Raw genomic sequence first — 42,733 nt, 5'->3', positions numbered from 1 at the left:
AACACAACGCCGCCCTCATCTGCCTGGCCCGACGCCGCATCGACGTCCTACACGCCATGCTCCGCGACAAGACCACCTACCAGCCCCGCCCCGTCGCCGCTTGACCAAACCCATAGGGACACCCCCCTCAGATTTGAACATGTTCAACACGACGACCGTACCAATCGATGTGAACATGTTCAATGCCGTGGCGTAGCGACACCGGTCGGCGGCCGTGGACGGGTCAGCCGGCCGCCGCGGGCACGCACCCGAGGTGGCGACGGGCGTACGCGATGGCGGCGGGGGTGTCGGGGAAGACCAGTCCGTCGCGGCGTAGCCGCTCGGCGATGCCCAGGGCGGCCAGTACCTGGTCGTGGCCGGGGGCGACGCCCGACAGCAACACGGTGATCCCGCGTCGGTGCAGCCGGGCGATGGCGTCGCCGAGTACCTGCGCGCCGGTCGCGTCGATCGTGGACACCCGCGACATGCGCAGGATCACCACCCGCACGTCGGCGACCTCGGACAGCTCGATCAGGAGGCGGTGCGCGGCGGCGAAGAACAGTGGACCGTCCAGGCGGTAGGCCACGATGTGCTCGGCGAGCAGGGCATGCTCCGCGGCGCTGTGGTCGCCGGGTTCGAGCGGTACCTGTTCGACGCGGGCGGTCCGGGCCACCGCCCGCAGGGCCAGCACGACCGCCACCCCGATCCCGACGGCAACGGCGGTGACCAGGTCGAACACGACGGTCACGGTGAACGTCAAAATCAGCACCAGTGCGTCGCGGCGGGTGGCGCGGGCCAGCGCCCACAGCGACCCGGCCTGCACCATGCGCACGGTCGTGGCCAGCAGCACCCCGGCGAGCGCGGCCAGCGGGATCCGGCCGACCAGCGGCGACGCGGCCAGCACGATCACCGCCAGGGCGGCGGCGTGGGTCAGGGCCGCCAGCTTCGAGCCGGCCCCGGCCCGCACGTTGACGGCGGTCCGGGCGATCGCCGCGGTGGCCGGGATGCCACCGAACAGCGGCGCGGCGAGGTTGGCCAGCCCCTGGCCGAACAGTTCCCGGTCCGGGTCGTGGCGGGAGTCGACGCTCATCGCGTCGGCGACGGTGGCCGACAGCAGGCTTTCCAGCGCCGCCAGGGCCGCCACCGCCAGCGCCGACGGCAGCAGCTGCCCGACGGCGTGCCCGTCGAGGAAGTCCAGCGACGGCGCCGGCAGCGCGGTGGGCAGGGCGCCGATGCGGGCCAGGTCGAGCGGGGTGGTCTCGGCCAGCACCGTCCCCGCGGCCACCGCGACCAGCGAGAACGGCCACCCGGGCCGCCAGCGGGCACCCAGCAGCATCGACGCCGCGACGGCGAGGGCCACCGCGACCGGGGCCGGGTGCGGATGCGCGGCGAAGCGGGCGACCGCGTCGGCGGCGACCGCCCACACCTTCTCACCGTGCGCGCCCGCCACCCCCAGCGCTGCCGGCAGCTGCTGCAGGGCGATGACCACCGCGATGCCCGCGGTGAACCCTTCGATCACCGGGGTGGGCAGGTACCGCACGTAGCGGCCCAGCCGCGCCGCCGCCAGGGCGACCAGCACCACACCGGCCATCGCGCCGACCATGAGCACCCCGGTGGCGCCGAAGCGCTGCACCACCGGTACCAGCACCACCGTCATCGCCCCGGTCGGCCCCGACACCTGCAGGTTCGACCCGCCGAAGACCGCCGCGACCGCGCCGGCGACGACCGCGGTGACCAGGCCCGCCTGCGCGCCCAGCCCGGAGGTGACCCCGAACGCCAGCGCCAGCGGCAGCGCCACGACCGCCACCGTCAATCCGGCCACCAGGTCGCCGCGCGGGTCGCGGCGCGCCGCCACCCAGTCCGCGCGCTGCGGCAGCAGCCCGACCAGCCGCCCGCCCACCAGCCGGACCGCCGAGCCCGGCGTCACCGGTCCGGCCCGTCGGCGCGCAGCTGCACCAGCAGGCCGTCGCGGTCGGCGAGTACCGCGCCGAGGATGCGCCGCCCCGCGGCCAACAGGTCGGCCACGTGCGGAGTGCTCAACGCGTACGTCACCTGCCCGCCCTCGCGTGCGGACGTCACCATCCCGGCCCGGCGCAGCACGGCCAGCTGCTGCGACAGGTTCGACGCCTCGACGTCGATCGCGGCCAGCAGCTCCCGCACCGGCCGCGGGCCGTCCTGCAGCAGCTCCAACACCCGGATCCGCACCGGGTGCCCGAGCGTACGGAACAGCTCGGCCTTCGCCTGGTACAGCGGCACCGACACGCCCGCCCACCCCGTTTCCTCGTACCGTTCCTCGGCGTGAGGACTTTAGCAGTTGCAAACTTCTTCAACTGTCCAGGTGGGAGCGGCGTGTCGCGGACGGACCGCCGGCGGCTGCCGCACACGCCGGTCGGACACCAGCCGACCCCCCGGCTACCCTTCCGGGACAGTCCTTCGCGCGTACCCGGGAGCCAGCCATGACCGAGTCCGACCCGACCTCGACCGACGTCCGGTTCCGCAGTGACATGGTCGTCGACCTGGTCAAGCATTCCGCCGCCGACTCGGACGTGGTCTTCGCGGCCCGGGTGTCGACACGCGGGGCACGGTCGCAGGCCGACATCGACGCCGACGCCGACCAGCACGCCGGCCTGATCAACTTCCTGATGCGGGACCGGCACGGTTCGCCGTTCGAACACTCGGTGTTCACCTTCTACGTCGAGGCGCCGATCTTCGTGTGGCGCGAGCACATGCGCCACCGGATCGCGTCCTACAACGAGGAGTCCGGCCGCTACACGGTGCTGGAGCCGGTGTTCTACCTGCCCGACGCGCAGCGTCACCTGGTGCAGGCCGGCAAGCCCGGCGCGTACGTGTTCGCGGCGGGAACCCCGGCGCAGTACCAGCGGCTCGTCGCGCGCAGCCGGCGGGTGTGCGAGGTCGCCTACGCCGCCTACCTGGAGTCGCTCGACGACGGGCTGGCCCGTGAGGTGGCCCGCATGGACCTGCCGGTACGGCTGTACTCCTCGGCCTACGTCACGATGAACGCCCGCGCGTTGATGAACTTCCTGTCACTGCGGGTCAAAGACGACGCGGCGAGGTTCCCGTCCTTCCCGCAGCGGGAGATCGAACTGGTCGCCGAGGCGTACGAGCGCGAGTTCGCCCGGCTCATGCCGGTGACCCACGCCGCGTTCGTCCGCAACGGTCGGATCGCGCCGTAACCCAGGCCGGAGCGGGCCGGTACGTCGACCGGGACCTGCAACGCGAGATCAACGACGGGCTCAACGTCGTCGAGCCCTGGAATCGGGCCAACAGCGTGATCTTCTACGGCAAGGGTGGCGACATCGCCACCAGCCGCCGCGACGAGCAGGAACTCTCCGTGCTGTGGCTGCGCGTGCTGCAGAGCGCCCTGGTCTATGTCAACACTCTGATGGTCCAGGACGTCCTGGCCGACGTCGGCTGGACCGCCACGCTGACCGATGCCGACCGACGCGGACTGACCCCGCTGTTCTGCACCCATGTCGCCCCGTACGGTGCGGTCAAGCTCGACATGACGGGCCGTCTCGCCTTGGGCGCTTCCGGGTCTTCATGCCGCCGCCCGGGGTGGCGGCGCCACCACACCTAACCGGGTATCCCTACGACCAGGCCGGGGATGCTGCGGTGGCGGAACCTGCGCCGCCGAAGGGTCCAGGTGGGTGCTGTACGAGTTCGGGGTTGAGGAACATCGGTACAGCGATTGGCGCTAGCGACGATCTTGGCTTTGAGGCCGCAGGGGCGCCGATTACCTGATGTGTCGATCCGTAGGCTTGTCCAGGAGCGGCACGTCGGCGACGGTCTCGGCGAGGGTGGTGCGGTGGCAGGTGCGAATCGACGTGGCCTCGGTCAGGTGTTCAACGAGGTCCCCGAGCTGTACGACAGGGTCCGGCCCGGGTACCCCGAGGCGCTGTTCGCCGACCTCGTCACCATCACCGGCACACGCGAAAGGTCGTCGGTACTTGAGGTCGGCTGCGGCACCGGGCAGGCAACACGGTCGCTGGCGGCACTCGGGTGTTCGGTGACCGCCATCGAGCCGGGCCCGGGTATGGCCGCGCTCGCTCGCCAACGGCTCGCCGCCTTCGACAACGTCACCGTCGAGTCGTCGACGTTCGAAGAGTGGGATGATCGCGGTCGACGCTTCGACGTCCTCGTGGCCGCGTCGGCGTGGCACTGGGTCGATCCTGCGATCGGCTGGAGACGAGCACGCGAGGTGCTCCACCCTGGATGCTGGATGGCGCTGCTCGGCCACGTCGTCATCCGCCGGCCCGGCGAGCCGGAGGTGTATGCGGAAACTGCCGATCTCCACGAGCGATTCTCCCCGGGGAACCCCGACTGGGGTCATCCGCCGCTTGAGGGTGAGGTGCGCGGCACCGACGAGGGCTGGGGACTGGTCGAGGACCCCGGCAGCCTGTTCGGCCCCCCGATCGTGCGCTGGTACCCCACGGTTCAGTGGTTCGACGGCGATGGTTTTGCCGACCTCCTGCGCTCGCAGTCGCCGTACCGCAGGCTCGATCGCGACGTCCGTGAGCCGCTGCTCGACGCCATCGCCGAGCGCATCCGCACCCGCATGGGCGACCGAGTGGCACGCCGGTACCTGAGCGTCTTGCGTATCGGTCAGCGCGCGGACTGAGTTCCGAGCGGTAATCCGGTCACGCTCTTGAAGGCGTCCGTTTGGCGATCGGCCAGTGAGACACCCTCGGCGCATCCCTTCCGAGCCGCCGACCAGCGCCGACGCTGTCTCACATGGGTGGTCCGGGCAGTTGTCCGGTGACCGGGGGCTAAACGGCACGATCAGCCGGTGGGGGAACTGGTCGGCTACGCCCGATGCTCGGCCGTCCTGCAGGATCCCACTGCCCAGCGCGAGATCCTCACCTCGCTCGGCGTCCCCGCCGAGCGGATCTATCTCGACAAGGGACTGACCGGCACCAACCGTGCCCGCCCCGGCCTCGACCAGGCCCTCGCGGCCGTGCGCGCCGGCGACACCCTCGTTGTACCCAAGCTGGACCGGCTCGCGCGGTCCGTCCCCGACGCCCGCGCCATCGGCAACACCTTGCCCGCGCCCGCAGCCCCGACGCCACGATCGTCGCTAGCGCCAATCTCTGTACCGATGTTCCTCGACCCCGGAGTTGGCGAACGCGGGACTCCTGGAAAGGATCATGACACCAACACCAGCGGGACCTGCACCGACGTCAATCCGGAGACGCGCCGCCCCGATCGCGGCGGTACCGGCCATCGGCCGTACAGCCGCGATCGGGGCGGTAGTGCACCTGCTGGCCACCGCCATCGAGGAAGGCCGGGACCTGACCTCGATGAGCGCCATCCTGGCCGACACCGCCTACCGTCTGCTTCCGGCCTGACGGCCCGGCCTCACTTCAGGTGCCGGGCGAAGAACCGGTTCCCGTCGTCCCCCTCGAACTGCGGGACGCCGGTGTGCCCGCCCATATTGGCGTGCAGCGTCTTCTCCTTGGAGCCGAAGGCGTCGAACAGGTCCAGGGCCAGCTGCCGGTCGTTTCCTTCGTCGTCCCACTGCAGCAGGACCTGCAGCGGAATGGTGACCTGCCGGGCCTCCTCGAACATGGTGCGGGGCACGAAGCTCCCGGCGAACAGAAGGGCGGCCGAGATGCGCGGCTCGACCACCGCCAGCCGGAGGCCGATGGCGATCACGCCTCCCGCGTACCCGACCGGGCCGCCGATCTCGGGCAGCGAAAGGAGGGCGTCCAGGGCGGCCCGCCATTCCGGGACCGCCTTTTCGACCAGTGGGAGGACGAGCCGGTCGACGATCTCGTCGTCGACCGGCTCGCCGGCCGCCAGCGCCCGGCACAGGTCGGCACGGGCCTCCTCGGCGGCGGCGGAACGGGGCCGGTCACCGCTCCCGGGGAGCTCGATGGTGGCCGCGGCGAAGCCCTCCGCCGCGGAGTGCCGGGCCCGGGCCACCAGGCGGGGGTACATCTTGTGCAGTCCGCCGGGGTGGCCGACCAGGATCAGCGGCGCCGGTGCGGATGCGGATGCGGATGCGGGCGTCCACAGGAGGCCGGGGATCTCGCCGAGGGTGAATTCGCGTTCGAGGACGCCGTCGTCGAGGCGCTGTTCGGAAGTGAATCGCATGGTCGTGCCTTTCGGGAGTGCCTTTGAATGGCGCTCCCGGACGACCTATCGTCCGACCGTGACCCCGGAGGGGAGCACCCATGTCGATACTGCGTTCACGGGTACCACCTCCTCGTTCTCTCGCACGGCCTCGGGGAGGTTAGCAGTAGGCGCCGTGGTCCGCCAACAGGTTCTTGCGGTGGCGGGCGGCCCTACATCGAGCACGTGTCACCACCCGCGTGTGCGGCTGGTGACACGCTTCTTACCGGCCGACCTGCGGACCGTACTGCGCCATTCACACGTCGAAGAACTGACGAACGCACCAAAACGCCAGGAGAACGTTTCCTCAGCAATCCGTTCCCCTGTGACGGGAACGTCTGGTCAAGCTCCACGCTGCCGCGACTCATCCACTCGTCACTTCACCTGAGAACTCGCGCAGCCTCGCCAGGGCCTCACGTCGCTCGCCGCAGGGGATGCGAAGCGACACCGCCGGTGTCATCGCCCACTCCACCCTCGACGGATCATCGCCCGATTACCGTATTTCCAATACCGGTAATTCGATAATGCGCTACATCATAATGCCAGTTATGATGTAGTCCGGCCGGCCGTGGAACCGCGTCTTCGTGGCCGACAATGCGCCGGCACCTGGGGACGGCACGGCCCGGCAGGGACCCAGGACCCGCTGAAGTGCCTCGTGGTCGCAAGGTGTCCGGTGGTCTCGGGGGACATGTCGCAGGAGCGCGGCGAGACCCTGCCGCAGCGGTGCCTTCGTCTGCCGGGATTCCTGTCGGCGACGGCAAGGGGCCGGTGACGGTGGCGGCCGCACATGGTGCCTCGTGGATGGCACCCGCGACCCGACCCCCTTGCGCCGGTACCACGTCGAGACGTTCCGGGACCCGGGCGGGTGCCGGTACCAGTACCGGCACCCGCCCGGCCGACCGCGGCCGGCGCCCCGAGCCGGTCGTGGCGCCGGCTTCTCAGGCCCCGGCGGCGCTCCGGTCACCGTGTGCCCCGGAAGCGGTGTAGGCTCTCGGATCGATACAGTGAGGGGCCGCCGGCCGCGGCGGGCGACCCCGGCTCGCTGACCGGCGGCCCGAGTAGGACGATCTCCCGCCGTCCGCGACCGCACTCGCCGGTGCTGGGTACGGCACGTCGGGGTGACAGACCAGGCGAAGGTGATCATGGAGAGTGCCACCCCGAAGGCAACCGTCGTCGTGCCGACCTACAACGAGCGCGACAACCTGCCCCGGCTCGTCGAGTTGCTCGCGGCGCTGCAGATCCCGAACCTGCACCTGCTGGTCGTCGACGACAACTCCCCGGATGGCACCGGCGAGGTCGCCGACAAGCTCGCGGTCGACGGGCCGATCCCGGTCGGGGTGCTGCACCGGACCGTCAAGGACGGACTGGGCCGTGCGTACGTGGCCGGCATGAGTCGGGCCCTGGCCGAAGGCGCGGACGTCGTCATCCAGATGGACGCCGACCTGTCCCACCCGGCCACGGCCATTCCCGACATGCTGCGGACGTTGGCCACCACGGACGCCGCCGTCGTGCTCGGTTCGCGGTACGTGGCCGGTGGCGCGGTCGCCAGCGACTGGCCGTGGCACCGCAAGGCGCTGTCGGCCTGGGCGAACTTCTACGTCAACACGATCCTGCGGCTGGGGGTCAAGGACGCCACCGCCGGTTTCAAGGCGTGGCGCGCCGACACTCTCCGCGCGATCGACGTCGCATCCGTGCAGAGCAACGGCTACGCGTTCCAGGTGGAGATGAACTACCGGACCGTCCAGCGTGGCATGAGGATCGCCGAGGTGCCGATCCGGTTCGAGGAGCGCAGCGACGGCGTGTCCAAGATGAGCCTCGCCGTGCAGGTGGAATCCGCCGTCGTGCCGTGGAGGCTGCTGTTCGGCGGGCGCCCCCGCTGAGGTCCGCCCGGGGAGCTGGCACCGGGCGGGGATTTCCCGTCGGAAAATGTCATACCCCCGTGATGTACTGCATTCGTACACATGTGCGAACGGGTGGAGAGGAGTTCCATGTCACCCGAGCAGACCATGCGGGAGGCGGCCGACCTGGCCATGCGCCTGCTGCCACTGGCCGTGCAGGCCGCCGGACCGATGCGTGACCACGAGGACCAGGGTCGCTACCTGGAGCGGGTGCGGGCACTGGCCGTCGACCTGTGGATCGAGAGTGGCCCGCGGTCGGAGCTTGCCCGCAGGCTGGCCGAACTGACGAACGCCCAGGTGTTCGTCGGGGTCCTGGCCGACGTGACGATCGAGGCGTCCAGCACCCGGGCCATGTTGACCCTTACCGTGGTTCGCGACGGCGAGGCGACCGAGGAGATGATCCGCACCGACCGCACCGACGGCCCCGCCGGGCGGGCACTGTGGGAGACCGCCCGGACCCTCACCGGCCACCGGGTCGCGATCTACAAGCACATGGAGACCCGCGCCGACCCCAACAAGAAGTACCGGTGCGCCAAGCACATCGTCGACCTGGGGCCGGCCGACGACACCGGCGACGCAGGCCCGACGCCGACCGGTGCCGCGCCAACCCGTGCCGGGTCGACCGGCGCCACCCATCCCGTGCCCCGGATCGTGGCTCCGCGCGTGCCGGGCAGCGACCCGGCGGACGCCCGCGCGGAGGTCATGCGGGCGCTGGAGCGCGCCGGTCACGGCGACCCGGCCTACCGGCAGGCGGCCTGCGCCGGGATCATGGACCGGGCGACCGCCGCCAACGGAACGGTCACCAACCTCGACGTGCTGCTGCGACTGGCGCGGACCACGCCGCCGGCCGACAGTCCGGCCGGCCGGATGATCAGTAGCCGGTACGGGCAGCCACCGCAGCGACTGTCGGCCTGACCGGGCCGGCGCCGGGCGACCGCCTCAGCCGTCAGGTCACCGCCCACCGACCACCGACCATCCGGCCAGCCGCGTCGGTCGACCGGCCACTGCCGTGATGATCAACAGAGCGGCACAATCGACCGTTGTGATTGTCGCCGCCGCACCCGCCACGCACTGTCCCGACTGCCGCACGCTGCTGGTCACCGAGCGCGGCGCGCAACCGTGGTGCCCGGCGTGCGAGTGGAACCTCGACCGCTACGAACCCGACCGGCACTCTCCCGAACTGGGCTGGCGGTGGCTGGACCGCCTGACGCACCGGGTGGCGTACCGGCTGACCGCCCGCCAGTACGCCGCGCTCGCCGGCCGCCCGGTCGACCGTCCCGGCACGACCCCGGCGACGGTGGTCCTGCTCGGCACGGCGGTGCTGCTGCTGGCCGCCGACGCGGCGCTGCTGGCCGCCGACGCGGCGCTGCTGGCCGCCGGCTGCTGGCTGATCGTGGCCGACTTCCCGAGCCTGCGCCTCGTACCCGGCGTCCTCGCCGTGCTGCTCGCGGTGGCGCTGCGACCACGTCTCGGGCGCCGCGACCCGACCCTTCGCGAGGTCACCCGCGACCAGGCACCGACCCTGTTCGCGCTCGTCGACGAGGTCGCCGTGGCCGTCGGCGCGCCGGCACCCCACGTGGTGACGGTCGACGCCGACTTCAACGCCTTCGCCGGCGCGGTCGGGCTGCGCCGCCGCCGGGTCCTGTCCCTCGGCCTGTCCCTGTGGGGTGCGCTGCCGCCCCAGCAGCGCGTCGCCCTGCTCGGCCACGAACTGGGCCACTTCGTCAACGGCGACGTCCGGCGCGGGCCGCTCACCAGCGTCCCGATGACCACCTTCGGGACACTGGCCGACGTGCTGCGCCCCACCGACATGCCCGCGCGGGCCGGCGGGCTGGCCGGGATCATCGGCGGCCTGCTCCACGCCGTCGTCCTCGGCGCGCTGCGGTTCCTGGTCCGCTGCGGCCACCTGGTCCTGGTGTGGATCGGCCTGCGGGAGGCACAGCGCGCCGAGTACCTCGCCGACGAGCTCGCCGCCCGCGCCGGTGGCAGCACCGCCGCGGCGCAGCTCGCCGACACTCTCACCGCCACCGACACGATGACCATGGTGGTACGGCGGGAGGCCCGCAAGGGCGGTGACGCCGCCGCCTGGCGGGCGGCCGCCGACCAGGCGCGCCGTGACGTCGCCGCGCGGCTGCCCCGCCTGCGCCAACTGTCGGTACGCGACGACGTGTCGCTGTTCGCCTCACACCCGCCCGCCGGACTGCGCGCCCGGATGATCGAGTCCCGGCCGGCGCACCCACCGGCCGTGCTGCTCGACGTGGCCACCTCGGCGCGCATCGACGCCGAACTGGCCACGGCGTACGCGGCCGCCCGCCGCGACCTGGCCGCGAGCTGACGCCGCGACACCCGGGCCGGGATCCGACCCCGGTCACCGAAATCCACCCCGCCGAGATCCATCTCACCGGGTTCGCCCAGGTCATCGCCCACGAGCCCGGCCTGCGGCCACACCGGTCGACCTACAGTGGGACCGTGCACGACACCGAACAGATCCGCATCGCCCCCATGGCGGACCTCCACGCCGCGGAGGTCCTCGACATCTACCGGGCCGGCATCGACGGCGGCCAGGCCACCTTCGAGACCGAACCGCCGACCTGGGGCCGGTTCGCCGCCACCCGGCTGCCCGACCACCGGTTCGTTGCCGTCGACCCCACCAGCCGGGTCCTCGGCTGGGTCGCATGCTCGCCGGTGTCGCAGCGCGGCGCCTACGCCGGGGTGGTCGAACACTCCGTGTACGTGCACCCCGACGCGCGGGGGAAGGGGCTGGGCCGCGCGCTGCTGCACGCCCTCATCGACTCGACCGAGGCCGCCGGCATCTGGACGATCCAGTCGGCCATCTTCCCGGAGAACACCGCCAGCCTCGCCACGCACCGCGCCGTGGGTTTCCGGGTCGTGGGTACCCGCGAACGCATCGCCCGCCAGCACGGACGCTGGCGCGACGTGGTCCTGGTGGAACGCCGCAGCCCCGCCGTCGTCTAGGACACGCCGTCTCCCGGCCCGTCCGCCCGCCGCCACACGCCCCGGATCAGCCGCCAGGCCGCGTCCCACGGGCGCGGCACGGCGTATCGGGAACAGTCGCACCGGCCGCAGTCGGTCCCGCGGCGGTAGTGCCGGTGGGCCGCGCGGTCGTGCCCACACCGGCAGATTCGCACAACAAAACAGTAGCCAGCGCAAACCCGCACCCGCTCCGGCAGGTCGGCTAGGCTCGTCTGATCATGAGCCTGCCGATCCGCGCCGAGCCGCCCGGGGCCGTCGCACGCCCGGCCGACCTCGCCGACTTCACCACCGCGTGGCTACGCAACCGGCGACTGTCCCCCCACACCCGCCTGGCCTACCAGCGCGACGTCAACACCTGGCTGCAGTGGTGCGCCCGCCGCGACGTCGACCCCCTCCACGCGACCTTCCTGCACGTCAATGAATACGCCCGGGAACTGGAGTCCACCATAGACACCCGGTCCGGCCGGCTGCTCACCCCCGCGACCGTCGCCCGCCGAATGTCCGGGCTGGCCAGCTGGTACGACTTCCTGACCCGGCTGCGGATCGTGCCGGTCAACCCGGTCGCCGGCGCCGACCGGCCCCGCGTCGACCGGGACCACTCGGTCACCGTCGGACTGACCGCCGACGAGGTCGACGCGCTGCTCGCCGCGGCCGCCGCCGACGGCGGTCCACAGGCACTGCGCCACCGGGCCATGCTCACCCTCCTGGCCGACCTGGGCCTGCGCGTCGGGGAACTGGTCGGCCTCGACGTCACCGACCTCGGCCACGAACGCGGCCACCGCACCATCCGCTTCGTCGGCAAGGGCGGCAAATCCCGCCGCCGGGCCCTCGCCCCGGCCACCGCGGCCGCCCTCGACGCATACCTGGCGACCCGGCCCGGGCAGGCGGACGGTCCATTGTTCGTCACCGCCACCGGCGCCCGCGTCGACCGGGCCGCCGTGTTCCGGCTGGTCCGCCGGCTCGCCCGGGCGGCCGGCATCCCCGCCTGGGCCGACCTGTCACCCCACTCGCTGCGGCACGCCTTCGCCACCACCGCCCGCGACCAGGGCGTACCCCTCGAAGACGTCCAGGACGCCATGGGACACGCCGACCCGCGTACCACCCGCCGCTACGACCGCGACCGCCACAACCTCGACCGTGATCCGACGTACCGCATCGCCGCGGCCCGCGCCGCCCGCCGGTCGTGACCGCGCACGTCCCCACCCACCCCGGGAGGCCGCCATGCCCGAACCGGTAGCCGAGGCGATGCGCGCCGCCGCGGCCGCGTTCATCGCCGGACTCGACGACGAACGCGGCCGCGCCTGCCACCCCTTCACCGACGCGATGCGCCGCTGGATCGAGTACCGGCCCCGGCCCCGACCCGGCATCAGCCTGGCCGACCTGACCGCACCGGCCCGCAAGGCCGCCCACCGCCTGCTCGCCACCGCGCTGAGCCCCCACGCGTACGCCCAGGCCATGACGATCATCGCGCTCGAAGAGATCCTCGACCGGGCCGAAGGCTGGGCCCGCGGCCGCCACAGCAACGACTACCGGGTCAACGTCTTCGGCGACCCGACCGGCGACGCCCCGTGGGGGTGGCGGTTCGAAGGCCACCACCTGTCGGTCACTATGACCGTCGACGGCGACCGGATCCACCCGACCCCGGTGTTCCTCGGCGCCAACCCGGCCACCGTCCGCTACGCCGACCACCCGGTCCTGCGCCCCCTCGCCCTGGAAGAGGACCTGGCGCGGGCGGTGATGGATGCCATGGGCCCCGACGGGCGCGCCGCGGCGGTCACCGCCGACACCGCCCGCCCCGACATCGCCAGCGCCACGGCACCCCGCGCCGTCGCGCCGGTCACCCCCCTGGGCGTCGCCGCCCACCGACTCGACCCGGGCGCCCGCGACCTGCTCGACCGGCTGCTCGCCGTGTACCTCGACCGGCTACCGCCCGCGCTGGCCCGCCACGAGTCCGCCCGCATCGACCGGCGGGAGGTGCACCTGGCCTGGGAGGGCCCGCTGCGGCCCGGCGCCGGGCACTACTACCGCATCCAGGCACCGGACCTGCTCATCGAGTACGACAACAGCCAGAACGACGCCAACCACGCGCACACCGTGCTCCGCCGCCCGGACAGCGACTTCGGCGGTGACGTGCTGGCCGCCCACCACGCCGACGCCCACCGTCCCACCGCGGCCGACCACCGGTAGACCCCGCCGCCATACCGGCCGGTCACGGCAGAGCCGGCACCGGGGGCAGCGGCCACCGGCGGGGCGTCACAGCAGCCGCGGCGGGGTGTTGCCGGCCGCCACGATCGCCCGCCGCATCGGCACCGCCGCGAGCGCGACGAACCCGACCACGAAGAACGCCACCAGCGACACGATCGCCACCCGGTAGCTGCCGGTCACCTGGTAGGCCAGCCCGAACAGCAACGGCCCCAACCAGCTCGTGCCCTTGTCGGAAATCTCGTAGATGCCGAAGTACTCGGCCTCCTTGCCGTGCGGGATGAGCTGGCTGAACAACGACCGACTCAACGCCTGGCTGCCGCCGAGCACGATACCCAGCAGCGCGCCGAGCATCAGGAACGCCATCGGCCGGTGCGCCGGCAGCACATACCCGGCCGCCAGCACCACCGTCCACAACACCAGACTGCCCAGCACGGTCTTCCACGCCCCGAACCGCCGGGCCAGCCACCCCAGCACCATCGCCCCGCCGAATGCCAGGAACTGCACCAGCAGGATCGTCTGGACCTGGACCGCCTGGTCGAGCCCGAGCTCCTTGTCGGCGTACACGCTGGCCATCGCGATCGCGGTCTGGATGCCGTCGTTGTACACCAGGTAGGCGGCCAGGAAGAACAACGTCAACGGGTACGCCCGCAGCCCCCGCACCGTGTGCCACAGCTGCCGGAACCCGTCAACGAGAGCCGGACCGCGCGCCTCACCGGCCACCGCCGGCCGGTTACGCAACCACACCAGCGGCACCGTGGTGAACGCCGCCCACCACACACCCGCCGACACGATGCTCCACCGGGCGATCTCACCCTTGCTCAGGCCCGCCGGCTCGATCGTCAGCACCACCAGATTCAACGCCAGCAGCAGACCACCGCCGATGTAGCCGATCGCCCAGCCGATGCTCGACACCCGGTCACGCTCGTCCGGCCCGGCGATCTGCGGCAGGAACGAGTTGTACACGACGATGCTCGACCCGTACGCCAGGTTGGCCACCAGGAACAGCACCGCGCCCAGCAGGTACCGCCCGCCGGTGCAGAACACCAGGCCGACCGTCGCCGCCGCCCCCACATAGGCCAGCGACGCCAGCAGCTCCTTCTTCCGTGACGTCCGGTCGGCGACCGCACCCACCACCGGCAACACAACCACCTGCAACAGCACCGACAACGAGACCACGTACGCGAACAGCGACCCCGCCGCGACCGGGATACCCAGCGGATACACCCGGCCCTGCGCATCCGCGGCGTGCTCGGCCACCGAACTCAGGTACGGGCCGAGGAACACGGTCACCACCGTGGTGTAGAACGCCGAGTTGGCCCAGTCGTAGACGTACCAGCCGACCCGTTCACGACGGGTACTCAACTCCTGGTGCACGCGTGCGTCGGCGACCATCGGTCCTCATCTCGTGTCGGTGGGCCACACCCCACGGGCGCTGAACACGTCGCGCAGCACCTCGATGCGATCGGTCATGATGCCATCCACACCGAGATCCAGTAAGTGGCGCATCGCGTCCGGGTCGTCGACGGTCCACACATGCACCTGCAGACCCAGCCGGTGGGCGTGCGCCACGAACCGCGGCGTCACCACCCGCAGCCCGGACTGCGCCACCGGCACCTGCGCGGCGACCACCCCCGGCGGTACCCGCCCGGCCCGCCCCAGCCGGGCACCCGCCCACAACCGGGCCACCTCCCGGGTACCCATCGACGTCGCCGCCGCCGGCCCCAACTCGCGGCGGATGCGGCGCAGCCGGTCGTCGGAGAACGACGCCAGCAGCACCCGGTCGAGCGCCCCGGCCCGGCGTACCGCCGCCAGCCCGGGCGCGAGGGCCTGCTCGGACTTGACGTCGATGTTGAACCGGACCTGCGGCCAGGCATCCAGCATCTCGTCCAGGCGCGGCACCGCCGCCGCACCACCCACCCGCAGCGCCGCCAGGTCCGCCCAGCGCACGTCCCGCACCCGCCGCCGGTCACCGGTCATGCGCACCAACGTCGGATCGTGGAACACCACCGCCACCCCGTCACTGGTGGCGTGCACGTCGGTCTCGATGTACCGGTACCCCAACTCCACGCAACGGGTGAACGCCGCGGCGGTGTTCTCGTCACCGGCGGCCGCACCGCCACGGTGGGCGAACGCCAACGGCGTCGGCGCGTCGAGGTACGGGTGCGCTGCCATGGTCAGCAATTGTGCCCACCGCCGGGAACCGACCGTGACCCGGCCGGCGTCCGTACCCGCACCGACACCGACCGGTGACCGGACGATCACAAGCGGCGAACCCCGGCCGGACGGTGAACCATCGGGACACCGCCACGCGTGATGTCAACGACGGCGCCGGACACCCGGCGGCACCGGACCGTGAAGGAGCGTGGGCGTGACAACGAACGGAACCGACCGCATGAGCGCCGAACCGGACACCACGGCGGGGGAGCGCGCCAGCCGCGACCGCGCACCCGACCGCGTACCCACCGCGCCCACCGACCTCGCCCCCGAACAACGGGCCCTGCTCGAACGGCTGGCCACCGGCGCCACCATCGCCGCCGCCGCCCAGGCCGAGTACCTGTCGCTGCGCACCGCCAACCGGCGCATCGCGCAGGCCCGTCAACTCCTCGGCGCCTCCACCACCCGGGAAGCGGTCGTCACCTACCTGCGGATGCGCCGCGACGGCGACCGGTCACCGGCCCGCCGGCCCGCCTAGCCGGACCCGGCTACGGCAACTCCGCCAGCCGCGCCTCGATCTCGGCGAGCTCCGCACGCAACCGGTCCGCCTCCGCTTCCGCCTCGGCCCGGGCCGCCGCCACGATCTCCTCGACGGCCTCCCGCACCCCGGGCATGTCGATCATGCCCACCATCTTCAGTGCCTCCGCCGGCTTGATCACGTACGGCTTCGCGAGCACCTTCGTGCCCTGCTGCGCGGCGACCAACCATTCACCGTCGGCGTACGACAAGGTGACCGTCAACGCCGCCGGCGGCTTGACCCGAGGCGGTGCCTTCCGCGCCGCCGCCTTGGCCGCCGGGCGAGCCGGCTGGTCGCGGCCCTCACCGGCCGACACCGGCCGGGCCACACCGGACGCCCGGCCGGTGTCAGAGTCCTTGTCGGCACCGGACACGTTGTCAGCACCGGACGCCTTGTCGGCACCATCGGTCGCAGGACGGGTCACAACGATCTCCTCGTGGGGGGCGGGCACGGCGGCGACGGGAGGCTTCGCGGCGAACGCCGCATCAGCAAGCGGCGGTCCCGGCGGAGCCGCCGGCGTGGACACGGCGACCTTCGGCGGCCGGCGGGGCGGGGCACCCTTCGGCGCGATCGCCAGATCGGTGGGGGAGAAGGGCAACTCGTCCCGACCGAACCGCACCACCACCCACTCGTCGCTGACCGCCGGATCAGCCAACTCCACCACCTGGCCCTGCTGGCCGGCGATCTGACCGGCCGACGGGGTGAACACCACCTTCGGCCGCCGCCCGTTGGCCAGCGCCTCCCGGATCTGCTCCAACTCCGGGGCGGACAATCCACGAGCTGCACTGCGACCGGCCATCGCGAAACTCCCTCGACGTACATCTGTACGTATGTTCTAGCAGCCGGCCCCGACAATTCCCGCCCCAGGGCACCGCCTCCCAGCCACGGGCACCACACACCGTCGCCGTACCCTCACCGCGACACCCGCGCTCACGCCGGAGCGCCGCAACCTCCACAAAGGACACATAGGCCGGTAGCGCGGGGGAGTACCGCCGACCCGCCGACTGACCAACCACCGTCGGCCGACCGGCGGGGGACACCCGCCCCATCGCCGACCGGCCGACGAACAAGACACACACCGGCCGGCACCCAACGCCCGGCCAGCGGCGCACGGCCGGACCCCGGCCGGCGAAGCGAATCGCCGGCGCCGGCGCACGGAACGCACCGACACCGGCGACGACACCACCGGCACACCGCGACCGGTCACGCGGTCGCCATGACCCGCTGGCTCACCTCGTGACCGACGCGCTCCCAACGGGTGGCGCTGTCCTCCTTCATGACCAGGTTGGCCTGCAGGGCCTGCGCGCACCGGGTGTCACCCATCATCGTCGCCTTGCCGACCAGGCCCTTGTACGTGGCACTGCCGAAGTGGGCCAACTTCGACGAGGCGCCGGCGACGTACATGTCGAGCACCTGAGGCGACGGGTTCTGGCTCATGAACTGCTGGCTCTCCGCACGCATCCCGTCGATCGCCAGACACGGGACATCCTGCTGGCGCTTACCCAGCGCCTGGAAGCACGTCTCCAGATTCTTGATCTTCTGCTGCCCCTCCTGCTGCTCCGTACGCAGGACCTGCTGCACGTTGGAGTCCCGGATCTGGCCGATCAGCTCGCCCTTCCACTCAATGCCCTTCTTCTCGGCGTCAAGTGCGCCGGACAGCTCGTACAGGAACAGGTCCACCGGACTGTTGAGTGCCATGAACTCCTCCTGATCGCTCATCTGGCCTGCCGGACGCAGGGCGACTACCCGCACCGACGCGCCCTAGTCGCGGCCCGGCCGCGATTTCGCCACGCCCGGCGGGGGTACCGCCGCCGGGCCGCCTGACACTCGTACACCCGTCGGGGACAGCATCGCCCGGTGGCGCGTCACGCCCAGAGGAACGCACTCCGGTCCGGCACGAGACACACGCCGGCGCCGGACCGGCCATCAGGACGACAGGTGGCCGGCGTGTGTCTCGACTGTGACCGGCTCGGGCGGCACGCACCGCGGCGGTGAGCGGGAAAGGCAGACCGGGCGGGTGGGCCGGACGTGGGGTTGGCCGGCAGGAATGAGGCATCCGGCACTGCGGTAAGGGATGGTCGATAATGTACATTATGTTAAGTAACCAGGTGGGCGGCCCCGATCGGCCTCTCCCGGCGGGACCGGCGGGAATCGACCCCGCCCCCGACCCCGACACGTTCGGCCACGGTCACCACCGGTGCCGGGTGCCTCGGACCATCCGCACCCGGCACCATCCGGGTCCCACGCTCACGGCTCGCGATGACGGGCACGTCGACCGTCGCGCCTGCCGACTGGTCGCTGGCGACCACACCACGGCACCCGGGTGTCGCCGGGTGCGATCCGGCGCCCGGGTGTGTCCGAACCGCTGGCCGTTCCGCGACGCCGTGCGCGGGCGGGTCGCTCACGTACGGTCCGGTCGACACGACACGAGCGGTGATACGAGGCGGATCCGGGATCGCGCGTGGACGTTCCCGGCGTCGGCAGGCGCGTGGCGACGCCGCAGTACGGCCGGTGTCAGCCACTCGCCCACCACCCCTCGCGGAAAAGCGAAAATGATGCATAATATTCCTTATGCAGGACAAAAGGGATGAACTGGTACTAACCCTCATTGAGGAGTTCCTGGCAGCGCGTGCCGCGCGCAAGCCGTCGGCGCACACCCTGCAGGCGTACCGGCGCGACCTGCTCGCGGTCGCCCGGTTGGTGGCGGATTCCCCGGCCACTCCCCTCCCCCTGGCCGAGTTGACGTTGGCGGCGTTGACGACGCGGGCGTTGCGGGCGGCATTCGCGGAGTTCGCCGCTCCCCGCGCGGCCGCCTCGGTCTACCGGGCGTGGTCGACCTGGAACAGCTTCTTCGGGTTCCTGGTCACTGACGGGGTGATCGCCGGCAATCCGATGTCGGCGGTGGACAAGCCGCACGTACCACTCCCCCTGCCGAAGCCGTTGCGCGGTGAGGACACGCCGGAGCGGCTGTTGGAGGCGGTGGCGCACGAGGAGGGACGGCAGCGGGATCCGTGGCCGGAGCGTGACCTGGCGGTGCTGGCGTTGGCGTTGTGTGCCGGGCTGCGGTTGTCGGAGTTGCTGGCGTTGCGGGTGGGGTCGGTGACCGGGCGGCCGGGTGAGCGGCGGGTCGAGGTCGTCGGTAAGGGTGGCAAGTTGCGGGTGGTGCCGGTGGAGCCGGAGCTGGACGCGGTGCTGGGCCGGTACCTGGACAGTCGGGTGCGCCGGTTCGGTGCGCGGACGGTGGTGGTGGAGTCGGTGCTGCTGGTGGATCGGCGGGGTGAGCCGCTGCGCCGTGGGGGGCTGCAGTATCTGGTGGAGTCGTGTTACCGGCGGGCGGGGATCACCGACCGGGTGCCGCGGGGGGCGCGGTTGCACGCGTTGCGGCACACGTTCGCGACCCGGTTGGCCGAGGACGGGGCGACCGCGTCGGAGATCATGTGGCTGCTGGGGCACGCGAGCCTGACGACGAGCCAGAACTACATCGACGTGACGGCGGACCAGCGGCGGGCGGCGGTGCGGGCCAACCGGACCAATCGCGCGTTGGGTGGTCTGTTTCCCGCTACGGAGGGGTCGTGACCTGACCGCGGTGTGCGGTCGGTGGGTATCGGACGGTGTGGTTTGGACGCCCACTCCCCCTGTCGTCGGCTCACCCTGGTGTCGGCACGCCCGTCGACGGTCGGCATCGTCGGTATTCCCGCCGGCGGTCGGTGGGCGTGCCGCCGGCACTGGTCGGACATCCTGCGGGTGATCGCCTCCGTCCGCACCGGGAGACTTCCGCCGACGACGCGATCCGGGTGCTGCGGCACAACGCGCGGCTGACCGGCTTCGGCGACGCGCTCGCCCACTACGGGCGGGTCTTCAAGACCCTGCACGTGCTGCCCCCGGCCCAGGAACTCGGCCCGTCTTCGGGCGGGGCCGGTCGACAGTCGAGGTAGGCGTCCAGCGCGGCAGCGCCGCTGAGCATAGCGCGGCTCTTGGCAGACAGGCGGGCACGCCAGTCGCGCAGCATGGATTCGAGCGGCGCGATGCCTCCGGCGGAACGGACCTGGGCAATCAGCGGGGCTATCTGCTCCAGCAGGTAGCCACCTCGTCTGAGCTGGTGAGCCAGGAGGGCGTCGCGCACGTCGGCCGCGCTGTAGACCCGATAGCCGGTCTGCGGGTCACGGCGCGGCTGGACCAGGCCGGCGCGTTCCCACTTGCGCAGCGTGGCCGGGCGAATGCCGAGCCTTTTCGACAGTGGACCGACGAGCACGTTGCCTCGTTCCGGCGGCGCGGGTTCGAGGTCACGAACAGCGGCTTCGACGGCCTGGAGGGTGCGGTGGTCGTCAAGAAGCTGGGCGTGACTGGAGTCGATGAGGTGGAGGGCATCCTCGGTCGCGTCCCGGTTGATCGCCTGCATGATCGACGTTGCCGTCTGGTGGCCGTGTCCGGGCGCGAGGGCGAGGAATGCACGCAGCGCCTGTGCGTGCAGCGGCGTGTAGGTGCGGTAGCCATGCGGGGTGCGTTCAGCCGCCGGAAGGATGCCGGCCGCTTCATAGTTGCGGACCGCCTGCGTGGACAGACCGTGCGCTCGCGCCAGGTCAACCGGCCTGAGTTGTCCGTCGCTTTGAAGGTTTCGCATTATCGGGCCGCCAATATCGATGAGAAGTTTCCACCGTTGGTTCAACGATACCGTTGAGGGTATGACTGCTGGTATCAAGAAGGCCGCCCATGTCGTCGACGCTGCTACCGTCATGGGGCTGCTCAGGGCCAGGCCGCGGCTGCTTGCCTTGGGTGAGCCGACCCATGGCGAGGACGTTCTGCTCGAGCTACGGAACGATTTCTTCCGGCAACTCGTCGAGCAGGAGGGCTACCGGACAATCGCCATCGAGAGCGACTGCATGATGGCCCTGGTCGTGGACGACTACGTCACCTCGGGCCCGGGCATTCTCGACGGGGTCATGGAGCGCGGCTTCAGCCACGGGTGGGGCGCCTTCGCGGCCAACCGCGAGCTGGTGCGCTGGATGCGTGCGTACAACGACGGCCGGCCCGCATCCGAGCGGCTGCGCTTCGCCGGTTTCGACGGCCCGCTGGAGATCACGCACGCCGCGAGCCCCCGGCAGGTCCTCATCGCACTCCACGCCTACCTCACCGCATGGGTGGACGCCGACCTGCTTCCCTGCACCGCGGAAACGCTCGACCGCCTGCTCGGCGCCGACGACCGGTGGACCAACCCCGCCGCGATGATGGACCCGTCGGTGTCGGTGGGGCACACGCCCGAGGCGACACAGTTGCGGCTGCTCGCCGACGACCTGGTAGCCCTGCTCGACACGCAGTCACCACACCTGATCGCGGCGTCCTCGTGGGACGACTGGGACCGGGCACGCCTGTACGGTCGTACCGCCACCGGGCTGCTGCGCTACCACTTCTGGATGGCCGACACGTCACCGAGCCGCATGACGCGGCTGTGCGCACTGCGGGATTCGATGATGGCCGCCAACCTGTTCGCCATCGCCGAGCGGGGCCCGGCACTGGTGCACGCCCACAACGCACATCTGCAACGGCACAAGAGCACGATGCAGATGTGGCAGGGACCGGTGGAATGGTGGAGCGCCGGAGCGATCGTCAGCGCCCAACTGGGCGAGGGGTACGCCTTCCTGGCCACGGCCCTCGGCACGATCCGCCACCACGGTGTGGAGACCCCACCCCCGGACACCATCGAAGGGCTCCTGTACGCGCTCCCGGAGGACCGGTACGTCGTCGACGCCCGCCGACTGGCCGCCATCCTCGGCGACGTGACTCCCGCTCCCCGTGTGTCCCCCTGGTTCGGCTACTCCCCGCTGGACCCGGCCCACCTGGCCAGCACCGACGGGATCATGTTCGTCAAGGACTCCCCGCCGAACTAGGCTCCTCAGCGTTCAGCGCCGGCTGGCCGTCAACGGTCCACGTGGCGACCGGGCATCGTCGGCGCCCGGGTCACGCAGTGGGCGTAGCGCCCGGTCGGTACGCGGACTGAAGGCATAGCGGCCGAGCGTGTTGATGTGGGCGTGCCCCAGCGGGGACAGCCGGGCAACGCCCTCATTGCGGGCCGGGTGCCCGTCGGTGCTCGGAATCCCCGTGCAGGCCACCCGAGTGGCCGCCCTGCGCCGGTCCGACCGGCAGTTCGACGACGAGATCCTGGCGCACATCTGGCCGACCCACCGCAGGAACGTGCACTTCTACGGCACCCACTCGGTCGACATCGACGGTGAACTCGCCCAGCTCGACACCGACGGCTACCGGCCGCTGCGGCTGACTAAGGTCGTCTCGGCAGGCAGCTGATCGACGTCTTCGTGAGCGGCGGCTTCTCTTGCGGGTCGCCGCTCACGTCTGAGGTCCACCGCGCGCCGCGGCCGCCGGGCTCTACGGGAAGAGGTACACCTCGGGGCGAAAGCGTCAACTGACGGGCCTGGTTCGCGGAGAACCCCCGGCCCGGTCGCGACGCGACCGGGCCGGTCCGTTCGCCGCCGCGATCGGTGTTCGAAACGCGGCAGTCGTCCCGTATTGCTGCCGCCGGATCCACACCATGCTCGGCAAATTGGTCTAGAAACTCTTTCCTGGCGGCAACGTTTCAATGCGGTCACAGCGTATGTAGTTGCTATGACGATGTTGGCGAGGATGGTGAGGAAGCATGCGCAGCCAGGACGACGAGGAGGTAACAGCCTTCGTCAGGGCTAGCTACGGTCGCTTGCTTCGTGAGGCCTTTCTGCTCTGTGGGGATGCTGGCCGAGCCGAAGACCTGGTGCAGACCACTTTGGCGAAGACAGTCGTGGTGTGGTCGCGTCTGCAGCGGTCCGAGGGGATCGACAACTATGTGCAACGGACCCTGATCAATGCCTACCTCAGCGCGCGGCGCCGCCGGGCCTGGTGGGAGCAGCCCTTCAGCCGGCTGATGGAAAGCCAGGCCCGGGACGAGTACGTGGGGGTAGAACAGCGGGACTGGCTCCGTCGGGCGCTGGATGCGCTGCCGGCACGACAACGTGCCGCGGTCGTCCTGCGCTTCTATGCGGACCTGTCCGAGCAGGACGCGGCGCGGGCGTTGGGCTGTTCGGTGGGCACGGTCAAGAGTCTTTCGTCAAGGGGCCTGCGGACGCTCCGCCAGCGTTGGGTCGAGGTCGACGCCACAGCTGAACACGAGGTGCGATATGCATAGTGAGACAGAGTTGCGTGACCGCCTCGCTGCCCTGGCCGAGCCGGTGAAACCTGTCGAGGGTTACGACGACAAAGTCATGCGGCGGTCACGTCGGCTTCGTTGGCGGCGGCGGATGACCGCCGGTGCGGCGGCCGCCGTGTGCGTGGCAGTACTGGTGACCATGGTCAGGGTGGTCGGAGTCGGCTCGGCGCCACAGCTTGCCGCACCACCCCCGGACGGCCCGTTCCTGGGCTGGTCTGCCGTCGGTGACGTCGATGCCAGCCTGGTACGTGAGGCCACGGACGTCTGGGATGCTGCCGGAACAGCAGGGCCGCACACCGCTGTCCGGGCTCTCGTCGCCATGCGGAATCACCAAGAATTGCACTCGATCGCAGTCCTGCAGGGGTACGACAAGCAGGGTGTCGCGCGGCTGGCGTTCTTCACCAGTGATGGGAGCGCGGCTCAGGCTTTGCGGCTACGGGCGGATCGGCCCGCACCCGACCCGGTCAACACTCAGGTGATCAGCCTGGTCAGTCCCCGGTTGACCGGACCGGTCGGAGAAGTCAGCAAGGATGGGTGGGGTACCTACGCCATCGCTGTCGCTATGCCAGGCGTTACTACAGTGCGGGTCTCAAATACGGTCATCGACGACGAGATGCTAGGCGAGCCCGACGCGCCGACCAGCCGCCTTATTGTCAAGGGGTTCCCGCTGAACGCGACAGCGCAAACAACGACTATCTCCGGCTTTGTCAAGCCGAATCGACCGCTGGCCAAGATGACGAAGGTGTTCGAGGTGCCAGGCGACGGCGGTGCCGACGGCGACGCGCGAGCGGTACCGGGCACGGTGTTGGCTGCAACCGGCCAACAGATCGTCGTGGCTTTCCAGCAGAACCAGGCGGTGCGGCGAGGTCAACTCGCTGTTGTGACCAAGGGTTTGGTCGGACGCGTGACCGCGGTTGACGTCACGCGTGGCGAAGCGACAATTGACCTGCTTACCAGTACCGGATTCGCCGGCCCGGCATACACCGACATCAGCGATGTGCCGGGCTCCGTGCGTGGCACCGGAACGAGTCTCGTCATGGAACGCATACCGACAGGTGACAAGGTGTATACGGTGTCTGCGGGAAATCGTGTTCTGGTGCCGGATCCGTGCCAGCCGAATGACCAGGTCGGCGCTGTTACGGTTGGACGAGCTTCCTCGGACAAGGCGGCGGAAGCGAGCAGTGTGGAACTGACACCGACGGTTGACCTCACCCACGTGCGCGAAGTGTCAATCATGACGTCGCCCACTGGCGGCGATTGCTAACGCCGAAAAAGCGTGCGGAAGGCGACTTGCCTCCCGCACGCTTTACGCGGCGGCAGTATTCGCCTCGATCTCGGCAGCGCTGGGTTTCGCGGTGTTCGGCTTGACGTCGGCTGCTTCTGCCGTAGGCGCCGCCTGAACCGGAGCAGCCAGTAGCAGCAGCCCTGCGGTCGCAGCGCCGGTGGCGGCAGCGAGCCACCTCTTGAACGAGTGTGACACTCTGCAATCCTCCCCGTTGCAGTAAGTAGTGGGTTGATCCTTCCGGGAAGCGATCGACCGTCATAAGATTGACGTCTGGCTATAACTTGTGAGCCTTGTCGCCCGCCTTCGGTGGCCCATGCACAGTGGACATATGTTATTGAGAAATGCCGATTAAAAGGTGAGGGCCGGAGGTCTGGTGACACGCTTCGCCGACCAGAAGGCACGCCACGGGGGTCTTACCTGCTCAACGGCGCGGTCGAGGGCGCGGTAGGTGCGGGAACCTGGGTGCCACGCCCATCGACCGCACCATCAGCTCCGCTGACGGCCGGAGGGGTTGGGATGCTGACCCCCGCGGCAGGTAGGTCAGCGCGGGGTTCGAGGCGCCTGACCTGCTCGTTACTGGCGCACACCTGTGACAGAGAATCCCGTATTCTCTGTCACGGTGCGATGATCCACCCATCGCCACCTGCGGGACACCATCACTGCGGCGAGGGCGACTCGGCCACATTCTGTGTCACATCACCGGAAGAGGTCGCCGAGGTGTCCGTGATCCCGCTGCCGACCGCCCACCGCCCGGTGGCGCTCGTGGTCGCCGTCGACGCGTTCCTCGACCGGTTCCGCGACGACCCCGGCACCCGCGCCACCTACACCGAGCCCCTGCGCCGGCTGCGCGAGACCGCCGGCGATCAGGTGCCGGTCGCCGCGCTCACCCCGGAGATCTACGAGCAGACGATGACCCGCTGGGACCAGTGCGCCGCGAACACCTGGAACAAGCACCTGTCCGCGCTCACCTCGTTCACCGCCTACTGCCGCCGCCAGGACTGGCTGACCACCGACCCCGGCCGGCGCCTGGAACGCCGCAAGGTCACCCGGACCCGGGACAAGACCATCCCCCGCGCCCGCCTGGAGCGGCTGTTCGCCGACGACCGCAACCCACTACGCGAGCGGGTGCTGTGCCCGCCACCGGCACCTGGCGACGCTCGGCATCTACGTCCGGCTCGGTGAGGAGACCTCCGCCCGGGCCATGTACCTCGGAGGGGACTACCACCGATTGCGCTCGGATCGCGGTACGTGCCCAACCGGAGTCGCGTGCATGCATGAGAGATCATGAAGCATGCGTCCAGATGGCTGGCACCTTACCGAAGACATCGACGCCTTTTTCGCCCGAGCCGGGGATTTCCTGCGCTCGCGCCCCGCCCTACACAACACGCAGCTGACAGTGGTTGAGAGACTGCGAACACGTGGGACGGGCGCAGATGGTGCCGAAGCCACCGTGTTCGGCCGACTGGAGTCAGGGGGCGAGGTCCGCGCCATTTTTTACCGCCGTCCGTCCCGCCGCCTGACCCTCACCCCCCTCTCTCAGGAACAGGTCGACACTCTCGCCGCCCGCTTGGCCGACCTCGGCCACCCTCTCTCCGGCGTCACCGCGGACCACGACACCGCCACCGCTTTCGCCGAGGCATGGCAGCGGCATACAGGCGCAACCTCGGTGCCCAGTTGGTGGGGCAGTCTCTACCGTCTCGGCACACTCACCCCGCTGGAGCCGACCCCAGAGGGTCACGGACGAGTGGCGGGTGAGCAGGACCATGAGCAAGTCATCCGGTGGTGCGGTGAGTTCGTCGCCGCCGTCGGAGAGGCTCCCCCCATAGACGCCGGCTCCTGGGCCGACTCGCGCTTCGCGGACAAGCAATTCACGTTCTGGGAGACCCCGGATGGCACTCCGGTCTCCATCGCAGGCTCGACTTCGATGGTCGGCGGCATGATCCGGGTGGACCCCGTCTACACCCCGGCCCACCTCCGGGGCCGCGGCTACGCGGGCGCCGTGACCGTCGAGGCGAGCAGAGCCGCGCTGGCTACGGGTGCGACGGACGTCGTCCTGTTCGCGGATCCGGCCAACCCCACCAGCAACGCCCTCTACCAGCGAATCGGATACGTCCCGGTTACCGAATTCACCGGGTACGACTTCTCCTACGACGCGTCAGAAGCCGGTTGAAGAACACGGCCTGGCCAAGGACGGCGATCAAACGCTGGAGTACACATCGGGCGTTGGCGTCCTGCTTCGCCAGGACGTGGACTTGGGTGCCGGTAGAAACGTGTCACCAGCCGCAACGGCGGTGAGCGCGCAGGCCAGCGGTGGTCAAGCGGTCGCCTCGGCCTTCGCCGCAGCACGATCGAGGACTCGGTACACGGTCGGCCGGGAGACGTTGAACAGTTCGGCAAGCCCGGCGATGGCGTGCTCGCCAGCGGCGTGGAGTTTGACCAGGTGCGTCTGGCGGGGCGCGGACAGCTTCGGCGCGCGGCCCTTGAGTTTGCCCTTGGCCCGGGCGATCGTCATGCCTTCGCGGGTGCGCATGCGTAGCGGTCGACTTCGAACTCGGCGAAAGGCGCTACCCGTCCCGGTCTGACCGCCACCCTCGATCACATGCGCGGCGAACTGATCTTCACCGTGTTCGCGGCCCGCTCCATGTCCCTCCAGGCTGATGAGCGTCGCCCACGAAGTCGTCGAGATTCCGGCGCTCCAGCACCCGGTCATCGGCAGCTCCGGGTACGCGATCAAGAGCCGGACCGTGTCAGCGTGCTACACGGGCGGCGCCTGGTCGGGGGTACCCGTCGGTGTCGGTGGGGCGCGCGCCCGAGGCCAGGCAGCTCAGGATTGATCTCGGTTGGGTCTGCCCGCACGCTGCGCGCCGCCTGGCAGCTCATCACGCTGGTGGAGGGGCGGCCGTACGCCTACCTGCCGCGGGAGGGCCGGCGGGCCTACCGGGACGAGCCTCGGCCCGGACGGCCACACCTGGCTGCGAGCTGCCGGTGCAGTACTGCCTGCTGGATCCGCCGGCCCTGGCTACCCGGTAACCGTCGTCTCGCGCTCGTACCAGGGATCCGGAGCGGGTTCGGTTCGAGTGACGTGCACGGCGAAGGGTTCCAGGCCGACCTCAGCCCGCCGCTCGTCCAGCCGCTCGGGATCCACGCACGGCCACGGCACCGGCGCGCCGTCGCGGACGCCGGCGATCTGGGTACCGTAGATCTGTTCCTGACCCTCGTTGACCAGCACCCGGTCGCGCAGCAGGGCCAGCTCCCGCGGGCTCGCCTCGCCCACCGCCACCGCCTCGGCCAGCAGCGCGAGCGCCCGCCGCTGCACCTCCAACTGCCGGTCCGCGTGCTGCGCCAGCTTCCACGCGCTGACGGCCGCCGCCGGCCCGACCAGCCGCGCGGTCGGCCAGCCGTGCTCGGCCATGAGCTCAGCCAGCCGGTCCCCGTGCCCGGTGGTCACCCGTCGCCACGCCAACTGCGCGGCGTGGTCGTCCTGGTTCATGGCCTCGCGCGTTGCGTGAAGGTCCACCGCCGCCATCGCGACCAGCTCATCAGCCAACGCCCGGTACCGCTCGTCCACCACGTTTCGCCCCCGTCCTGTCCCTCGCCACGGTCACGGCCCGGACCACGATAGGAGGCGGGCCCCCAGAAAAGACCATCCCGCGGGTCGATGACACGCACAGTCGCCTCGGGTGACAATGGATTTATCACCGCTCACGAGTACCGCACCAGCCGGCCCAGGCGCGTTCCGCGCGCCGCCGGAGGCGCGGTATACGCGCTCGTACGAGGTTTCGCGTCACGTTCATCCTCGACGGGAAGACCGCCACCGGCCTGCCGGTACCCGACGAGGTCGTCACCCCGCCCGGCGCCGTCGCGCTCACCGAGGTCACCGAACTGCTTGACGCCGCTCCGCGGCAGCTGACCGTACTGCCGAAGCGATGCTCCTGTGCGTCAAGGCCGTGCCGCGACAAGGTCAACGAAGGCATGGACGTGTGCCGGGGTCTTACTCTGCCGGGTAGTCGATCGCAGGAGGCAGGGATGGGATTGTCAGGCCGGGACTGCACTGACTGTGGTCGCAGCGTCCGCGAGCCGTTCGAGAAGACGATCACCGGGCGGGAGGTCTGCCCGGACTGTGCGAACACGCTGTTGATGGGCTCCGCTGCAGGGGCGATCACCGGTAACGTCGGTTCCGGGTACGGGGTCTGGGCGATACTCATGCGCAAGATCCGACGCTTCGGCTGAGTTCCCGGAAGGTCCGCCGGTCGGCCGTGAGCGCTGTGACGATCTCGCGGGCGAGGTAGCGCTTGATACAGCGGACGGTCTCGCGTTTGGTCTTGCCCTCGGCGGTGCGCCGGTCAGCTCGTCTGCCGGTCCAGGGCGACCGTCGGCGGGTACGCGAGACCGGGGATGGCGCGCAGGGTGCGTTCGACCGTCTCGGTCGGGTAGGGCGTGGCCCGGCTGACGCCGAACAGGTCCCAGTAGAAGTCGTTCATGGCCGCTGCCACGGGCGCGTACCGGCGGATCGTCGCGGCGATGCGGGGTGGGGCGCCGACGGGCTCAGCGCCGGCGGCGCAGGCGCGGATGTACTCGTTGCGTCGCGCCGGCCCGCCGTGTCGCGGTACCGGGATGCCGCACACCGTGGTGACGAGCCAGTTGACCAACCCCATCAGTGCGTAGCCGAGGTCGTGGGTGCGGTTGCGGGCGAGGAAGTCGGTCTCCTGGGTGGACAGGTCGAACCGTGGCGAGGTGGCCAGCCCGAAGTCGGTGAGGTACAGGCGTCGGCCGTCGGTGAGGATGTTGCCGAAGTGGGCGTCGAAGTGCATCAGACCGTTGGTGTTCAGGAACGCCAGGTCGGTCGGCAGCCGCGACTCGAGCAGCACGCAGGCGGCTGCCACGGCGTCGGGTCCGGCGGTGACCTGGGCGGCGAGCCAGTCGCGGAGGGTGTGCGGGACGAACTCGGCGAACAGGACGAGGCTGGCTGAGGCACGGGCGAGGGCGTGCAGGCGGTCGCGTACCGCCGGCGATCCGCCCCAGTACGCCACGGCGCGTTCGATGTCGGCGTGCTCGTCGGCCGGCGGGGGCGCGCCCGGCCGTACCCGCCAGTGGTACAGCAGCGGGAAGGCCGCGCTGCGCCCGGCGAGTACCCACTCGGTCGTCGTGGTGTGTGCCGCGAGCTCGCGCCAGGCGCCGAAGCCCGGTGAGCCGACCGCGACGACGCCGTACTGGCACATCGGGGGCAGTCCGAACAGGTTCGCTGTGGACATGACGTTGTCGGGGTGGCGTTCCAGGTCGGTCAGGGGTATCCGTTTGACGAACACCGGCACGTCACCGACGTGCAGCAACGCCGATGTGCCGCCGATGCCGGAGCCCAACGCCCTGGCGTGTGCCAGCGCCTGGTCGAGGTGCCGGTCGCGGTACGACGCCAGGGTGCGTGACACCTCCTGGTGTCTGCTGACGCGTTCGTCGTGGGACATGCCCGCGTCCGGCGTTCCGCTGTCCGTTGTGTGCACCCGCACCACCTCGTGGTTTCGACCCGGCCGGTGGGCACGCTACCCGTGCGGGTCAACCGCCGTCGGCGGTGATGGCTGTCACGGCGGTGGCGCCCGCCGCGCCGGCGGGGAGCAGCGTGCCGGTGCGCCTACAGTCGACGCCATGAGCGATGTGCCTGACAGCGCAGATGTGAACGACGGCGCAGGCGTGAACGACGGCGCAGGTGTCGTCGGCAGCGCACTCGTTGACGCGGCGGTCGCCGACGTCTGTCGGGAACTCGGGGTGGACACCCCGGCCCGCCTCGACGTCGTCGCCGCCGACCCGCTGCTGACGTCGCCGTACCGGGTGGAGGTGGCCGCGGCCGCGACGGTCGCGGCGGCGACCACTGCGGCGGGCCGGTTGTGGCAGGCGCGGGGCGGGCCGGCCCCGGCGGTGACCGTGGACGTGCGGCACGCGACGCTGGCGTTCCGTAGCGAGCGGTACCTGCGCATCGACGGCGCGACGCCCCCGGTGTGGGCCGACCTGTCCGGCGACTACCGGGCCGCCGACGGATGGGTGAGGCTGCACGCCAACTACCCGGCGCACCGCGACGCGATCGCCGCCGCGCTGGGCGTGCCGGGCGACCGTGACGCGGTCACGGCGGCGGTGGCGGCCCTGCCCGCGGTGGCCGTCGAGGACGCGGTGGTCGCCGCGGGCGGCGCGGCGGCGGCGCTCCGCACCCCGGCCGGCTGGGCCGACCACCCGCAGGGCCGGGCCGTGGCCGGGCTGCCGCTGGTGGCGATGGACCGCGTCGGCGATGCCCCGGCACGGCCGCTGCCGGCGGCCGACCGCCCCCTCTCTCGCGTACGGGTACTCGACCTGACCCGGGTGATCGCCGGGCCGGTGGCCGGGCGGACCCTGGCCGCCTACGGCGCGGACGTGTTGCGGGTGGGCGCCGGCCACCTGGCGTTGGTGCCGACGCTGGTGGTCGACACCGGTTTCGGCAAGCGGTTCACGCACCTGGACCTGCGCACCGACGCCGGCCGGGCGGCGCTGCGTGACCTGGTGCGCGACGCCGACGTGCTGGTGCAGGCGTTCCGGCCGGGCGCGCTGGACGCGTTGGGTTTCGGCCCGCAGGAGTGCGCGGCGCTGCGCCCCGGACTGGTGTACGTGTCGATCAACGCCTGGGGGCACGCCGGCCCGTGGCGCGGCCGGCGCGGCTTCGACAGCCTGGTACAGCTCGCGACGGGCATCGCCTGGAACGGGCCGGGCGCGCCGGCGGCACTGCCGGCGCAGGTGCTCGACCACGGTACGGGCTGGCTGGCGGCCGCGGCGGCGATGGAAGGGCTGCGCCGGCGGCACACCGACGGCGGTTCCTGGCATGCGCGGCTGTCGCTGGCGGCCACGGCGCGCTGGCTGGACGGCCTGGGGCGCCGCCCGGTCGACGTACCGGCCGGGGAGCCGGGCTACCCCGACGACCTGGTGGCGCGCATGGACAGCGACTTCGGGACGGTCGACTACGTCCGGCCGCCGGGCCGGCTCGACGGGTACGTGCCGTCCTGGGCGGGCCCGCCACACCGGCCGGGCGCGGACGCACCGGGGTGGCGGGCCACCGGGCGGTGACGCTGTACCTGATCGTCACAGTCAGGTGCGTCGTCACGGCGGCGACGGCGCGGCCTCCCACCGCTCCCACCCGCGCCCGCGGTTGCCGGCAGGCGTAAGCGAGGACTAGCCTTTTCTAGGGTTTTTCGAAGAGGGCACCTCGTTCGGTGAGGCGTCTTCACGGACACAGGCCACTGATCCCACCCGTCGAGAGACGCTCCGGATCAGGACAGGTCCTCCCGGGCTAAGGGGGGACCCCAGGTGGCTTCCCTGCTGAGGGGATTACGCCGTGAAGTGCCAAAGCTCTGACGAGTCGGGGTGAACCGGCCGCAGCGGCGGGCCGGTCCGCTCCTTGCCGAGTCGAGACAGGCGCGAGTTCATGCGCGTCCCGGCCGGAAGGAGGCGAGAGACATGGATTGCAGTAGTGGTCCGGGCCATAGACGGCCCGCCGTCCGCTTGTCCTCGCGTTCTTCCGGCACGCGGTAACCACCTCTCCTGCGCGGCGCCCGGCCGCGCCGTACGTCCACGCCAGCGATCATGATCGCTTGGCCGGTTCCCCACGCGTTCCTGCAGGGGGGATGGTGGCTGCGTGCCTTCCGAAACCCGCCCCGCTCGGGGCACTGGGAGGCCACCATGAACGACGCGATCCTGATCCAGGCGCCGCGCGCCACCGCGGTGCGCGACGAGGCGCACCGCGGCGACATCCACGGCGCGCTGGGCACCATCCGCCTGCACGACGCCGCGGCCCGCCGGGGGCTGTCGGCGAAGCTGAAGACGCTGCTGGCGATCATCGGTCCGGGGCTGATCGTGATGGTGGGCGACAACGACGCGGGCGCCTTCGCCACCTACGGGCAGGCCGGGCAGAACTACGGCACCCGGCTGCTGTGGACGCTGCTGCTGCTGGTGCCCGTGCTGTACGTCAACCAGGAGATGGTGCTGCGACTGGGGGCCGTCACCGGCGTGGGGCACGCCCGGCTGATCCTGGAGCGGTTCGGCAGGTTCTGGGGCGCGTTCAGCGTGATCGACCTGTTCCTGCTCAACGCGCTGACGCTGGTGACGGAGTTCATCGGCATCACCCTGGCCAGCGGCTACCTGGGCCTGCCGAAGGTCGCCTCCGTCGTGCTGGCCGCCGTGGTCATCGTCGCGTCGGCGTTCACCGGGTCGTTCCGCCGCTTCGAGCGGGTGGCGATCACGCTGTGCGCGGCGTCGCTGCTGCTGGTGCCGATCTACGTCATGGTCCACCCCGCGGTCGCCCGGATGGCCCGCGACTTCGTCGTGCCGTCCCTGCCCGGCGGGTCCGGTCAGTTGGCCACGGTGATGCTGCTGGTCATCGGCATCGTGGGCACGACGGTGGCGCCCTGGCAGCTGTTCTTCCAGCAGTCGTACGTGATCGACAAGCGGATCACCCCGCGGTTCGTGCGCTACGAGAAGGCCGACCTGTGGCTGGGCATCGTCGTGGTCGTCGTCGGGGCGGCGGCGATGATGGGCTTCACCGCGGGCGCCTTCGCCGGCACCCACGTATTCGGCCACTTCACCGACGCCGCCGGGATCGCCGCCGGGCTTCAGGCGAAGGCGGGCACGGTGGCGGGGGTGCTGTTCGCGGTCGCGCTGCTGGACGCCTCGATCATCGGCGCGTTCGCCGTCTCGCTGTCCACCGCGTACGCCGTCGGCGACGTGCTGGGCCTCAAGCACTCCCTGCACCGTGGCGTGTCCGGGGCAAAGGGCTTCTACGCCGTCTACGCCGGGCTGGTCGCCGCGGCGGCGACCATCGTGCTGATCCCCGGCGCCCCGCTGGGGCTGCTCACCGAGGGCGTGCAGGCCCTCGCCGGCGTGCTGCTGCCCTCGGCGTCGGTGTTCCTGCTGCTGCTGTGCAACGACCGGGCGGTGCTCGGCCCGTGGGTGAACGGGCCGCGCACCAACGCGTTCACGTTCGCGGTGATCGGGGTCCTGGTCACCCTGTCGGTCATCCTGACCGCTGCCGTGCTGTTTCCGCACCTCTCGGCGACCGCCATCCTGCAGGTCATGGCCGCCTGCGGGATGGTCGGGGTGATCGCGGCCGGGTACGCGTTGACCGGCCATCTGCGCACCGGCACCGCCGAAGACCCGGCCGGCCGCACCGGCCGCGACAGCTGGCGGATGCCCCCGCTGCAGACGCTGACCCGGCCGGTCATGTCGACCGCCCGCAAGATCGGCATGGGGGCGCTGCGCACCTACCTGGTCATCGCGATGGCCCTGGTGACCATCAAGATCGTCCAGGTCGCGCTCGGCCGCTGAGCAGACATCGCCGCTGCGGGTGCCTCGCGGTCCCCGCAGCGCCCCAGCGTCCGGCCGGCCGGGCATGTCGCCTGCCCGCCGGACGCCGGCCAGTGGCGCGCGTCTGGCCCGACCGTTGCGGCTCTGCCGTCCCGAAGGAGGTGTCCCGTGCCCGCACTGACCATCCTCGACTTTCTGACCCGGTTGGCCACCGGTGTGGCCTGCGGGGCTCTGATCGGCGTCGAGCGTCAGTGGCGCGCCCGGATGGCGGGCCTGCGCACCAATGCCCTCGTCGCCACCGGCGCCACGCTGTTCGTGCTGTACAGCGCGGCGACCGGCGACCCAGGCAGCCCCACCCGGGTCGCCTCCTACGTCGTGTCCGGCGTCGGCTTCCTCGGTGGCGGCGTCATCCTGCGCGACCGCGGCGGGGTCCGCGGGCTCAACACCGCCGCCACCCTGTGGTGCTCGGCGGCCGTCGGCGTGCTGTCGGCCACCGGCGAGACCGCGCTCGCCCTCATCGGCACCGCCACCGTCCTCGCCGTCCACCTCGTCCTGCGTCCCGCCGGACGCCTGCTCGACCACGTCCCGTCGGCCGGCTCCGACCCCGACACCACCCAGCCCGCCACCATCCACCTGATCTGCGGCCGCGGCGACGAGCCCCACATCCGCGCCCTGCTGCTGCAGGCCCTTGCCTCCAGCGGCGTGGCCCCGACCGGGCTGCGCGCCCAGCGCGGGCAGACCGAGTCCGTCAGCCTGCGCGCCACCGTCACCGTCAGCGGCGACATCGCCCCGGCGCTGGAGCCCGTCATCGCCCGCCTGTCCCTGGAACCCGGCATCCGCGACCTGCACTGGCATCTCGACGAAGACGACACCGTACGCGAGTCCGTTCCCGTCTGACCGGCCCTCGCGCACCGCCCGATAGGCTCGGTACATGACGGCCCTGCCGCCGGTCGCCTATGGCGTGCCGTGCACGCACGGGTGCGGGCCAGCCTGGCACGGGCTGATCTACCTCGCCGTCCTTGCCGCGGTCGTGCTCGCGGTCGTCGTCCGCGCTGGGTACGTCGGCCAGCTGCTCCGCTACGTTCACCGCTTGCGACACGGTCCTCGCCGTCCTCGCCGCAACGATCACCATCCGTCAACGGTCGACGGTCGTCGGCACCCTTGAACACTGCAGATCGGCGGCGCGGAGGCCGCGCGAACCGTGCGGCTGCGGGATCCGGAGCAGGAAGCAGCCGGGACCGCGCAGGCCGCCGAGCGTGGCCAGCAGATCAAAACCGAGCGGTTCGCCCCGCGCCGTCGACGCACCATGCCCGTAGCCGCGTAACGTCGCGTTCCTCACCACCACACACGAACTGCCGGCGGCCAGCGCCGGTTACTAGCTGCCCAGCAGGTGCAACTGCTGGGCGAGGTAGACGACCGAGACCACGGTGACCGCACCAGTGATCATCCAGGCGGTGGTCCGCAGCGGCCGGCCGGCGGGCTGCCCGCGCATCAGCCGCGAGTTACCGGCGACGAGCACGAGCATGACCAGGCCGATCGGGGTGGCCACACCGGCGATGATGCTGGCGACAAACAGCAGCCGGATCGGCCTGACCCCGGCCAGCGCGAGCACCGTGCCGAGCACCGCGCCGGCAGCCAGGACGGCGTAGAAGCCCGGCGCGTCACGCACCGGCTGGGACAGACCGCGTCGCCAGTTGAACGCCGAGCCGGTGGCGTACGCGGTCGAGGCCATGATCACCGGAAGGGCGACCACCGCGGAGGCCAGCAGGCCAACAGCGAACAGCAGGCTGGCGAACCGACCCGCCACCGGCCGCAACGCCTGGGCGGCCTGCGCGGCGGTGTCGACGTTGAGGTGGTGGACGCCGAGGGTGGCGCCGCTGGCGACCAGAATGAACCAGAACACCACCACCGCCAACACCGTACCCATGACCGCGTCGAACTCCCGGACCCCCAGCCAGCGCCGGCCGGGCCGGTCTTCGACCTGCTCGACGGTCTGCCACACGTACATGTACGTGGTCAGCGTCGTACCCAGCAACGCCAACGCCCCGGCCAGGTAGTCGGCGGAGAACCCCAGTTGCGGCAGCAGGCAGCCACGCGCCACCGCCGCCCAGTGCGGGTGGGCCAGCACCGCGGCGACGCCGTAGGCGAACAGGCACAACAGCACGTACTTGAGCACCCGCTGCACCTCGTCGTACCTGCCGATGATCAGCAGCCCGAGCAGCAGCAGCGCCAGGGGTGCCACAAACCAGGTCCACCGGTCGCCGGTCGCGATGCCGATCGCCGCCGCGCCGGCCTCCAGGTCGGCAGCGATAGTCACCACGTTGACCGTCAGGATCGACACCAACAGCAGCACGCCCCACCGCCGGCCGTAGGCGTCGGTGACCGCCTTCTGCAGATCCCGGCCGCTGACCAGCCCGACCCGGGTCGCGAGGGTCTGTACCACGGCCAGCATCGGCAGCAGCAGCAGCGTCAGCCACGCCAACCCGTACACCGTAGTCGCGCCGACCACGACGAGGGTGGCCACCGTGGTCGGGTCGGTGTCGGCCGCGCCAGCGACCACCCCCGGGCCGACCGCTCCGAGGTAATCCCGGCGCCGCGGCATCCGCCGGGAAGTCTCGTGACCGGTGGAGTCCGCCGTCCGTGCGACGCTCACCCGGCCCACACCGGTCAGCTGGCGGAAATTGCTCATCCGCTGTCTAGGTACCTCGCCCACACCAGCGCAAACCCGGCACGCAGGACGATCAGGAGCAGCTACGACACGTGTCACCAATCCCAAACGCGCGCCCCGGCGCCACGGGCCGGTAACACCTACCCGGTCAGCGCCGGTCGAGTGGCCCCCACTCGGTCGAGCCGAGGTCCTCGATCAGGGCCTCGCACTCGGCCAGCGCCCGGTCGGAGATCCAGGCCATCGGCCGTACCCGGGTCACCAGCGGTTCGTTGTCCGGGCCGCGCCCGCACTGCTCGGCGACCATCACCCAGGGCCGCACCCCGGGGCCGCGCAGGTCGCGTAGATGCCGGTAGTCGTACAGGCGCCGGGCCACCCACACCCGCACCGACCGGTCGCCCCACCACGGCTCCACCCGCAGCGGGTTCGCCGACAGACCGGGCAGGGCGACGCCGGTCAGGGCGTCCCGGCTGCTCCGGTCGCCGTCGCCGCGGGCGTCGAGGTCGACGTCGGGCCCCGTGGACCACCTGATGTACAGGTCGTCGCCGGGGGCGGCGGACTCCACGAGAAACGCCAGGCCGTCGAGGTCCTCGATGGTGGGCATGGCCAGGTCACGGTCGCTACGGGTCACCCACGCCCGATGCCCGCTTACGGGACATTTCATGCATATGGCGGCTTTACGCATCGCGGGTTGGCGATGCGCCGTGCGTCGCGACTACTCGGCCTCCGGCGCCGACACACCCACCCCACCGCGGGTCTGCGCCCCGTAGCGGGACTTCTCCCGACCGATGTCCAACGGGCCGAACCGCGGCCCCGCCCGCAGGGCCTCGTCGTCGAGCAGATCGGCCGGGATCACCCACACCACCTCGAACTCCAACCCGTCGGGATCCTTGGCGTACAGGCTCTTGGTCGTCCCGTGGTCGGACGCCCCGACCAGCGCACCGGCCGCCGCCAACTGCCCGGCCAGGCGTTCCAGCTCCCCGAGGGTGTCCACCTCCCACGCCAGGTGGTACAGCCCGACCGTGGCCCGCCCCGCCTGCGACGCACCCACCCCAGCGGCCTCGAACAGACCGAGATCGTGGTCGTTGGTGGAACCGGCGGCCTGCAGGAACACCGCCCCCGGCAGCGACATCACCGCCCGGAACCCCAGAACGTCCTGGTAGAACGCGACACTACGGGCGAGGTCACCGACGTACAGCACGGCATGGTTGAGACGGGTGACCGGCATCGAAAGCCTCCTCGCGGTTACCACCGACCGTAACAGCTTGTTGAACGTTCAAACGCCCGACGCCCGGACGGTACAGTGACGCACATGGCCCAACCCCGCTGGCTCGACGACGACGAGCAGCGCACCTGGCGCGCCTTCCTCGGCGCCAGCCAACTCCTGCTCGACCAGCTCGACCGGGAACTGCAACGCGACGCCGGCATGCCCCACGCCTACTACGAGATTCTCGTCTGGCTGTCCGAGCCCCCCGGACACAGCCTGCGCATGAGCGAACTCGCCCGGCGCACCCGCTCGTCCCGCAGCCGCCTGTCGCACGCCGTCGCCCGGCTCGAAGAACGCGGCTGGGTCACCCGCCGTGACTGCGCCACCGACAAACGCGGCCAGATCGCCGAACTCACCGCCGACGGCCTCGCCGCCCTCACCGCCGCCGCACCCGGACACGTCGCCGGCGTACGCGCCCACCTGTTCGACGCGCTCACCCCCGAACAGGTACACCAGCTCCGCCGCATCAGCGAAGCGATCATGCGTCCGCTCGACGACGACGGCATCCTCACCACTCCACCACCAGCGGACGGTGATCCGACACCGTGACCGGTGGCGTCCGCGCCTCCCGCGGCGGCGGCAACCCGGCCGCACCACGCGGATCAAGCAGCACATGGTCGAACTGCACCCGCGGCGTCGGAGACGGATACGTCGGCCGGTGAGCCAGCATCCGCCATCCCGACACCACCCCGGCCACCCGTCCCGGAATGTTCAGATCACCCAACAGCAGCCGAGGCGCCGGCAACGTCCGCAACACCCGGATCGCCTGCCGCAACTGCCGCACGTTCCACCCCGGAATGAACGACAGATGCGTCGTCGCCACCGTCATCGCGCCCCACGGCCCGTCCACCACCGCCGCCAACAGCACCCGTGGCTCGTCATCGAGCAGGATCATCCCGCCGCCCGACGGGCCCGGCACGTACACCGGCGCCCGCATCCGCGCCGCCGGCAACCGCGCCACCCGCCACTCCCGCACCGGCCACCGCGTCGCCAACGCAACCCCGTAGTGCGGCTCGCCCACCCCCGCGTCCGACGCCGTCACCGTACGGAACCGTTCCCCCGGCGTACCGATCACCGTCGGCACGAACCGGTGAGCGGCCCGGTCACCCAACGCCGCCGCCGCCAACGCCGCCAGATCGGCACCTCCGCTGCGCGGCTGATCCCGATCCACCTCCTGCATGCCGAGCACATCCGCGTCCAGCCCGGCCACCGCCGCGGTCAACCGCGCCGGATCGACCCGGCCATCCTGCAACGACCGCCCGTGCATCAGGTTGAACGTCACCAGCCGCACGAAACGTAACGATATGGCGCCCCACGCCCCAGCGCACACACCGACCCGTCCGCCCACACCGCGACCGACTTGGCATGATGAGCCCATGCAGGTCTCCGCGCGCGGCGACTACGCCGTCCGGGCCGCCCTCGGCCTCGCCGCCACCTACCCGGCCACGGTGTCCGCCCAGAGCATCGCCGACGAACAGGCCCTGCCCCGTAAATTCCTCGAAGCGATCCTGGCCGACCTGCGCCGCGCCGACCTCGTCCGCGGACTGCGTGGCGTCGACGGCGGCTACGTCCTCACCCGCCCACCCGCCGAGATCAGCGTCGGGCAGGTACTCCGCGCCGTCGACGGCCCACTCGCCGCCGTACGGGGACTGCGCCCCGAAGACACCGCCTATGAAGGCACCGCCGCCCACCTCCAACAGGTGTGGGTCGCCGTTCGCGCGGCCGTCCGCAACGTCCTCGACGAGGTCAGCCTCGCCGACCTGGTCCGCGGCCGACTCCCGGCACACGTACGACGCCTCACCGCCGCCCCGGAAGCCTGGCAACCGCGCTGACGCGAACGATGCCGCCGACTCAACCGGGGCGGACGCCGCCGCGCACCGCGGTAACGATCTCCCGCAGTTCACCGAACCGATGGTCCGTATGCCACCTGGCGCGCCCCGCCACCCACACGGCCGGCAGGTCTAGCCGCCGAATCGCGACGGGCCGGGTCCGCCGGCCTCACCGCGAGCCAACCACTGCCGCCGGGTGATCTCATACTCGACCTCACCCAACTCACTCCCGGCGATCGGTTCCTCCCAGTCCAGATGGAACGTACGGACATACCGCATCCCCACCGCGGCCATCGTCGCGCGGGAAGCGGCGTTGACCGCCATCGTCTCGGCGAAGATCCGGGTCAACCCGAGATCGTCGAACCCGTGCCGGATCAACTCCCGGGCTCCCTCGCTGGCCAGACCCTGACGCCAGGACGCACGCAGCAGCCGGTACCCGAGCTCTGCCTGCCCCTCGACCGGCCCCTGGCCGGCGCGCTCCGGCGGCTCCAGAATCCACCATCCGACGAACTCCCCGCCGACGAAACCGACCCAGAAGCCCAGCCCCGCCACCCGGCCCGCGACCGCCAGGCGGCGACGATGCAGATCCTCCACCTCCTGCCGGGTACGCGCCCGACCGCCACCCAGAAAGCGCATGACCTCCGGGTCCGAGTCGAGCTGGACCTCGTACTCCAGATGCTCCTCGGCCAACGGCACCAGCCGGATCCGGTCCGTCCACAACATCACCTGCGACACAGGGAGCATTATCCGGCGACCGCCGCCGCCATGTTGACCTTCACCCAGGGGCAAGCCACACCCTCGTCCGCGCCGACCACGGCGACCCGGACGAGGAGGAACAGTGCGGATCCACCCGACGAGCACACGGACGGCCCGATCGCTGGGCGCCTACCCGGTCGACCGCCGCCCGCTGGCCATCGCGGCGTACCGGCGACTGTGGACCGCCTCGGTGGTCTGCGCGGTAGGCGGCTCGTTCAGCGCGGTCGCGGTACCGGCCCAGTTGTTCACCCTGACCGGATCGTCGGCGACCATCGGCGCCTCGGCCGCGGTGGCGTTCATCGCGCTCGTGCTGGCGGCCCTGTACAGCGGCGCCCTCGCCGACCTCATCGACCGGCGGGCGATCCTGCTGACCGCCCACTGCGGACTGGCGACGACCTACACGGCACTGTGGGCCCACGCAGCCCTCGGCGGCCACTCGGTCCCGGTCCTGCTGGCCCTGGTGGCCTGCCAGGCACTCACCCTCGGAACGATCATGACAACGATGGGCGCCGCCGTACCCCGCCTCGTCCCGACCGAGCTGCTACCAGCGGCGAACAGTCTCAACTCACTGGTCCGCTACGCAGGATCGATCCTCGGGCCGGTACTGGCCGGAATCCTGATCCCACTCGTCGGGCTCGGCACGCTGTACCTGCTCGACGCCGTCGCGCTACTCGCCGTCGTGCGGGCCGTCGTCACACTGCCGCCGCTGCCACCCCACGCCGGCCCGACCAGCCCGTCGGACGACCCGCAGCCGCACGCGCGTCGACGCCGCCCCACGATCCGCCAGGCACTGGCCGGGTTCCGGTACCTGGCGGCCAGCCGGCTGCTGGTCGCGGTGATCGCGGTGGACCTCGCGGCGATGGTCTTCGGCATGCCGGTGGCCCTGTTTCCGGAGCTGGCCCGACACACCTACGGCGGGCCCGCCGGAGGCGGCCCGCAACTGGGACTCCTCTACGCCGCCTACCCGGCCGGCGTCCTCGCAGCCGGCCTGATGTCGGGCACGTTCACCCGCACTCGACGCCACGGCGCCCTCATGGCCACAGCCGCAGCCACGTGGGGCGTCACCGTCGTGGTCCTCGGGCTGGCCGCGCACCTGTGGATCGCACTGGTGGCGCTCACCCTCGGCGGGGCGGCGAACTTCCTGCTGAGCACCTTCCGCAACGCCATCGCACAGGCACATACCGACGACGCCATGCGCGGCCGGATCCAGGGATCGCTCACCGTCGTGCTCATCGGCGGCCCGCAGATCGCGAACCTGCTGCACGGGGCCGCCGCAGCGACGCACGGCCCCCGAACGGTGATCTGCGTCGGTGGCCTGCTGACCACGGTGACCGTGGCAGCGATCGCATGGGCGACGCCCGAACTGCGGCACGACACGGCCGGCCGACGAAACCACTGACCCGCCGAGGCGCACGCACACCCACGCGACCAGCGGATCGCGTGCACGACCAACGGATTACGCGCGCGGATCCCGTCGGCTGCCGCGTGATGTCCGATGACGAGCGGCGCCGGGCGGCGCGCCATGTGCCACGACACACTCCCCCGGACCGGGACGAGGCGCCCCGCCGCGTAGCGGCGAATGGGCGCGTGGCGTGAGCCACGCCTCTTCAGGCTTCCTAGGATGCTAGGTGAGGGGATACGACCTGCGCGGGCACGGTGGAAGGCGTACTACCGCCCTCTCGGGGTGCCTGAGGACGATTTGGACGAGATGGCCGACGATGACGTGGACTCCATCGTCGACCCAGACGGTGTCGGACCACGGATCTGGTTCCAGCCGGTCCCCGAGACCAAGGCTGTCAAGAACCGGCTGCATCTGGACATCAAGATCGCTGATCGAACGGTAGCCCTAGAGACGCGTCGGGAGCAGGTCGACACCGAGGTGCAGCGGTTGACCGGGCTCGGCGCAACCGTGGTCCGCGTACTGGCACAGCCAGGCATGGATCATTACGGGGTAACCATGCGCGACCCCGAAGGCAACGAGTTCTGCGTGGCTTGATCTCCTAGCTTCAGAGAATCCGATTTATCTGAAGCAGAATCCCGGCGTGACGTCAGATAAAGCGTTCCAGGGCGGTCCGCTGACGCCGGACATCACTTCAGATAAATCGGAGCCACTCGCCACGCCCCGGCGCCAGGGACGCCAACCCGCGCCGCTGCCGCCGCGCTACGCCGACGTCCATGCCTCGTCGTGCGGCTGGGCAAGGCGGCGGCTACCGCGAGATCCCCGTCCACCCCACAGCTACGCCCCGACCTCGCCCTATGGATCAACCACGAACGCCCGTCCGGACAGGAGCCGACGGCAACCCGGCGCTGCTACTCAACCAGCGCGGTGGCCGGCTCGGCGCCCGCGGGTTTCTACCGTATTCCGGTCGCCCCCGTATATGGCGTGGCGGGAGCCACGTCGGCTAAAGCATCCTAGGATGCTTGGTATCGCCCGGCGCGCCCGCGTCGGCGCGATCGGCGCCCGTGACCATCAGCGCGACCAAGGCCC

41 protein-coding genes, 1 pseudogene and 1 riboswitch are annotated in these 42,733 nt (G+C 71.1%); of the genes and pseudogenes, 26 read left to right on the top strand and 16 right to left on the bottom strand.

Features of this window, described 5'->3' with window-relative positions; translation table 11 throughout:
• Nucleotides 1-223 precede the first annotated feature (223 nt).
• Complete coding sequence (locus ACNTMW_RS06675; RefSeq protein WP_426632502.1) at nt 224-1,906, bottom strand: SulP family inorganic anion transporter; 1,683 nt, start codon at nt 1,904-1,906, stop codon at nt 224-226.
• Nucleotides 1,903-2,241, bottom strand: a complete 339-nt coding sequence (locus tag ACNTMW_RS06670; protein ID WP_426632501.1) for an ArsR/SmtB family transcription factor — start codon at nt 2,239-2,241, stop codon at nt 1,903-1,905. The genes ACNTMW_RS06675 and ACNTMW_RS06670 overlap by 4 nt, the downstream gene beginning before the upstream one ends.
• A 194-nt stretch (nt 2,242-2,435) precedes the next feature.
• On the opposite strand from ACNTMW_RS06670, the gene thyX reads away from it, so the two are divergent.
• From thyX to ACNTMW_RS06650, 4 genes and pseudogenes are all read left to right on the top strand, one after another.
• Nucleotides 2,436-3,173 (top strand): FAD-dependent thymidylate synthase, encoded by a 738-nt coding sequence (thyX, locus tag ACNTMW_RS06665; RefSeq protein ID WP_426632500.1) that lies wholly within the window; start codon nt 2,436-2,438, stop codon nt 3,171-3,173.
• Nucleotides 3,174-3,208: 35 nt separating this feature from the next.
• Complete coding sequence (locus ACNTMW_RS06660) at nt 3,209-3,577, top strand: Tn3 family transposase (RefSeq protein WP_426632524.1); 369 nt, start codon at nt 3,209-3,211, stop codon at nt 3,575-3,577.
• 111 nt (nt 3,578-3,688) lie between these two features.
• A complete protein-coding gene (locus ACNTMW_RS06655; protein ID WP_426632499.1) occupies nt 3,689-4,618 on the top strand; it encodes a class I SAM-dependent methyltransferase in 930 nt (309 codons plus the stop codon).
• 168 nt (nt 4,619-4,786) lie between these two features.
• Nucleotides 4,787-5,020, top strand: a pseudogene (locus ACNTMW_RS06650) (recombinase family protein); the annotation flags it as partial.
• A gap of 335 nt (nt 5,021-5,355) precedes the next feature.
• On the opposite strand, the gene ACNTMW_RS06645 reads toward ACNTMW_RS06650, so the two are convergent.
• Nucleotides 5,356-6,093, bottom strand: coding sequence for an alpha/beta hydrolase (locus ACNTMW_RS06645; protein WP_426632498.1), 738 nt, complete (start codon nt 6,091-6,093; stop codon nt 5,356-5,358).
• A gap of 1,160 nt (nt 6,094-7,253) precedes the next feature.
• On the opposite strand from ACNTMW_RS06645, the gene ACNTMW_RS06640 reads away from it, so the two are divergent.
• The 6 genes from ACNTMW_RS06640 to ACNTMW_RS06615 all read left to right on the top strand — a co-directional run bounded on the left by ACNTMW_RS06640 (nt 7,254) and on the right by ACNTMW_RS06615 (nt 13,190).
• The gene (locus ACNTMW_RS06640) at nt 7,254-7,991 is read left to right on the top strand and encodes a polyprenol monophosphomannose synthase (RefSeq protein WP_426632522.1); all 738 of its coding nucleotides are present in this window, start codon (nt 7,254-7,256) and stop codon (nt 7,989-7,991) included.
• Between the two features lie 108 nt (nt 7,992-8,099).
• Nucleotides 8,100-8,924, top strand: coding sequence for a hypothetical protein (locus ACNTMW_RS06635; protein ID WP_426632497.1), 825 nt, complete (start codon nt 8,100-8,102; stop codon nt 8,922-8,924).
• A gap of 127 nt (nt 8,925-9,051) precedes the next feature.
• Entirely contained in the window at nt 9,052-10,344 is a 1,293-nt protein-coding gene (locus ACNTMW_RS06630) for a M48 family metallopeptidase (RefSeq protein ID WP_426632496.1), read from the top strand.
• 167 nt (nt 10,345-10,511) lie between these two features.
• The gene (locus ACNTMW_RS06625) at nt 10,512-10,985 is read left to right on the top strand and encodes a GNAT family N-acetyltransferase (RefSeq protein ID WP_426632521.1); all 474 of its coding nucleotides are present in this window, start codon (nt 10,512-10,514) and stop codon (nt 10,983-10,985) included.
• Nucleotides 10,986-11,221: 236 nt separating this feature from the next.
• On the top strand, nt 11,222-12,190 hold the full coding sequence (locus tag ACNTMW_RS06620; protein ID WP_426632495.1) for a tyrosine-type recombinase/integrase: 969 nt from the start codon (nt 11,222-11,224) through the stop codon (nt 12,188-12,190).
• A 34-nt stretch (nt 12,191-12,224) separates the two neighbouring features.
• A complete protein-coding gene (locus tag ACNTMW_RS06615) occupies nt 12,225-13,190 on the top strand; it encodes a DUF3500 domain-containing protein (protein ID WP_426632494.1) in 966 nt (321 codons plus the stop codon).
• Between the two features lie 66 nt (nt 13,191-13,256).
• Here ACNTMW_RS06615 and ACNTMW_RS06610 read toward each other — a convergent pair whose 3' ends face one another.
• Together ACNTMW_RS06610 and ACNTMW_RS06605 are read right to left on the bottom strand one after the other, a co-directional pair.
• Complete coding sequence (locus ACNTMW_RS06610) at nt 13,257-14,600, bottom strand: MFS transporter (protein ID WP_426632493.1); 1,344 nt, start codon at nt 14,598-14,600, stop codon at nt 13,257-13,259.
• A 6-nt stretch (nt 14,601-14,606) separates the two neighbouring features.
• Nucleotides 14,607-15,380 (bottom strand): glycerophosphodiester phosphodiesterase family protein, encoded by a 774-nt coding sequence (locus ACNTMW_RS06605; protein WP_426632492.1) that lies wholly within the window; start codon nt 15,378-15,380, stop codon nt 14,607-14,609.
• Nucleotides 15,381-15,576: 196 nt separating this feature from the next.
• On the opposite strand from ACNTMW_RS06605, the gene ACNTMW_RS06600 reads away from it, so the two are divergent.
• Complete coding sequence (locus tag ACNTMW_RS06600; protein WP_426632491.1) at nt 15,577-15,900, top strand: hypothetical protein; 324 nt, start codon at nt 15,577-15,579, stop codon at nt 15,898-15,900.
• Nucleotides 15,901-15,910: 10 nt separating this feature from the next.
• On the opposite strand, the gene ACNTMW_RS06595 is transcribed toward ACNTMW_RS06600, so the two are convergent.
• The gene (locus ACNTMW_RS06595; protein WP_426632489.1) at nt 15,911-16,738 is read right to left on the bottom strand and encodes a hypothetical protein; all 828 of its coding nucleotides are present in this window, start codon (nt 16,736-16,738) and stop codon (nt 15,911-15,913) included.
• 404 nt (nt 16,739-17,142) lie between these two features.
• A complete protein-coding gene (locus ACNTMW_RS06590) occupies nt 17,143-17,658 on the bottom strand; it encodes a YciE/YciF ferroxidase family protein (RefSeq protein WP_426632488.1) in 516 nt (171 codons plus the stop codon).
• Between the two features lie 852 nt (nt 17,659-18,510).
• On the opposite strand from ACNTMW_RS06590, the gene ACNTMW_RS06585 reads away from it, so the two are divergent.
• Nucleotides 18,511-19,515 (top strand): tyrosine-type recombinase/integrase, encoded by a 1,005-nt coding sequence (locus tag ACNTMW_RS06585; RefSeq protein WP_426632487.1) that lies wholly within the window; start codon nt 18,511-18,513, stop codon nt 19,513-19,515.
• Between the two features lie 268 nt (nt 19,516-19,783).
• Here ACNTMW_RS06585 and ACNTMW_RS06580 read toward each other — a convergent pair whose 3' ends face one another.
• Entirely contained in the window at nt 19,784-20,605 is an 822-nt protein-coding gene (locus tag ACNTMW_RS06580; RefSeq protein ID WP_426632485.1) for a TioE family transcriptional regulator, read from the bottom strand.
• A 16-nt stretch (nt 20,606-20,621) separates the two neighbouring features.
• On the opposite strand from ACNTMW_RS06580, the gene ACNTMW_RS06575 reads away from it, so the two are divergent.
• The 6 genes from ACNTMW_RS06575 (at nt 20,622) to ACNTMW_RS06550 (ending at nt 26,586) form a co-directional block, all read left to right on the top strand.
• On the top strand, nt 20,622-21,824 hold the full coding sequence (locus ACNTMW_RS06575; RefSeq protein ID WP_426632484.1) for an erythromycin esterase family protein: 1,203 nt from the start codon (nt 20,622-20,624) through the stop codon (nt 21,822-21,824).
• 196 nt (nt 21,825-22,020) lie between these two features.
• On the top strand, nt 22,021-22,239 hold the full coding sequence (locus ACNTMW_RS06570) for a hypothetical protein (protein WP_426632482.1): 219 nt from the start codon (nt 22,021-22,023) through the stop codon (nt 22,237-22,239).
• A gap of 349 nt (nt 22,240-22,588) precedes the next feature.
• Entirely contained in the window at nt 22,589-23,110 is a 522-nt protein-coding gene (locus ACNTMW_RS06565) for a SigE family RNA polymerase sigma factor (protein ID WP_426632481.1), read from the top strand.
• 10 nt (nt 23,111-23,120) lie between these two features.
• Entirely contained in the window at nt 23,121-24,395 is a 1,275-nt protein-coding gene (locus ACNTMW_RS06560; protein ID WP_426632479.1) for a rod shape-determining protein MreC, read from the top strand.
• 738 nt (nt 24,396-25,133) lie between these two features.
• The gene (locus ACNTMW_RS06555; protein ID WP_426632478.1) at nt 25,134-25,598 is read left to right on the top strand and encodes a hypothetical protein; all 465 of its coding nucleotides are present in this window, start codon (nt 25,134-25,136) and stop codon (nt 25,596-25,598) included.
• A 109-nt stretch (nt 25,599-25,707) separates the two neighbouring features.
• Nucleotides 25,708-26,586: a GNAT family N-acetyltransferase gene (locus ACNTMW_RS06550; protein WP_426632477.1), complete on the top strand. Its 879-nt coding sequence runs from the start codon at nt 25,708-25,710 to the stop codon at nt 26,584-26,586.
• A 144-nt stretch (nt 26,587-26,730) separates the two neighbouring features.
• Here ACNTMW_RS06550 and ACNTMW_RS06545 read toward each other — a convergent pair whose 3' ends face one another.
• On the bottom strand, nt 26,731-27,150 hold the full coding sequence (locus ACNTMW_RS06545; protein WP_426632476.1) for a helix-turn-helix domain-containing protein: 420 nt from the start codon (nt 27,148-27,150) through the stop codon (nt 26,731-26,733).
• A gap of 285 nt (nt 27,151-27,435) precedes the next feature.
• A complete protein-coding gene (locus tag ACNTMW_RS06540; RefSeq protein WP_426632475.1) occupies nt 27,436-27,987 on the bottom strand; it encodes a DUF6624 domain-containing protein in 552 nt (183 codons plus the stop codon).
• Between the two features lie 455 nt (nt 27,988-28,442).
• On the opposite strand from ACNTMW_RS06540, the gene ACNTMW_RS06535 reads away from it, so the two are divergent.
• Complete coding sequence (locus ACNTMW_RS06535; protein ID WP_426632474.1) at nt 28,443-28,646, top strand: hypothetical protein; 204 nt, start codon at nt 28,443-28,445, stop codon at nt 28,644-28,646.
• 113 nt (nt 28,647-28,759) lie between these two features.
• On the opposite strand, the gene ACNTMW_RS06530 is transcribed toward ACNTMW_RS06535, so the two are convergent.
• Nucleotides 28,760-29,914 (bottom strand): BUD32 family EKC/KEOPS complex subunit, encoded by a 1,155-nt coding sequence (locus tag ACNTMW_RS06530; RefSeq protein ID WP_426632473.1) that lies wholly within the window; start codon nt 29,912-29,914, stop codon nt 28,760-28,762.
• 142 nt (nt 29,915-30,056) lie between these two features.
• Here ACNTMW_RS06530 and ACNTMW_RS06525 point away from each other — a divergent pair, with 142 nt between their 5' ends.
• The 3 genes from ACNTMW_RS06525 (at nt 30,057) to ACNTMW_RS06515 (ending at nt 34,625) form a co-directional block, all read left to right on the top strand.
• Entirely contained in the window at nt 30,057-31,496 is a 1,440-nt protein-coding gene (locus ACNTMW_RS06525) for a CoA transferase (protein ID WP_426632472.1), read from the top strand.
• A 131-nt stretch (nt 31,497-31,627) separates the two neighbouring features.
• Nucleotides 31,628-31,800: riboswitch (M-box (ykoK) riboswitch) on the top strand.
• A gap of 308 nt (nt 31,801-32,108) precedes the next feature.
• Nucleotides 32,109-33,749: an NRAMP family divalent metal transporter gene (locus ACNTMW_RS06520; protein ID WP_426632471.1), complete on the top strand. Its 1,641-nt coding sequence runs from the start codon at nt 32,109-32,111 to the stop codon at nt 33,747-33,749.
• Nucleotides 33,750-33,896: 147 nt separating this feature from the next.
• Entirely contained in the window at nt 33,897-34,625 is a 729-nt protein-coding gene (locus ACNTMW_RS06515) for an MgtC/SapB family protein (RefSeq protein ID WP_426632470.1), read from the top strand.
• Nucleotides 34,626-35,103: 478 nt separating this feature from the next.
• Here the strand turns inward: ACNTMW_RS06515 and ACNTMW_RS06510 are convergent, their stop codons facing one another.
• From ACNTMW_RS06510 to ACNTMW_RS06500, 3 genes are all read right to left on the bottom strand, one after another.
• Complete coding sequence (locus tag ACNTMW_RS06510) at nt 35,104-36,417, bottom strand: NRAMP family divalent metal transporter (RefSeq protein ID WP_426632469.1); 1,314 nt, start codon at nt 36,415-36,417, stop codon at nt 35,104-35,106.
• Nucleotides 36,418-36,544: 127 nt separating this feature from the next.
• On the bottom strand, nt 36,545-37,024 hold the full coding sequence (locus ACNTMW_RS06505; RefSeq protein ID WP_426632468.1) for a DUF6098 family protein: 480 nt from the start codon (nt 37,022-37,024) through the stop codon (nt 36,545-36,547).
• An 84-nt stretch (nt 37,025-37,108) separates the two neighbouring features.
• The gene (locus ACNTMW_RS06500) at nt 37,109-37,621 is read right to left on the bottom strand and encodes a VOC family protein (RefSeq protein WP_426632466.1); all 513 of its coding nucleotides are present in this window, start codon (nt 37,619-37,621) and stop codon (nt 37,109-37,111) included.
• An 84-nt stretch (nt 37,622-37,705) separates the two neighbouring features.
• Here ACNTMW_RS06500 and ACNTMW_RS06495 point away from each other — a divergent pair, with 84 nt between their 5' ends.
• The gene (locus ACNTMW_RS06495) at nt 37,706-38,209 is read left to right on the top strand and encodes a MarR family winged helix-turn-helix transcriptional regulator (RefSeq protein WP_426632465.1); all 504 of its coding nucleotides are present in this window, start codon (nt 37,706-37,708) and stop codon (nt 38,207-38,209) included.
• On the opposite strand, the gene ACNTMW_RS06490 is transcribed toward ACNTMW_RS06495, so the two are convergent.
• A complete protein-coding gene (locus tag ACNTMW_RS06490; protein WP_426632464.1) occupies nt 38,169-38,951 on the bottom strand; it encodes an endonuclease/exonuclease/phosphatase family protein in 783 nt (260 codons plus the stop codon). The genes ACNTMW_RS06495 and ACNTMW_RS06490 overlap by 41 nt on opposite strands.
• Before the next feature lie 85 nt (nt 38,952-39,036).
• On the opposite strand from ACNTMW_RS06490, the gene ACNTMW_RS06485 reads away from it, so the two are divergent.
• The gene (locus tag ACNTMW_RS06485; protein ID WP_426632463.1) at nt 39,037-39,492 is read left to right on the top strand and encodes an RrF2 family transcriptional regulator; all 456 of its coding nucleotides are present in this window, start codon (nt 39,037-39,039) and stop codon (nt 39,490-39,492) included.
• Between the two features lie 129 nt (nt 39,493-39,621).
• On the opposite strand, the gene ACNTMW_RS06480 is transcribed toward ACNTMW_RS06485, so the two are convergent.
• Nucleotides 39,622-40,212: a GNAT family N-acetyltransferase gene (locus tag ACNTMW_RS06480; RefSeq protein WP_426632519.1), complete on the bottom strand. Its 591-nt coding sequence runs from the start codon at nt 40,210-40,212 to the stop codon at nt 39,622-39,624.
• Between the two features lie 115 nt (nt 40,213-40,327).
• Here ACNTMW_RS06480 and ACNTMW_RS06475 point away from each other — a divergent pair, with 115 nt between their 5' ends.
• Together ACNTMW_RS06475 and ACNTMW_RS06470 are read left to right on the top strand one after the other, a co-directional pair.
• Complete coding sequence (locus ACNTMW_RS06475; RefSeq protein WP_426632462.1) at nt 40,328-41,644, top strand: MFS transporter; 1,317 nt, start codon at nt 40,328-40,330, stop codon at nt 41,642-41,644.
• 180 nt (nt 41,645-41,824) lie between these two features.
• On the top strand, nt 41,825-42,241 hold the full coding sequence (locus ACNTMW_RS06470) for a VOC family protein (RefSeq protein ID WP_426632461.1): 417 nt from the start codon (nt 41,825-41,827) through the stop codon (nt 42,239-42,241).
• The last annotated feature ends 492 nt before the right edge of the window (nt 42,242-42,733 follow it).

It is taken from the genome of Planosporangium spinosum (assembly GCF_049999945.1).
Lineage (GTDB): Bacteria > Actinomycetota > Actinomycetes > Mycobacteriales > Micromonosporaceae > Planosporangium > Planosporangium spinosum.
The sequence above is the reverse complement of the archived record's forward strand: the minus strand, read 5'-3'. Positions and strand labels throughout refer to the sequence as shown.

What these genes read in the sequence shown, in the direction of transcription:
- ACNTMW_RS06615 (WP_426632494.1), top strand. Translation starts at nt 12,225, where the DNA reads ATGCCCGAACCGGTAGCCGAGGCGATGCGCGCCGCCGCGGCCGCGTTC.
- ACNTMW_RS06470 (WP_426632461.1), top strand. Translation starts at nt 41,825, where the DNA reads ATGGGCGCGTGGCGTGAGCCACGCCTCTTCAGGCTTCCTAGGATGCTA.
- thyX (WP_426632500.1), top strand. Translation starts at nt 2,436, where the DNA reads ATGACCGAGTCCGACCCGACCTCGACCGACGTCCGGTTCCGCAGTGAC.
- ACNTMW_RS06495 (WP_426632465.1), top strand. Translation starts at nt 37,706, where the DNA reads ATGGCCCAACCCCGCTGGCTCGACGACGACGAGCAGCGCACCTGGCGC.
- ACNTMW_RS06625 (WP_426632521.1), top strand. Translation starts at nt 10,512, where the DNA reads ATGGCGGACCTCCACGCCGCGGAGGTCCTCGACATCTACCGGGCCGGC.
- ACNTMW_RS06635 (WP_426632497.1), top strand. Translation starts at nt 8,100, where the DNA reads ATGTCACCCGAGCAGACCATGCGGGAGGCGGCCGACCTGGCCATGCGC.
- ACNTMW_RS06645 (WP_426632498.1), bottom strand. Translation starts at nt 6,093, where the DNA reads ATGCGATTCACTTCCGAACAGCGCCTCGACGACGGCGTCCTCGAACGC.
- ACNTMW_RS06620 (WP_426632495.1), top strand. Translation starts at nt 11,222, where the DNA reads ATGAGCCTGCCGATCCGCGCCGAGCCGCCCGGGGCCGTCGCACGCCCG.
- ACNTMW_RS06590 (WP_426632488.1), bottom strand. Translation starts at nt 17,658, where the DNA reads ATGAGCGATCAGGAGGAGTTCATGGCACTCAACAGTCCGGTGGACCTG.
- ACNTMW_RS06585 (WP_426632487.1), top strand. Translation starts at nt 18,511, where the DNA reads ATGCAGGACAAAAGGGATGAACTGGTACTAACCCTCATTGAGGAGTTC.
- ACNTMW_RS06550 (WP_426632477.1), top strand. Translation starts at nt 25,708, where the DNA reads ATGCGTCCAGATGGCTGGCACCTTACCGAAGACATCGACGCCTTTTTC.
- ACNTMW_RS06535 (WP_426632474.1), top strand. Translation starts at nt 28,443, where the DNA reads ATGGGATTGTCAGGCCGGGACTGCACTGACTGTGGTCGCAGCGTCCGC.
- ACNTMW_RS06605 (WP_426632492.1), bottom strand. Translation starts at nt 15,380, where the DNA reads ATGGCAGCGCACCCGTACCTCGACGCGCCGACGCCGTTGGCGTTCGCC.
- ACNTMW_RS06480 (WP_426632519.1), bottom strand. Translation starts at nt 40,212, where the DNA reads ATGTTGTGGACGGACCGGATCCGGCTGGTGCCGTTGGCCGAGGAGCAT.
- ACNTMW_RS06640 (WP_426632522.1), top strand. Translation starts at nt 7,254, where the DNA reads ATGGAGAGTGCCACCCCGAAGGCAACCGTCGTCGTGCCGACCTACAAC.
- ACNTMW_RS06520 (WP_426632471.1), top strand. Translation starts at nt 32,109, where the DNA reads ATGAACGACGCGATCCTGATCCAGGCGCCGCGCGCCACCGCGGTGCGC.
- ACNTMW_RS06575 (WP_426632484.1), top strand. Translation starts at nt 20,622, where the DNA reads ATGACTGCTGGTATCAAGAAGGCCGCCCATGTCGTCGACGCTGCTACC.
- ACNTMW_RS06565 (WP_426632481.1), top strand. Translation starts at nt 22,589, where the DNA reads ATGCGCAGCCAGGACGACGAGGAGGTAACAGCCTTCGTCAGGGCTAGC.
- ACNTMW_RS06510 (WP_426632469.1), bottom strand. Translation starts at nt 36,417, where the DNA reads ATGAGCAATTTCCGCCAGCTGACCGGTGTGGGCCGGGTGAGCGTCGCA.
- ACNTMW_RS06525 (WP_426632472.1), top strand. Translation starts at nt 30,057, where the DNA reads ATGAGCGATGTGCCTGACAGCGCAGATGTGAACGACGGCGCAGGCGTG.
- ACNTMW_RS06485 (WP_426632463.1), top strand. Translation starts at nt 39,037, where the DNA reads ATGCAGGTCTCCGCGCGCGGCGACTACGCCGTCCGGGCCGCCCTCGGC.
- ACNTMW_RS06610 (WP_426632493.1), bottom strand. Translation starts at nt 14,600, where the DNA reads ATGGTCGCCGACGCACGCGTGCACCAGGAGTTGAGTACCCGTCGTGAA.
- ACNTMW_RS06595 (WP_426632489.1), bottom strand. Translation starts at nt 16,738, where the DNA reads ATGGCCGGTCGCAGTGCAGCTCGTGGATTGTCCGCCCCGGAGTTGGAG.
- ACNTMW_RS06500 (WP_426632466.1), bottom strand. Translation starts at nt 37,621, where the DNA reads ATGCCGGTCACCCGTCTCAACCATGCCGTGCTGTACGTCGGTGACCTC.